The sequence below is a fragment of the Comamonas serinivorans genome, from assembly GCF_002158865.1.
GTDB lineage: Bacteria > Pseudomonadota > Gammaproteobacteria > Burkholderiales > Burkholderiaceae_C > Comamonas_E > Comamonas_E serinivorans.
Genome location: NZ_CP021455.1, coordinates 1,876,099 through 1,933,206 on the forward strand (window position 1 = coordinate 1,876,099; position 57,108 = coordinate 1,933,206).

Genomic DNA, 57,108 nt, shown 5'->3' on the forward strand with positions numbered 1-57,108 from the left:
TGCCATGGGCCGTGGGCCGTGGGCGCCACACTCTTGAACGTCGGTGGCATCCGCGGATGGCTTGGCCCTGACGCGAGCCAGGGCAGCGGGGGCAGGGTGCCGGCCCCTGCGCAAGCGCGACATAGAATGCGGCTCCGTCAAGCGTCGCCTGGCTCGGATGCTGTGCCGAACGGCCCAGGGGCACCGATTCCCTCCGTTTCTTCCTGCCTTCTATCCCTCGTTCGGGTTGTGCGGCCTGCCTGTGCCAGCCTTCAAGCCGTCTGTGTCTCGGCGTTGATCGCGATGCGCGCCTGGTGATGACCACAGGGAGTACGGCTTAAGTGCCGTTGTCATATGATCTGCCATTGGCAGATACTCCGCTGCTGTCTGGATTGAACTCTCAAAGGACCATGTCTTCTCCGGCCCCATTGCGAATCCTTGGCATCGAGTCGTCGTGCGACGAAACGGGCGTGGCCCTGGTGCAGACGCAGGCCGTCGGCTGGCCCCGTTTGTTGGCCCACGGCCTGCACACCCAGATGCGCATGCATGCCGAGTACGGCGGTGTGGTGCCCGAGCTGGCGAGCCGAGACCACATCCGCCGCGTGTTGCCGTTGACCGAGCAGGTGCTGGCCGAGGCCGGCCTGGCCACCCGTGACATCGATTGCGTGGCCTACACGCGTGGGCCGGGGCTGGCCGGCGCCTTGCTGGTGGGGGCCGGCGTGGCCTGCGCGTTGGGGGCCTCGCTGGGCGTCCCCGTGCTGGGCGTGCATCACCTCGAAGGCCATCTGCTGTCGCCGTTCCTGAGCGCCGATCCGCCGGAGTTCCCCTTCGTGGCGCTGCTGGTGTCGGGTGGGCACACCCAGCTGATGCGCGTGGTCGGCGTGGGGCAGTACGAGCTGCTGGGCGAGACCATCGACGATGCCGCCGGCGAGGCCTTCGACAAGTCGGCCAAGCTGCTGGGCCTGGGGTATCCCGGCGGCCCCGCGCTCTCGCGTCTGGCGGAGCAGGGCAACGCCCAGGCCTTTGCCTTGCCGCGGCCGCTGCTGCATTCGCATGGCCTGGATTTTTCGTTTGCCGGCCTGAAGACGGCGGTGCTGGTGCAGAGCAAGAAGCTGCCGACCGACGAAGCGGCCCTGGCGCAGGCGCGTGCCGATCTGGCTGCATCGACCCAGGCGGCCATCGTCGAGGTGTTGCTGAAGAAGTCGTTGGCCGCGCTGCGGCAGACCGGTGACCAGCGCCTGGTGGTGGCCGGCGGCGTGGGCGCCAACCGCGCCCTGCGCGAAGCGCTGAACCTGGCCTGTGCCCGTCGTGGGGTGCGCGTGCATTACCCCGAGTTGGCCTTGTGCACCGACAATGGCGCCATGATTGCGATGGCGGCCGGCATGCGCATTGCGGCGGGTGTGGATACCCCGATCAAGCGCTATGCGTTCGACGTGAAGCCCCGCTGGCCGCTGGATGCGATTGCGGCCGCCGCTTGAAGTTTGAGGAAGTCATGCAACACCGCATTGTGATGGCCGGGCTGTGCGCCCTCAGTCTGGCCGGCTGCGCCGGCTTGGGCACCACGCCCGCAGCCCTGCTCAATTACCAGCCCGAAGCGTTTTCATCCAAAGACACCCACACCCGGCGCTTCAGCCAGCCACCCGGGGTGACCTGTGAAGCGGCCCGGCGTGCGCTGCTGAGCCAGGGGTACATCATCAACGAGGCCAAGGCCGACTACGTGCGGGGGCGCAAGCTGTTCCAGCCCCAGGCCGACCGCCACGTCGAGCTCGAGTTCCGCGTCGTGTGTGCCGGCGAAGGGGTCGACCGGCGCGTGACGGAAGCCTTTGCCAACGGGGTGCAGGACCAGTACGGCCTGCGCAAGGTCAAGTCCTCGGCCTCGCTGGGCGTGGGCGGCGTGGGCTCGGTGTCCTTGCCGGTGCAGGGCGACTACGACACCCTGGTCAAGATCGCCAGCGAAACGGTGAACAACCACCAGATGTACCAGCGCCTGTTTGACCTGATGGAGCGGCACCTGGACCCCTTTGCCACGCTGGACGACACCGATGCGGCCAAGCCCGATGACAAGAAGGCCGGTGCCAGCCCCGCGGCGGCCGCATCGGGCCAGACCACGGTCGCCGCGCCCGTGGTGCCGCCTGGCAGCGCCACCATGATGGTGCTGGTGCCCGTGCAGGCGGCGCCGGCGCAAGCCGCTTCGGCGCCCGCTGTGCCTGCAGCCGCTGCACCTGCCGCATCTGCGCCGGCACCTGCCGAAGCGGCTTCGGGGGCGCAGTCCGGCGCGGCCGACGTTCAGGCGCAGTGAAGGGGCGCTCAGGTGCCGCTTTCCCGCCACCAGCTTGTGCCAGATCGCTGCTGCGGCAGGTAGACGTGCTGCGAGCCCTATTTTTTCATTGAAGAGGCGCCACGTTGGCGCCTCAGTCCATGGCGTATTTCATGACCTCTCACATCCCTCGTCGCCTTGCCCTGGGCATGGCCCTCAGCCTCGGTACAGGACTGGTGCAACCCGCTTGGGCGCAAGCCAGCCGGGGCAAACCGGCCGAGGCCAAGCCGATTCGCGTGGCCCTGATCGAGAGCCTGAGCGGCCCCTTCGCCAACACGGGCGAGGCGGTCTACCGCAACCTGCTGTGGGCCACGGAGCGCGTGAACGCACGCGGCGGCGTGAAGCTGCCGGGTGGCGCGCGCAGGCTGCAAATCGTGCGCTTTGACAGCAAAGGCCAGGTCGAGGAAGCATTGGCCGCCATGCAAGGCGCAGCAGACGCCGGCATCGAATACATCGCCCAGGGCAATTCGTCGGCGATTGCGGCGGCGCTGATTCAGGCGGTGGACAAGCACAACCGGCGCGACCCCAAGCACCGCATGCTGTTCCTCAACTACTCGGCGGTCGAGCCCTCGTTCACCAACGAGGGCTGCAGCTTCTGGCACTTCCGCTTCGACGCGCATTCGGACATGCGCCTGGCCGCGCTCATGCAGGTGATGGAGCAGGACCAGGAGCTCAAGCAGGTGTACCTGATCGGTCAGGACTACAGCTTTGGCCAGGCCGTGCTGCGGCAGGCGCAGGCCGAGCTGGCCAAGCGCCGGCCCGATGTGCAGGTCGTGGGCAACGAGCTGCACCCTGTGGGCCGCGTGAAGGACTTCCTGCCGTACGCGAACAAGATCGTCGCCAGCGGTGCGCAGGCCGTGGTGACGGGCAACTGGGGCAACGACCTGACCCTGCTGGTGCGGGCGGCCCGCGATGCCGGCTACAAGGGCCGGTTCTACACCTTCTACGGCAATGCCCTGGGTGCCCCGGCCGCCATTGGCGATGCCGGCATCGGCAAGGTGGTGGCCGTGGCCGATTGGCTGCCCAACATGCCCGACCATGGCAGCCGCGTGTTCTACCGCGCCTTCCGCGACCGCTTCCCGCGCCCCGAAGACGACTACGTGCACATGCGCATGCAGCTGCTCATCGAAGCCCTGGCGCAGTCCATCGAACGCGCGCGACGCACCGAGGCGGGCGCCGTGGCCTACGCGATGGAGACGGCCAAGGTCAGCCTGGCCGGCCGGTCCGGCGCCATGCGCGCGGCGGATCACCAGTTCCAGCAACCCATCGTGGTGGGGGTGATGGACAAGCTGGGTGCGCCTGGCGTGACGGTGGACGTCGAAGGCTCGGGCTACGGCTTCCGCGTGGTCAAGGAGCTGTCGCCGGACGAGGCGTCCATGCCCACCACCTGCCGCATGGTCAGGCCGCCGCGCTGAGTTGGCGGCTGGACATCATTCAAGGCCTGACCGGCGCCGAAGGGTGCACCGCGAGGACGCAGGCTCGTGCTGCTGCGTGGCATCGCCCCGCGCGAGGGCACGCCGCACGCCGGCATGCCCGCCTTCGTGTGGCGATTTCGCCTGAGAAATTGACAGAGTATGCAGATGTTTCCGTTGATGGTTCATCGGAAATCGCTGGATACTCTCTTGAATGACGGCGATCGCGCTGCATCAACCTGCCTGTACGCGATGCGGGCAGGGCAGGGCATGGCCACGGCCTTGCCAAGGCACCCGTGCGTTCGACCGGGTGTTGCAGACCCATGCTTCATGCCGGGCCGCCGCCGGGGTCGCCATGCCGGGTCTGCATGCGGCGCTTCATCGCGTGCTGGCGTCTGCGGCGGTCGCTCAACGAGGCCGTCGCGGCCGACGGGGTGGACTCAGTCGTCTAAGGACGCGCTCCAGCGGTCGTTCCAGTTGCGGGCCTCCTGCAGCGCACGCCGATCGCGCTTGGTGGGGCGGCCGTGGTTCAGGGTGTCGGCCGGTTCGGGCGCCAGGCGGCGCGCCGTGGCGGCGGCTTCGCGCTGGCGCACGCTGTCTGGCGTCTCGGCGTACAAGGCCTGGGCGACGGGCGCGGGGCCGCGCATGGCGCTGATGCCCAGCACCTGCACGTCCCGGATGACCTGGCCCTGGGTCACGCGAACCAGATCGCCCGGCTTGACGTCGCGCGCGGGCTTGCACGGCGCGCCGTTGATGAGCACGCGGCCTTTGTCGATGTGTTCTACGGCCAGGGCGCGCGTCTTGTAAAAGCGCGCTGCCCACAGCCACTTGTCGATGCGGATGCTGTCCATGGTGATGCGAAAGCTGGGCCGAAATTGTGGCACGCCGGCTTGCCGCGCGCTGGCTGATGACCGCTGGGTCTCTCAGGTGGTTGGTCCGCAGGCTGCCCGGATTGACAGCCGGGCAGGGCCAGCACGCAGGGCATCGGCCAGCGCCGAGAACGCCGGCTGACCCCGAGGAGGGCATGCGCTTTGCCCAGCGCAGCCAGGACCCGGTGCTGGCGACCCTGCCGGCGACCCACGAAAAAGCCCGCCGGGCGATGCCAGGCGGGCTGCATGTGCGGTCTCAGACCAAACGGGCGCGTGGCCCGGTTGGCCGGCCTCAGTCTTCGGTCTGCAGCAGCGACAGGCCGATGGCGGCGCGGCGGCGCAGCCACGGGCTGGGGCGGTAGCGCTGGTCGCCGTAGACCATTTGCAGGTTCATCAGCACCTCGAGGATGTTGGCCGGGCCCAGTTTGTCGCCCAGGGCCAGCGGGCCCACGGGGTAGCCCAGGCCCAGCGTGACGGCGGTTTCCAGGTCTTGCGGGCTGCACACGCTTTGCTGGCAGATGTCGGTGGCGATGTTGACGATGTTGGCCACCACGCGCTGGGTCACGAAGCCGCCCGAGTCGCGGATCACGCTGACCGGCTTGCCGTCCTTGGCGAACAGGGCATGGGCCGCGTCACGCATGTCGGTGCGCGTGGCCGGGTTGGTGGCGATCACGCGGCGCTTGGTGGCGGCGTCCTCCACCAGCATGTCGATGCCGACGGTGCGGGCCGGGTCCAGGCGCTCCAGCACCGTGACGGTGGTCACGTCCAGGCCCAGCGGGGCGACGAGGGTCAGGGCTTCGGACGAGGGCGATTGGCCCGTCTCGATCTTGGCGCCCAGGTCCTTCAGCAGCTGCAGCAGCTCGGCGCGCCGTGCGGCGTGGGTGGACACCCACACCGGCGGCAGGTTGGCGACCTGCGGAGCGGCGGCTTCGGCCGGCACCTGCTGCACGCCTTCGGGGTAGGCGTAGAAGCCCTTGCCCACCTTGCGGCCGAACACGCCGCCGGCCACACGCTGGGCGGCCAGCGCGCTGGGGCGGTAGCGGGCTTCGTCGTAATACTGGTTGTAGATGGACTCCATCACGTAGTGAGAGATGTCCAGGCCGGTGAGGTCGAACAGCTCGAACGGGCCCATCTTGAAGCCGACCTGGTCGCGCAGGATGCGGTCCACCGTGACGGCATCGGTCACGCTTTCGCCCAGCACGCGCAGGGCTTCGGTGCCGTAGCCGCGGCCGGCGTGGTTGACGATGAAGCCGGGCGTGTCGCTGGCCATCACGCCGGTGTGGCCCATCTCCTTGGCGTAGGCCATCAGGCGCTCGCACACCGCCGGCTCGGTTTCCAGGCCGGCGATGACCTCGACCACCTTCATCAGCGGCACGGGGTTGAAGAAGTGGTAGCCGGCGATGCGGGCCGGGTGCTTGGCGCCGTTGGCGATGGCCGTGACCGACAGCGACGAGGTGTTGGTGACCAGCACCGCGTCCTGGCGCACGATGCCTTCCAGGTCGCTGAACAGGCTCTTCTTGATGTCCAGGCGCTCGATGATGGCCTCGACCACCAGGTCGCACTCCTTCAGCGCGGCCAGCTCGGCGGCCGGCTGCAGGCGTTGCTTGTTGGCTTCGGCCTGCTCGGCCGTCAGCTTGCCCTTGGCGGCCATCTTGTCCCACTGACCGAGGATGGACTGGCGGGCCTGCTCGACCTGGGCAGCGTTGGTGTCGTACAGCAGCACCTGGCTGCCCGATTGGGTGGCGATTTGTGCGATGCCGCGGCCCATGGCCCCGGCGCCGATCACGGCGACGGTCTTGAAGGTAGGTGTACTCATGGCCGCGCATTATGGGCCAGGGGCAGGGCGGTCAGGCCGCGGGAGATACGCATGCAGGTGCTGGCCCCCTGGCCCGTCAGGGCGGTGCGGGCTGGCTGGCCGACGGCGTCGCCGGCAGGCGTGCCGACAGGGCCGAGGGCGAGGCTGGCGGGGTCAGAATGGGGCCTGCATGCCGCGGCACACCCCTCTGCGCCCACCGCCTCGGCCTGCCTTTGTGCAACGGCGGCCGCCTGTGAACCGACAGGCGCGCGCCGGCGCAGCGCCACCCCTGAACACGGAGCCCCCATGAGCCTTCGCATCGTTCGACTTGGATCGCCCCGCCTGCCGGATGAGGGCTTGCGCATCGGCACGGTGCGGCGGCCGCCGCGCGGTGTACCCAAGGCTGATTTCGCGCGCCTGAACTGGTACGACGTGTGGTATCCCGAACTGGCCCCCTCGGCCGACACCATGGCGGTGGCGCAGGCCTCGCAGCGGGCGCGCGCGCAGGGCGAGGCGGCCGAAGCCGACCGGCTCTGGCGCCAGTTCACCCGCCTGTACCGGCGCGAGATGGCCGAGCCGGCGGCCAGCCGCACGTTGGACCTGCTGGCCGCGCTGTCGGCGCACGCGGCGTTCTCGGTGGGTTGCTATTGCGAGGACGAGCGCCAGTGCCACCGCAGCCTGCTGCGGCAGCTGCTGCAGGACCGGCGCGCCGAGCTGCAGGGCTGACTGGGCGCCTTGCCTGGGCCGGGCACGCAGCCCCGCCTTGCAGCGGCCAAGCCGTGCCATGTGCGCTGTGATTCAGTCATTTCAAAGCAGTATGGGCCTGTTGCCGATGAAAAATCATCGGCAACAGGCCCATACCCCATGTCTTGAATGCGCGGCTGTTACCGCCCTGAGCACGGCTCAGTGCTCGTGGTGCAGGTAGGCCGCGCGCTTGGGCAGGCGCAGCGCAAACAGGAAGGCGATCACCATCATCACGCTGACGTACCAGAAGAAGCTCGATTCCAGCCCCATGCTCTTGAGCTTGAGCGCCACGAACTCGGCCGAGCCGCCAAAGATGGCGTTGCCCACGGCATAGGCCAGGCCCACGCCCAGGGCGCGGATCTCGGGCGGGAACATCTCGGCCTTCACGATGCCTGAGATCGAGGTGTAGAGGCTGATGATGGCCAGTGCGATGACGATGAGCAGGCCGGCCACCCAGGGCGAGCTGACGTGCTGCATGGCCGTGAGGATGGGCACGGTGCAGACCGCGCTCAGCGCGCCGAAGGTCAGCATCGAGGTGCGGCGGCCGATGCGGTCGGACAGGGCGCCGAACACCGGCTGCATGCACATGTAGAGGAACAGGCAGACGGTCATCACGTAGCTGGCCGTCTTGATCGGCAGGTGCACGGTGTTCACCAGGTACTTCTGCATGTAGGTGGTGAAGGTGTAGAAGATCAGCGAGCCGCCAGCCGTGTAGCCCAGCACCGTGACGAAGGCGGCCAGGTGTTTGGTGAACAACAGGTGCAGCGTGCCGCGTTCCTGCTCCTGCATGGCGTCCTGCGTCTGCGTTTCGTGCAGGGTGCGGCGCAGCAGCAGGGCCACCACGGCGGCCACGGCCCCGAACACGAAGGGAATGCGCCAGCCCCAGTCGCGCAGCTGCTGCTCGCTCAGCAGGGCTTCGAGGATGACGATGAGCAGCACGGCCAGCAACTGGCCGCCGATCAGCGTCACGTACTGGAAAGACGAGAAGAAGCCGCGCTGGCCCTTGAGGGCCACTTCGCTCATGTAGGTGGCCGTGGTGCCGTACTCGCCGCCGACGGACAGGCCCTGGAACAGGCGGCAGACCAGCAGCAGGAAGGGCGCCCAGGCGCCGATCTGGGCATAGGTGGGCAGGCAGGCGATGACCAGCGAGCCGGCGCACATCATGGTGACCGAGATCAGCATCGAGCGCTTGCGGCCTAGGCGGTCGGCGATGCGGCCGAACAGCCAGCCGCCGATGGGGCGCATCAGGAAGCCGGCGGCGAACACCCCGGCGGTGTTCAGCAGCTGCACCGTGGGGTCGCCCTTGGGAAAGAACGCAGCCGCGAAGTAGATGGCCGAGAACGCGTAGACGTAGAAATCGAACCACTCCACCAGGTTGCCCGATGAGGCGGCCATGATGGCGAAGACGCGGCGCTTTTTTTCTTCTGGGGTGTAGTGGGGTACGGATGGGTCTGCGATTGCAGTGCCATCGGTTCGGCTGGATACCGTCATTGTTATCACTCCTTGGTCGGTTTCGCCTGAGCAGGCGGAAGCGGTCGCGCGACCAGCGTCGTCCAGCGGGCGCATCGGATGCAAGGCCCTTGTGAACGGTGCGCAGGGGGGAGTGCAGGCGGTGTGGCGAGCGGGCGAGCCCGGCAGGTGCGGCGTGCGGATGGGGCCACCGCGCGCAGGGGTGCGCAAGGGCCGGCCACGCCGTTGGCGCGAAAAACTAATGGTAAACCCTATGTCGCCGGCATGACAATGTGGATGTCCGCAGCCGGGGAAGGCGCCAGCCGTCGCCCGCCGTGGGCACTGTCCTGGCCGAGCCTGCCTGCCTGGCTGGGCCTGCCTGCAGCCGCAGCTCGGCCAGGGCCGGCATGCGCGGGTTAGCCCGCGAACCGGGCGCGAGGCCGGTCCGTGAACAGCGGCGCCGGTGCCGTGTGCGCTAGGCTTGTACTTTTTTGGATTGGACCGTGACCGCTGCTGCCTCATCTCCCGCCGTTGCCGCCTCCGCTTCCGCCGTCGACGTGGCGCCCGCCATCCACTGGCAGCGCGAGGGTCAGGTGGCCCGGGTCGTCATCCGCAACCCGGCACGGTTCAACGCCATGACCCGCAGCATGTGGCGCGAGCTGCGCCGCGTCTTTGACGACCTGCAGGCCTTGATCCACGGCGCCCACGGCGAGTCCGAACCGGGCGCGGACCTGCGCGTGGTGGTCGTGCAGGGGGCATCGGGGCATTTCTGCGCCGGGGGCGACATCTCCGAGTACCCCGCGTTCCGCTTCGACGAGGCCCGGCTGCGCGGCTTTCACGAAGACGAGGTCTGGGGCGGGCTGGCGGCCATGCTGGCGTGTGACCTGCCCATCGTCGCCGCCATAGCCGGCAACTGCATGGGCGCCGGTGTCGAGATCGCCAGCTGCTGCGACCTGCGCATCGCCAGCCAGGCCGCCCGGTTCGGCGCGCCCATCGCCAAGCTGGGCTTTCCCATGGCGCCGCGCGAGCTGCAGCTGGTGGGCAGCCGGCTGGGCGACACCGTGGCGCGCGCCATGCTGCTGGAAGCCGCGCTGTACGACGCGCCTGCGCTGCTGCAGGCGGGCTTCCTCACGCGGCTGTGCGCGCCCGACCAGGTGCAGGCCGAGGCCGATGCCTGCGCCGCCCGCGTGGCCAGTCTGGCGCCGCAGGCGGCGCGGCTGCACAAGCAAAGCCTGCGCGCGCTGGGGCAGGGCACACCGGTCGACGTGGTGGTGCAGACGGCCTACGCCTATGCCGACAGCGCGGAGCATCGCGAGGGCGTGCAGGCGTTTTTGGCCAAGCGTCCGCCCGTGTTCTGATGAGCGTGTGGCAGTATGGCGGGGTTACCGTTTCATCATGAACGGCTTCAAGGCTATACTGCGTGCCCACAAGCTGGAAAACAGCGACCGGCTCCCAGGGCTGGCCACCGTCCGCGATCCTGTCGCTGTCGCCCTTTTTCGATCCGCCCCCACCCCCAGCCGAGACCGATCCATGAGCAAGCACACTGGCCCTTCCACGCCGGACCCTTCCTGGCCGGACCCTTCCAGGCCGGACCCTTCGCCGACCAACCTGTACGCCGCGCTGCGCGCCGCGTTTCCCCAAGACCTGTCGCAATGGGCGGTGGAGACCGACACCGGCCTGATCTACAGCTGGCGCGACCTGGATTCGGCCAGCGGCAAGCTGGCCAACCTGCTGGCCTCGCTGGACCTGCCCGCGCAAAGCCGCATCGCCGTGCAGGTCGAGAAATCGGTGGAGTCCATGCTGCTGTACCTGGCCTGCCTGCGCGCCGGCCACGTGTACCTGCCGCTGAACACGGCCTACCAGAAGGGCGAAATCACCTACTTCATCGACAACGCCAAGCCCGCCGTGGTGGTGTGCCGGCCCGAGTCCTTCAACAGCGTGTCGCAGATCGCGTTTCAACACGGCACGCAGCACGTCTTCACGCTGGGGGATGACCGCACTGGCAGCCTGCTCGAGCGGGCCGCGCATTGCGACGACGCGCACACCGTGGTGGACTGCGGGCTGGATGCGCTGGCCGCCATCATCTACACCAGCGGCACCACGGGCCGCAGCAAGGGCGCCATGCTGTCGCACGGCAACCTGCTGGACAACGCCCAGGTGCTCAAGGCCTATTGGGGCTGGTCCACCGCCGGGGGGGCCCACCTGGCCGGGCCCCAAGGCCGTGGCGATGTGCTCATCCACGCGCTGCCCATCTTCCACGTGCATGGCCTGTTCGTCGCCATCCATGGCGCGCTCATCAACGGCAGCCCCATGCTGTGGCACGCCAAGTTCGAGCCCAAGCGGGCGATTGCCGACATGGCCCGGGCGACGGTCTTCATGGGGGTGCCCACGCTGTACGTGCGCATGCTGGCCGAGGCCGGCCTGACGCCCGCCGCGGTGCAGGGCATGCGGCTGTTCATCTCGGGCTCGGCGCCGCTGCTCACCGAGACCTTCCGCGACTGGCACACGCGCACCGGCCAGACGATTCTGGAGCGCTACGGCATGAGCGAAACCATCATGCTGACCTCCAACCCCTACAGCGCCGATGCGCGCCATGGCGGCTTGAGCGAGCGCCGCGCCGGCACCGTGGGGTTTCCGCTGCCGGGCGTGGGGCTGCGCATCCATGACGATGCGGGCCAGCCCGTGCCGCAAGGGGAGATCGGGGGCATCCAGGTGCGCGGTCCCAGCGTGTTCGCGGGCTACTGGCAGATGCCCGAGAAGACGAAGGAAGAGTTCACCGCCGATGGCTGGTTCAAGACCGGCGACGTGGGCCGTGTCGATGGCGAGGGCTACGTGACCATCGTGGGCCGCAGCAAAGACCTCATCATCAGCGGCGGCTACAACGTGTACCCGGCCGAGATCGAGTCCATCATCAACGACATGGCCGGCGTGGCCGAATCGGCCGTGGTCGGGGTGCCGCACCCCGACTTTGGCGAGGTGGGGGTGGCCGTGGTCATCGCCAAGCCCGGTGCCGCGCTGGACACGGCCGCCATGCTGGCGCAGCTCAAGACCGAGCTGGCCAACTACAAAATCCCCAAGCACCTGGCGGTGGTGGCCGAGCTGCCGCGCAATGCCATGGGCAAGGTGCAGAAGAACCTGCTGCGGGGAGAATGGGCCAAGCTGTTCGAGGCCTGATGGCGCGGCCAACGGCGTGGCTTGACGACACGACCTGAAGGCGACACCTGACGGCGTGAAGTGATGGCGCGCACGCCCGACGGCCGCGTTGCCCTGAGGGGGCGCGCCGCGCTGGGCTTGCCGTCCTACCCTGTTTCCAAAGCCTGTGTGGTTGAATCAGGCTCACCGCCTGGATCCCTGGCCCGCCGTTGGTGCGGCCGGACCGAATCAAGGAGATGCACATGTCGATCCGATCCATTTTGCTGATTGTGGTGGCCGCGCTGGTCGCCATCTTCGTCGCGGTCAACTGGACCGTGATGACCACGCCCACCGACCTCTCGCTGATCTTCACCACGGTGTATGCCCCGGTTGGCGTCGTCATGCTGGGCATCCTGGGGGTGATGGCCCTGGTGTTCATCGGCTTCGTGGCCTACCAGCAGTCGGCCGTGCTCATGGAAACGCGGCGTCACGCCAAAGAGCTGGCCTCGCAGCGCGAGCTGGCCGACAAGGCCGAAGCCTCGCGGTTCACCGACCTGCGCGGCTTTCTGACGGAAGAGCTGAGCCGCCTGAATCAACAGATCGACGGTGCCGGTCAGGCCGTGCAGTCGCGCGTGGATCGCCTGGAAATTGGCCTGCGCGAAACCAGCCCCGATGGCCGTCTGCAACAGCTGGCCGAGCTCAGCGAACGCCACGCACAGGACATCCAGGCCCGCGTTGATCGGCTGGAAATCGGCCTGCGCGAGATGGAAGGCGAACGCCGGCCGGCTGCGGCCGTGGTGGCGCCCGTCACCGCGCCCGCCGAGGTGGCGGCCCCGATTCCGGCCACCTGGGAGGTGGCTCCGCCCAGCCCCGCCGACAACGACCCGGTCGGCAAGGCCAGCCCGGGCCTCGACCCGGCCTCTATCCGCTACTGAGCGCGGCCGAGCGCGCTCACCCCGTAGCCCGCAAGGGCGGGCGCCGTCGACCGCATGGCGGTCGGTTGGCACACCTAATGGCGATTGCCCCCATCGCCTGTCACCTGGGGTTTTTCCTCTCCCGATCCAGGACATCCGCCGTGCCGCACCGGCTTGCCACGGGCGCGGGTGATACGGTCAGCGGCCGTGCTGCAGGCCGAGTCTGGCTGCAGCTTGTGACGCTGGCAGGAGACGCATGTGAGGAGCATCAATCGACGGGTGGCCGTGGCCGCCCTGGCTGCGCTGGGGGCCGTGGGGGCCCAGGCCCAGCAGGCCTATGAACCGCAACGGGGGCAGATCGGCAAGGACGTGATGTGGCTGCCGACGCCCAACCTGGCCGTGACCCGCATGCTGCAGATGGCCGAGGTGAAGCCCTCGGACCGGGTGGTGGACCTGGGTTCGGGCGACGGCAAGATCCCGATTGCCGCGGCGCGCGAGTTCGGCGCCACCGCGCGCGGGCTGGAGTTCAACCCCAAGCTGGTCGCGTACTCGAAGGCGGCCGCGCAGCAGGCCGGCGTGGCCGACCGCGTGCGCTTCGAAGAGGCCGACATCTTTGCGGCCGACTTTCGCGAGGCCCAGGTGGTGACCATGTACCTGCTGCCGGAGCTGAACCTCAAGCTGCGGCCCACCTTGCTGGCCATGAAGCCCGGCACCCGCGTGGTGTCCAACACCTTCACCATGGGCGAGTGGACGCCTGACGAAGCCGCCCACGTGGGCAGCACGCACCTCATGCTCTGGCACGTGCCAGCCAACGTGTCGGGCGACTGGTCGCTGACCCTGGACGGCCAGGCCGTGGCGCTCAACCTGTCCCAGCATTTCCAGGTGCTGACGGGCGAGGCCCGCTTCACCGGCGTCACCGCGGGCTTGATCGAGCCGCAGCTGCGGGGCGACCACCTCCGCTTTGGCCTGCGCAATGCCCAGGGCCAGCGGCTGGCCTTCGATGGCCGCGTGCAAGGCAACCGGATCGAGGGGCAGGTGACCCAGGGCAGCCAGGTGACGCGCTTCACCGCCACGCGCCAGGGTGGCCAGACCGACGTGAGCCAGGCCCCGCCGGTGGCGCCGCCCCTGGTGATGACCGAGTAGGCCGGGGATGGGATCGGGAGCTGCGGGTGCCGCCGCGAGCGGCGGTGCACCCCTGAGCCTGCGCCATGCGGTGGCCATCACCGTGGGCGTGGTGATCGGGGCAGGCATCTTCAAGACGCCCTCGCTGGTGGCGGCCCAGGTGCCGTCGCTGGGCTGGATGCTCGCGCTGTGGGCCGCGGGCGGCGTGGTCGCGCTCATCGGTGCGCTGTGCTATGCCGAGCTGTCGAGCACCTACGCCAGCACCGGTGGCGAGTACCACTTCCTGCGCCAGGCCTTTGGCCGCGTGGTGGCCATGCTGTACGCCTGGGCGCGCTTCACGGTGATCACCACGGGGTCGATCGCGCTGCTGGCCCACGTGTTCGGCGACTACATGTCGCAGGTGCTGGACCTGGGCGAGTCCAGCAGCGCCGTGTACGCCGTGCTGGTCATCGCCGCGCTCACCGCGGTCAACTTGCGTGGCATCCGCAGCGGGGCCGAAATGCAGTGGTGGTTCACCGCCGTCGAGGTTCTGGGTTTGCTGCTGGTAGTGGCAGCAGCGCTGTTCTGGCTGCTGGGCGGCCAATCCGCGCCCGCACCCGCGCCCGAGGCCGTGGCGGCGACCACGTCGTGGGCCGGGCTGGGCTTCGCCATGGTGTTCGTGCTGCTCACCTTCGGCGGCTGGAACGACGCCGCCTACATCAGCGCCGACCTGGCCGACCGGCGCGCCATCGCCCGGGCGCTGGTGCTGTCCGTGGCCTTCATCACCGCGCTCTACCTGCTGGTCAACTGGGCCTACTGGCAGGTGCTGGGGCTGTCGGGCATGGCCGCCTCGCAGGCGGTGGCCAGCGACGCGCTGACTGCGGTGTTCGGGCCCCTGGGAGGCAAGTTCATCGCGGCCATGGTGGCCATGGCCGCGCTCACGTCCATCAACGCCACCATGATCGTCGGGGCCCGCACCGCGAGCGCCCTGGGGCAGGACTGGCCTGCGCTGCGCTTTCTGGGCGACTGGGACGCGGTGCGCCGCGTGCCGCGCCACGCCACCTGGGTGCAAAGCCTCCTGGCCTTGCTGCTCGTGGGGCTGGGCCTGGGCCACCAGAGCGGGTTTCAGGCCATGGTCGAGTACACGGCGCCGGTGTTCTGGTTGTTTTTCCTGATGGTGGGGCTGGCCTTGTTCCGGCTGCGCCGGATCGACGGCGCACGCGAACGGCCATTCCGCGTGCCGCTGTACCCCGTGCTGCCGGCCTTGTTCTGCGCCAGCTGCGCCTACATGCTGTGGTCCAGCCTGGCCTTTGTGAGCACGCAGCGTTTGGCGGGGCTCAACGCCGCCTGGATCGGCGTCGCCGTGCTGGCGAGCGGCCTGTTGCTGTGGGCAGTGATGGCCTGGCGGGCGCGCCAAGCTTGAATGTGCTTGGGTAGTATGGTGTCATTGCCGTTTCATGTTGAACGGAAATGGCGCCATACTGCATGAAGATGTAAAGATGGCGCCGAGCGCGCGCCGTTCATGTCGGGCTGTTGTCCGACAGCCGCTGTCTGCCTCGTCTCCCCTGGTCGCCGCGGCCCGCCACGCATCATGCGGTGCACAGGCCCCGAAATCACGTCGGGGTCAGGGATACACACCAGAAAGGGGAACCCATGCGTACACCTGCAATTCGTCATCTGATGCTCGCTTCGGCCGTCGCGCTGGCCAGCCTGTCCATGGTTGCTTGCACGACCACCAAGCCGGGCACAGAGTCCGCACCGCGGGCGGACAGCACGACCATCAACACGCGCGCCGACGCGGCGCTGCAGCGGCTGTACACCACGGCGCCGGGCTCCAAGGACCTGGTGGCGCGGGCCCAGGGGGTGCTGATCTTCCCGTCGGTCGTGGGCGGCAGCTTTGTGGTCGGCGTGGAGCATGGCCGCGGCGTGCTGCGCGTGCGCGGCCGCAACGAGGCCTACTACAGCACCACCGCGGGCTCGGTGGGCTGGCAGGCCGGTGGCCAGTCCAAGGCCGTGATCTATGTGTTCAACACCCGCCAGGCCCTGAACGAGTTCCAGGCCAGCAAGGGCTGGTCGGTCGGCGGCGATGCCACCGTGGCGCTGGGCAAGGTGGGCGCCAACGGCAGCATCGACACCACCTCGGCGCAGGCCCCGGTCACGAGCTTTGTGCTGACCAACGTGGGCCTGGAGGCCGGCGTGTCGGTGCAGGGCGCCAAGATCACCAAGATCGAGTGAGGCTGATCGCGTCACAGGCTGGCTGTGTTCCGCACCGCCAGCTTGCACGCTTGTCCTTGGCGCGGGCCGCCGGGGACGCAAGCCGAGTGACACACTCGGCTTTTTTCATGCCAATCCGTGCCTGGGTCTGCGGCTGGCCTGCGCCTGGATTCGTGCAACCCACGGAGTAACGCGATGCCGCTGATCCCGCATGCCCCACGCCCCGGCTGGCCTGAGCTGGCGACCGTGCTGATCGCCTACCTGCTGCTGATCCTCGTCATCGCGCTCTGGCTGGCGCAGATCCCCGATGGGCAAGCGGCCTGGCGCGGCGTGGCGGGGATGGCGGCCAACGGCGTGGCGGGCGTGGTGGCGTTCCTCGTCGCCTTCACCGTGCGGATTCGAGACTTTCGCGCGTTTGGCTTTCGGGCGGTGGCACGCCCGTGGCGGCTTGTCGGCGCGGCGGTGGGCGTGGTGGCGTTCGGGCTGAGCTTTCTCATCGAGGGCCTCTACATCCAATTCGTCACCGAAGCCAATACCCAGGCGGACTTCCAGGCTGCCGCGACCGGCGGCATGCTGTCGCTGCTGGCGTTGCTGATCACGGGGGCGCTGCTCACGCCGCTGGGCGAAGAGCTGGTGTTTCGCGGGGTGATCGCCAATGCGCTGAACCGCTACGGCCGGTGGGCGGGCGTGGCGGGCAGCGCGGCGATTTTCGCGGCCGTTCATGGGCCCAGCGTCATCTTCCTGAACGCGTTCATGGTCGGCCTCCTGGTCGGCGTCCTGTTCCGCCGAACCGCGTCCCTCTGGCCGGGCTTGGTGGTGCACGCCGTCTACAACGGCCTCTGGCTGCTGTACTACGCCAAGCCCTGACCCTGCCGAAGTGGCCGGGGTCTGATTCACCCTGGAGCCATCGTCTGCTCAGACTCCAGCGGACGTGGCGTGCAAGGCATCTGCAAGCCGGTGGCCGGATGCCGCATGGCGTTGGCATGGCTTGGAGGGCGTCTGAGCAGGGGTGGCCAGGGCTGGGGTGATGGGCGATGCGCCGCATCACGCGTGCCACCCAGACGAGCGCGGTTCAGCCCTCGCGGCACTGGCCCGCTTCGACCACCAGCCGGCGTTCGCAGCGCGCAGCGATCTGGCGGTCGTGGGTGACCAGCACCAGCGTGGTGCCGAGTTCGCGGTTGAGCTCGAACATGAGCTGCATCACGTGTTCGCCGGTGGCGAAGTCCAGGCTGCCCGTGGGCTCGTCGGCCAGCAGCACCCGGGGCTGCGTGACGAAGGCGCGGGCCAGCGCCACGCGCTGCTGTTCGCCGCCCGACAACACGCGTGGGAAATGGGTCAGCCGCTCGCCCAGGCCCACGCGCCGCAGCATGTCGGTGGCCAGGCTGCGGGCGTCGCGGCGGCCGGTCAACTCCAGCGGCAGCATCACGTTCTCGAGGGCGGTGAGGTTGGCATTGAGTTGAAAGCTCTGGAACACGAAGCCGATGTGGCGCGCGCGCAGGGCGGCGCGGGCGTCCTCGTCGACAGCGAACAGGTCCTGGCCGCCCAGCCGCACGGTGCCGCGGCTGGGGGTGTCCAGCCCCGCGATGATGGACAGCAGGGTGCTTTTGCCCGAACCCGACGCGCCGACGATGGCCACGGTTTCCCGCGCGGCCAGGGAAAAATCGATGTCGCGCAGAATGTCCAGCGTGCCCGCCGAGTCCGTCACCGACTTGAAGACGTGATCGACGGCGATCAAGGGCGTGGCGGCAGCCGCGCCGACCTCGGCGGGATGAGAAGCAGGAGTGGTGGCGTGCAGCATCGAGAACGTGAACAAAACGGGGACCAGGACGGTGGCGACGGCGGCGTGCGCTCGGGCACACCGCGTCGGCACTTTATCGCGCGGGCAGTGGGCCTGGCGCTGGCCGGGATTGCGGCGCCCTGGTCGGCTCACGCGGCCGGTGGCGCCCGCAGCGGGGCCGCGCCGCAGCCGGGTGGGGCGGGCGCGGTTGCGAGCGGTCCGCGCATCCTGGTGCTGGGCGACTCCTTGAGTGCCGAGTACGGCCTGCGCCGCGGCACGGGCTGGGTGGCCTTGCTGGCGCAGCGGTTGCAGCAGGCCGGCCGGCCCGAGCAGGTGGTCAACGCCAGCATCAGCGGCGACACCACCTCGGGCGGGCGGGCGCGGCTGGCGGCCTTGCTCAAGCAGCACCAGCCGCAGGTGCTGGTGATCGAGCTGGGGGGCAACGACGCGCTGCGCGGCCTGCCGATTGCGATGACCGAGCAGAACCTGACGGCCATGGTCAGCCAGGGCCAGGCCGCGGGCGCCAAGGTGTTGCTGGTGGGCATGCAGGTGCCGCCCAACTATGGCGCGGCCTACACGCGCGATTTCGAGGCCGTGTTCGCCAAGGTGGCCCAGGCCAGGCAGGCGGCCCTGGTGCCGTTCCTGCTCAAGGGCGTGGCCGATGCCCCAGACCCCACGGCGCAGTTCCAGGGCGATCGCATCCACCCCAACGAGCAGGCCCAGCCGGCGCTGCTCGCCAACGTCTGGCCCAGCCTGGCGCGGTTGATCGGCGCCAAGGCGTGATGCAGGTGGAGGGGCAGGCGTCGATCGGGCTTGGGCAGGTCTCTGGGTTCAGGCGTCAAACGCTGACATGCGCAGGCGCAGCGTCACCCGTCACCCGTCGCGACCCAGGGCGCCGCCAGCCCGACCAGGGTCGCTGCATGCCATCGAACGCAGTCCGAGGCGTCGCAGGATGACGAGGCCCGCGCCGCGATGCTGCTCGCTGTGCTTGAAAGTTTGGCAGTATGGGATCACGGCCGTTTTCAATGCATCGACAAGCGAAGGATACTGCCTGATTGCCTGGCTCAAACCCGTCACACCAGGCGTTCGATGCGCTGGGAGCGCCACACCAGGCGGTAGAACAGGCTTTGCAGGGCCAGCATGCTGCAGAACACCACGGGGTAGCTCATCCACACGCCTTGCAGCCCGAAGCGGGCCGAGAGCCAGTGCGCGGCGGGCAGCTGCACCAGGGCGATGCAGCCCACGCTGATGGCCGTGGGGCCCCAGACCGTGCCGCTGGCGCGCATGACCCCGGCCACCACGGCCTGCATGCCGAACACCACGCTGGCCCACAGCATCACGTGCAACAGCGTTTGCGCCATGCCCAGCACATGCGGCGTGGTGATGAAGAACCCCAGCAGCCAGCGCGACAGCAGGTAACCCAGCAGCACCAGCCCGCCCGTGAGCACCAGGTTCAGCCACAGGCCGGTCTGCACGATGGCCGACAGCCGCTCGCTGCGGCCGGCGCCGATGGCCTGCGCGCCCAGGATGGAGGCCGTGATGGCGATGGACAGCGCGGGAAACTGCACGTAGTTGACGATCTGGTTCACGGCCCCGTAGGCCGCGGTCGCGTCGGCGCCGTAGCCGTTTACCAGGCCCAGGATGGCCAGCTCGGCCATGGCGATGGTCACCATCTGCACGCCGGTTGGCACGCCGATTCGCAGCACGGCGCGCAGCAGCGTGGGGTTCAGGCGCAGCTCGCGCAGCAGCGCCGCGTCGGGCGCCAGCGGGTGGCCGCGTCGCCGCAGGTACACCCACAAGAACGCCAGCGCCACCGCGAACGACGCCGCTGCGGCCACGGCGGCACTGGCCACCCCCAGCTGGGGCAGGCCCAGCCAGCCGCGAATCAGCGCCGGCGTGAGCAGCAGCCCCACGGCCGTGGACAGCACCAGGGCGAGCAGGGGCGTCACCGTGTCGCCCACGCCACGCAGCAGCTGGGTGAACAGGATGAACACCAGCAGCAGCGGCATGCTCAGCATCATCATGCGGGCATAGGCCACGGCGTCGGGCAGCAGCTCGGGCGAGGTGCCCAGGGCCACCAGCGCAGGGCGCGCGAACAGCTCGCCCAACACCGCCGCGGCCACGCCGATGCAGGCGCCCAGCGTCAGCGCCGTGCCGGCAATGGCCTTGACCTTGTGCGGCTCGCGCGCGCCCCAGGCCTGGCCGATCAGCACCGAGGCGCCGGCGCCCACGCCGATGATCAGCGCCACGAAGAAGAACACCACGGGGAACATGCCGGCCACGGCGGCCAGGGCCGAGGTGCCCAGCATCTGGCCGATGTAGACGGCGTTCACGCTGCCGGACAGCGACTGCAGGATGTTGGCCAGCACCATGGGGCCGAGGAACAGCAGGTACACGCGCCACAGCGGTGGCTGGGCGTGGCCCGCAAAGGCGGAGGGTCGGTTCATGGGGTGCCTGCGTCGTCGTCGTGAGGAGTGAACACGCCCTGGGCCAGGTGGGCGAGGTGGGCGCGCACATCGGGCGGCCAGGCCGCGGTGCAGCGCGCCAGGGCCGCGGCGTCGGCGGCGAACAGCGCGCGCGCGGCGTCTTCGAAGCCCGGCTGGTGGCCCGCGATCGCACTCATGAATTTGTAGCCGCGCTCGGCCGCGTGCCGGCGGTCGTCGGCGGCGTCGGTGGACTTGCGCGCATGGTCGACCAGGCGGCGCAGGGCGGCCGAGGCGCCGCCGGGCTGCCGGGCCAGCCAGTCCCAGTGGCGGGGCAGCAGCGTGACCTCGCGCGCCACCACGCCGAGCCGCGGGCGCCCGGGTGCCGGGCGGGACGAAGGGGCTGGCGCGGGCCCTGCATCGGCATCGCCGGCATCGCCGGCATCGGCGGTGGGGGCCAGGCGGGCCAGCAGGGCGGCGTGCTCGGGACGGGGCGGGGTGTCCACGGGTGCGCCGGTGGCGTCGTCGAAGACCAGGATGGGACCGGCGGGTTCGTCGACGGCGGCCAGGGCCTCGGCGATCTCGGCATAGCGGCCTTGGGCCACACGTCGATCGCCCGCGAAGGCCGTGTAGTGGGAAGGAAACATCGCGTTCATGTCGATATTCTACCCGGGTTAAATATTTAATCCGGGTAAATATCTGCGCGGCGACATGCACTGGCCTGCGTGCTGTGGCACGCAGGCCACGGTCTCAGGGCTTGACCGTCAGGCGCGCGTTCGGTGTTTCGCCGAACATCTCTGGCGCGTAGAGCGCCTCGACCCGCGTGGGGGGCAGGCCGAACTGGCCGGCGCTGTTCAGGCGCACGGTGTATTCGAGCGAGGTGTTGCCCTTGGGCAGGTAGGCGTAGTAGGCCCGGTAGCTGTCGAACCCGCGCTCGATGAAGGTGACAGCCCCGTTGCCAGTGCTTTGCTCGCCCTGTGTGGCCATGGCCGAGTCGCGGCCCAGGCCGGAGCCCAGGATGGTGGCGCCCGCGGGAACGGGGTCACTCACCGCCACCCAGCTCATGTCGGCGTTGGCCGTGATGTCGAGCTTGACGCGCAGGGTGGTGCCGCGCTTGAGCTCACCGCCATCCAGCACCTGCACCTGCTTGCGCACGCTGTAGCCGCCGTTGAACGGCGCCGTCAGCGGCACGGCGGCGCGGGCCGCCACGGTGACCCAGGGCTTGCCGCTGCCGTTCTGGTTCAGCTGCAGCGTCTGGGCCGCACCGCCCTTGGCCCACGGCAGCAGCAGCTCGTTCGGGGCCAGCGCGGGCACCGCGTTGCGGACATCGCCCGAGGGCGTGGGCACCGCGGCAGCCTGGCCGGCCTGGCGCGGCACGACCTTGCCCCAGTCCACGCTGCCCTGGCCATCGGGCGGCAGCTTGGCTTCGGTGTGGCCGCTGACGGGCTCACGCTCGTACTGGGCCGAGAAGCGGTCCAGGGCCAGCTTGGCCCAGGCGTTGGCCGTGGTGGTGGACCAGTGGCCGCGCTGGGCCCGGCCGATCAGGCCCGTGGCCAGGCGCGGCACGTCGGCCTGCAGCACCGGGTCCTGCAGCGCCAGGGCCAGCAGGTTGGCGGCGTTGCTGTCGGCGTTGCGCATGGTCCAGAACCAGTTGTCGCCTGACTCGTTGCTGAAGATGAGCCGCGTGCCCTGGTACTGCAGGCGGGCCTGCAGCACCTGACGCGCGCTGGCTTGCAGCTCGGTGCGTCCGGGCAGCTCGGGCAGGCGCTGCAGGATGGCCAGCCAGTCGATCACGGCGCTGGTGGGCCAGCGGTTGGGCTCCAGGGCGATGCTGTCCAGCATGCGCGGCTGGGCCTTGCCGTAGCGCGACAGGGCTTCGATGGCCGCGAGTTTGCGCACGGCCAGGCCCACGTCGCTGGCGGGTGTCCAGTAGCTTGCGGTGATGCGGCCTTCGACGAAATTGACCAGCGCCGCCTGCAGGCGGGCCAGGTCGGCCGCCGGGATGGCGAAGCGTGGATCCAGGTTGCCCTTTTCATGGGCCACGGCCAGCAGGTAGGCGGCCAGGGCATCGCTGCCCGTGGCGTTGGGGCCGGCCGGGAAGTAGGTGGGCAGGCCGTTGCTGGCGCTGTGCGTGGGCAGGTCGGCCATGGTGGCTTGCCACAGCGCCACGTCGTCCAGGCCGATGGCCTTGCTGGTGCGCTGCTCCAGGCAGGCATAGGGGTAGCGGCGCCACCACTCGGTCAGGCCGGGCAGGCCTTCGGCCAGCTTGGCGGCCACGCTGACCTGCACACCGCCCAGTGGGCGGCCGTCGCCGTCGCGGGCCGCCGTGGGCGGCGCCTGCAGGGGCAGGCTGAGCGGGCCGCTGAGCTGCTGCAGGGTGGCTTGCTGCACGGCCACGGGCACCACGCTGTGCACCTGCGGGCTGATGCGCAAGGCGTCGCGCGCGCCTTGGCGGCTGTCCACGGCTTCGATCTCCCACGGCCAGGCCTGGGCAGCGGCGCCGGGCGCTGCCGGCAGGCTGGGCACGGTCACGGTCCAGGTCACGACCTGGGACTGCCCGGCTGCCAGCTCAAGCTCGCGTGCGGGCAGGGTGACGCCCGGCGCCTTGGCCGTCAGCTGGATGGCCATGGGCTGGTCGGTGGTGTTGCGCACGGTGATGCCGGCGTCCAGCTGGTCGTCGCTGCGCACCAAGGGCGGCACGCCGCTGATCAGCTGCAGGTCCTGGGTGGTGCGGATGCGCGCCTCGCCGGTGCCGAACAGGCTCAGGCCCGAATCGGCCACCGCCGCGATGGTGAAGGTGGTCAGGCTGTCGTTCAGCGGCACCTCGATTTCGGCGCGGCCGTTGGCGTCGAGCTGCAGCGTGGGCTGCCACAGCAGCAGGGTGTCGAACAGCTCGCGCGTCTGGCTGCCGGGGCCGCCGTCGCCGCCCGGGGGCAGGGCTTTGCGACCGTAGTGGCGCCGCCCGATGATCTCCATCTGCGCGGTCGAGGTGCTCACGCCCAGCGGACGCTCGGTCAGCATGGCCTCGCGCAGCTTCCAGCTCAGGTTGGGCTGCAGCTCCAGCAAGGCCTGGTCGACGGCGGCCAGAGCCACCTCGGCGTGCGCGGCGGGCTGGCCGTTGGGCAGCGTGGCGGTGACGATGACCTTGGCCTTGCCTCGCACGTCGTAGCGCGGCTGGTCGGTCTGCACCTTGACGCTGAGGGTGTGGGCCGTGTCGTTCACGCGGATTTTGGTCACGCCCAGGCGGTAGGCCGGCTTGCTCAGGTCCACCATGGCGGTGGGCGGCACATATTCGTCGGTCTTGTTCCAGAAGGCACGCCACCAGGCCAGCGGCGTCTTGTAGCCCCAGGTGAAAAAGCTGTACCAGGGCACCTCGTACAGGCGCCCGCGCAAAGCCATCACGCTCACGTAGACGTTCGGGCCCCAGCTGGGGTCGACCTTCAGGCGCACGGTCGGGTCCTGGCCCGTCAGTGTGACGACCTCGGCATGCAGGATGCCTTCGCGCTCGACGGTGACCAGGGCCTGCGCCTCGCGGAAGGGCATGCGCACCTGGAACACGGCGGTGTCACCGACCGCGTAGTCGCGCTTTTCGGGCAGCAGGTCCATGCGGTCGTGGTTCTCGCCGCCAAACCACAGCTCGCCCTGGGCCGTCACCCAGATGCTGGTGGCGGCCTGGCTCTCGCGGCCCTGGTCGTCGGCGACCACGGCGATCAGCTCCAGCTCGCCCACGTCGTCGAACTTGGCCTTGCAGGCCAGCAGGCCCTGGGCGTCGGTCTTGCCCGCGCACACGGTGCCGCGGTCCTTCACCTCGGTGGTCGAGTCGTAGCCGTAAAAGCCGCCGACCAGCCGCTTGCGGGTGGAGGTGGTCACGTGCGAGATCGCCTTCACGTAGACGTGGGCGCCGGCCTTGGGCTTGCCGTTCAAGTCCAGCGCCAGCGCGTCGAAGGCGATGTCTTTCTTCACCGACACCCACTCCGGCGTGCGCACCCCGGCGACCACGGCGGCGGGCCACAGCACGGCGCGGCGCGACAGCGTCTGTGTCTCGCCGTTCGGGTCGGCGTAGCTGGCCTCGACCAGCAGGCTGCGCGGGCCGGCCTTGTCCTGCGGCACGCTGACCTGGGTTTGCCCGGCGCCCTGGGCGTCCAGCTTCACGGCTTGCTTGTTGGCGATGACGCGGTTGGTGGCCGAAGCGGTTTCGCCGTCGCCTTCTTCATCGCCTTCGTCCACCCTGGCGTTGCGCGGGCTGGGCCAGTTGAAGCTGAAGCTGGGGTAGTCGGGAAAGCTGGCGCTGTAGGGCGAGAGCATGGCGCTCACGGCCGTGTCCAGGCCGTTGGCCGGCCCCCCGGACAGGTGGCTGACCTGCAGCGCCACGGGCAGCTTGTCGGGCGCCACCAGGCTCAGCGGGTCCTTGGGCTGGCCGACGGTGATGCGGCCCTGCAGCACGGGCAGGCGGAACTCTTCGACGCGGAAGCTGCCGCCTTGCAGCATGCCGTCTTCGCCCAGCTGCACGGTGTACAGCCCCAGCTTGGCGCTCTTGGGAATGGCCCAGCTGCTCTCGGCCGAGAGGCCGCCGGTGCGCGTGGTGCGCCACGTCAGTGATAAGGGGTATTTGTCGCCTGTCGATTGATTGACAACGGAAGCGCTTGATACTGGGTTTTTCACCGTGCCAAAGCCCTGGCCCGTCTGGGTGCGCAGAAAGTGCTTCATGGACACGGTTTCACCGGCGCGCAGCAGCGTGCGGTCGAACACCGTGTGGTAGACCGTGTCCGGCGTGGGCGAGTCGCTGGTGTCCACGTTGAAGCGCCAGGGCTCGATGCCGTTCTGCCAGCTGGTCCAGGTGAAGCTCATGTCGGCCTCGCCGCCCTGCTCGGCGCGCGCGCTGACGAAGTAGCCCAACTCGCCACAGGCGCGCGAGGGCGGGCGTGGCGACAGCGCCTCGAACCGCGCGATGCCCTGGGCGTCGGTCACGGCCTCGGCCACGGGCTGGCCGCGGCAGGTGCTGACCTGCACCTTGGCGCCGGCCACGGGCAGGCCTTTGTCCAGCGTGGTGACCCAGGCCAGCGAGTTTTCGCGGCCCAGCTTCATGTGCACGCCGAGGTTGGTCACCAGGGCGCTGGTGCGCACCACCATGGCGCGTTGCGGGCCGTAGGCCTCGCTGAGCAGGGCCTGGCCCAGCTTCTGCGAGCTGACCTCGACGACGTGAAAGCCTGTCGGCAGCGGCATGCCGATGACGGACATCTCGCTCGATTCGCCGTCGGTCTTGGGCAGGGCCACGGTGTTGACGGCGGACTGGCCCTGCAGCAGCGACACCGCGCGGGCTTCGACATAGCCCTTGTAGTCGTCGCTGGGTGGCGGGGGCAGCGTGCCGGCCACGTCGCCGGCCGCAACCTTGCGCTCGACCAGCCAGGTGTCGTAGCGGTGCACCTTGCGGAACCACTCGATGATGTCGGCGTCGCTGTGCACGGCTTTTTGGCGCACCTGGCCGTCGTCGACCTTCAGCGCCTGGCCGTTCAGCCGGGCTTCCACCTTGCGCACCGTCAGCGGCAGCAGGGCGGTCTGGCCGGGGCCTTCGGCATGGCGTTCGACGATGCCGAAGGGCGCGGCCGAAAACTTGAGCAGCGTGGGCATGGGCCCGGTGCGCAGGGCAAGCGGGAAGCGGTCGGCGTTGACCAGCGCGCGCCCGGCGCCGTCGCGCAGGTCGCGCGGCAGCTCCAGGCGCCAGTCGCTGCGTTCGGCAAACGGCGGGGCAAAGCGCAGCGCGCTGACCAGCGCGTCATCGGCCTGGGACTCACGGGCCTCCAGCGTGGGGCTGCGGTCCTTGCCCGGGCCGGTCAGGCGGATCTGCTTGGCCTGGCCCCAGGGCAGGGGGGCCGAGAAGCGCAGCGTCACGGCCGACAGCGGCGAGCAGCCCGCGTTCTCGTTCTCGCGCTGGCAGCTCATCTCGGCCTCGAACGGGGCCTGCACTTGGAAGGTGTAGCCCTCGCCGCCCTGAGCGGCCAAGCCGCTGGGCGTGCGCACGCCGGGGCCCACGTTCAGCTTCAGCTTGGCGCCGGCGGGCAGGCGGCGGTTGCAGCTCACCACCTGCCAGGCCGCGGGGTCGGCTTTGGCCTGGTTGTCCAGGTGGCGGTGTTTCAGCGTGGCATCACGGTCGGCGCCGGTGATGAGCTGGACCGGGATGCGTTCGCCAATGCCTTCGGCTTCACACCAGGCGCTGCGCTGCAGGCTGGCCGGGTCCACCGCGCCGTTGAAGCGCAGCACGAAGAACTGCTGCTCGTCCACCTGGGCGCCGGCGTAGGGCACGACGCGGATGGGGATGGGCCCGCCCGTCGAGAAGGTGTAGGGGCGGGGCGCCCAGGCCTGGCCATCGAGCGGCTTGAAGCCGGTGTGGGGCGCCAGCGTGCAGCTGACCCCGGGCGGGAGTTCGCCGCGCAGGTTGACCACCCACTCGCGCGGGCTGTTCCAGCGCGCGCTGCTGCCCGCCAGCAGATCGCCGGCGCCGCCTTCGCAGCGCAGATTGAAGGGGGCGGGCGCACGCGCGTCACCGCCGTTGACGGCGGCCGCGTCGAACTTGACCACCACCTGGCTCACGCGACTGACCTCGCCCTGCGGCGTGACCTGGGTCACCGACAGCGCCTGGGCCGGCAGCGCGCAGCCCGCCAGGATCAGCGAGGCCAACGGCTTCAGGGGCCAGCCCCTGGCGCGGGCTGGGCGGGAAGGAGGGGGACGGCGCATGGAAACTCTCCGGGTTCAAGCGGGTGGCGCGAGCGGACGCGCAAGACCGGGCGATTGTGCGGGAAGGGCGTGGCCTCGGGATGTCCAGCGTGCCGGCGTTGGGCGGGCCGGACGTGGCGGCAAGGCGGTGAAAGGCGTGGCGCCGTCGCCGGCAGAGCGACGCGGAGCAGCGTGGCACGGCGTCTGGCAGGGCGCGTGCGGCGAGGCAAGGAAGGGCAGCGACAAGCCACGGCGCCAGCCCGCATGACACATGGGCGACCGGTTGTCCCTAGGCCTTTCCCTAGGATGCCCGGGCTCAAAATTGGAGACCTGCATGACCGCCTCGACGCCAGCCGCCGCCCACGATTACCCGCCGGTGCACCCGCCCCTGCGCGCAACGCGTGTGGTGCGCACCATGGACGACATCCGCGAGCTGGAGAAGACGCCGCTGGACCAGGTCATGAAGGCGCAGTCGAGCTACGAGCTCCTCCACAACAGCCGCGTGGCGTTTGGCGACAAGCCGGCGCTGACCTTCATGCTGACCGGCGACCCCACCGGGCCGTCCATCGTCTGGACCTATGCCGACCTGTTTGCCAAGGTCACGCAGTACGCCAACGTGCTGCACGCCCTGGGCATGAGCAAAGACGATGTGCAGGCGGTGCTGCTGCCGTCGTGCCTGGAATACCAGCTGGGCCTGTGGGGCGCGTCGGCCGCGGGCATTGCCCAGCCGCTGAACCCGCTGTTGACCGAGGACAAGCTGGTGTCGCTGCTCAACGCGTCTGGGGCCAAGGTGCTGCTGACCTGGGGCGACGCCGCCGAGGCCGACTACTGGAACAAGGCCATGCGCTTGCGCGAGCAGGCGCCCAGCCTGCAGCACGTGATCCGCGTGGCGCCGTATGGCGAAGACCCGGCCGCGCGGCCGGCACTGCCTGCTGGCGTGCACCACCTGGACGTGTTGATGGCCGCGCAGCCGGACGACCGGCTGGTCAGCGGCCGCCGCATCCAGTCCGGCGACATCGCCTCGTACTTCCACACCGGCGGCACCACGGGCGCGCCCAAACTTGCGCGCCACACGCATGGCGGGCAGGTCTACACCTGCTGGGCCAGCGTGCAGGTGCGCAACGTGCTGCCCGAGGACGTCTCCATCAACGGCAGCCCGCAGTTCCACGTGGCCGGCACGCTGGCCGGCGGCCTGCCGTCGTTCGCGGTGGGCGTGCATTCGGTGGTGCCCACGACCCAGCTGTTCCGCAACCCCGAGGTCATCCGCAACTACTGGAAGATCATCGAGCACTTCAAGGTGACCAACACCGGTGGCGTGCCCACGGTGCTGGCGGCCGTCACCCAGGTGCCGATCGGCGACGCCGACATTTCGTCGCTGCGCTACTGCGGCACCGGCGCCGCCATGCTGCCGCCCGAGCTGGCCGCCCGTTGGGAGCGGCTGACCGGGCACAAGATTCACGAAACGCTGGGCATGACCGAGACCTCGGGCGTGTCCACCACCACGCCGCTGGGGGCGTCGGGCCCGGCCGGCAGCGTGGGCTTTCGCCTGCCGCACATGCAGATGCGCATCGTGCGCATGGACGAGCACGGCCAGCCCACCGACGAGGACGTGGCGCCCGGCGAGCCCGGCATCGTGCTGTACAAGGCGCCCAATGTGTTCGCGGGCTACCTCAACCCCAAGGACACCGAAAAAGCCTTCACGGCCGATGGCTGGCTCATCACGGGCGACATGGGCTTCCTCGACGAGCAGGAGCGCCTGCAGCTGAGCGGCCGGTCCAAGGACCTCATCATCCGCAGCGGCCACAACATCGACCCCAAGGTGCTGGAAGACGCCGTGGGCGCGCACCCGGCCGTGCAGTTTGCCGCCGCCGTGGGCGCGCCCGACGCCTATGCCGGCGAGCTGCCCGTGGTGTTCGTCGCGCTGCGGCCCGGTGAGCAGGTGACGCCCGAAGCGCTGATGGCGTTCGCGGCCGAGCGCGTGGACGAGCCGCCCGCGCGGCCCAAGCGCGTGTACCTGATCGACGCCATGCCCATGACCAACGTCGGCAAGATCTACAAGCCCGAGCTGCGCGCGCTGGCGGCCCAGGCCGTGGCCGAGCAGATCGTGGCGCAGGTGAGCGAGGCTCAGGGCGTGGCCGAGGCCGACCGCCCGCAGGTGCGCTGCACCGAGGCCGAAGGCCTGCTGGTGCACATGCCGGCCCAGGCCAGCGCCGCCTACGAAGAAGCCGTGCGCGCCGCGCTGGCCGAGCTGCCGCTGAAGAACCAGAAGATCGTGCGCAGCCGTGTGGCTGGCGTGAACTGAAGCCCCGTGGTGGGCGATGCCCTGCGAGGGGCGCCCCGCGGCGTGGCGCCCAGCCTGAGCTGAGGCCCGCCGGCATCCGTTCGCGGCTGCCGCCCGGCTTGTCCGGGTGCCACGCGCCGGTGCCGTTTCCCTGCCTGGCCCAGTGGGGCGCGGTGCGTGCAGCCCGCAGCCTCATGACCCCACAGAACCCATGTGGTTTGGCACATGCGGCGGCGGCGGTTTGGCAGGCACATTTCAGCGGCAGCCCCAGGACGGGCTGTCGGACCACAGGTGTCCACGAAGACGTTGTGCAATTCGCCAGTATGGGGTGATTTGCGATGACTGATCAACGGAAATGCCTGGGTACTGTAGAACACATCGGGTCGACTCATGGAATCGGCCCGCATGCGTAGTTGTCAAGAAGGAGATGTACACATGACACATTCGATGAACCGCCGTCATCTGCTGGCCCTGTCGGCCTCGGCTGCGACCCTGGCCCCGATGGGCGCCTGGGCGCAACAAGCCAGCTTTGCCAAGCGCCCCGTGCGCGTGGTGGTGCCATTTGCAGCCGGTGGTGCCACCGATGTGATCGCCCGCGTGCTGGGTGAACGCATGGCCAAGACCTTTGGTCAGGCCGTGGTGATCGACAACAAGCCCGGCGCAGCCGGCCTGATCGGCGGCGAGGCCGTAGTGAAGTCGCCGGCCGATGGCCTGACGGCGCTGCTGGGCACGACCACGACCATGCTCACCAACAAGTACCTGTACAAGAAGACCAGCTACGACCCGCAGACCGAGCTGCTGCCGCTGGTGCGCGTGTGCACGGCGCCCATCTGCCTGGTGGTGACCAGCGATGTGCCGGCCAAGGACCTGAAAGAGTTCATGGCCTGGATCAAGGCCAACAAGGGCAAGCTGTCGTACGGCTCGTACGGCATCGGCTCGCACGGCCAGCTGGCCTGCGCCACGCTGAGCGACGTCGCCGACGCCGACATGACCCACGTCGCCTACAAGGGTGAGGCGCTGATGGTGCAGGACATGCTGGGCGGCAACGTCAAGATCGGCATGGGCAGCATGATCACGCTCAAGCCGCACATCGATTCGGGCCGGCTGCGTGCCCTGGCCGTGACGGGAGACCGCCGTGTGCCCCTGCTGCCGCAGGTGCCCACGTTCGGCGAGGCGGGCTACAAGAACGAAGCCCTGGCCCTGGTGGGCTGGCTGGCGATCGCCGCCCCAAGGCGCTGCCGGCCGACATCGCCAAGCAATGGGCGCAGGCCGCCAATGCCGCCGTGGCCAGCCGCGAGGGCAAGACCCGCATCATCGCCGCGGGCTTTGTGCCCATGGACAACGACACGCTGGAGGCCTTTGGCAAGGCCTGGACGCGCGAAGGCCCGATCTGGGGCCGGCTGCTGAACCAGGCCGGCGTTCAGCCCACGTGATGGCTGGGGCGCCGTGCGGGTACAGGCCCGGCGCGGCGGCCAGTTAGCCCCACACAGGGTCGGGCATGACGCGCAGGCGTCATGCAATTCCCGGGGCTTTGGGCACACTTTGAAGGGTATGCATGGGTGGCCGTTTCATCGCAAACGGTCACCTAGGCATACCCTTTCATATTGACAAGCCCGAACCTTGCCAGGCGTGGAGGTGCACGGCCATCAGGAGACACCTGTGACCCCAACCGATCCGTCCTGGCGACGGCGCCATGTGCTGTCCGCTGGTGCCGCTTTGGCCGCCAGCCCCCTGCTGGCTGGCGCTGCGCACGGCGCCAACAGCTTCGCCACCAAGCCGATCCGCCTCATCGTGCCGTTCGCAGCCGGTGGCGCCACCGACGTGATGGCGCGCGCGCTTGGCGACGCGATCGGCAAGGACCTGGGACAGGCCGTGGTGGTGGACAACAAACCGGGCGCGGCCGGCATCATCGCCTGCGATGCGATGGCCAAATCCGCCCCCGATGGCCACACCTGGATGCTGGGCACGACCAGCACCATGGTCACCAACCGCTTCCTGTACCGGAAGCTGCCGTTTGACCCGAACAAGGACTTGGCCTGGGTGGGCCGCGTGTGCACCTCGCCCATCGTGCTGGCGGTGCACCAGTCGCTGCCGGCCAAGAACGTGGCCGAGGTGCTGGCCTACATGAAGGCCAACAAGGGGCAGGTCAGCTATGGCTCGTATGGCCTGGGGTCGCACGGCCACCTGATCTGCGCCTACATGAGCCGCCTGGCCGGCGCCGATGCGGCGCACGTCGCCTACAAGGGTGAGGCGCCCATGATCCTGGACCTGGTGGCGGGGCAGGTGAAGATCGGCATGGGCAGCCCCATGGGGCTGAAGCCGCACCTGGAGAAGATCCGCGCGGTCGGCATCATCGGCAAGCAGCGCTCGAACCTGCTGCCCGACCTGCCCACCTTCTGGGAGCAGAACCAGCGCGACGCGCCGTACCAGACGCTGGGCGTGACGGCATTTGCGGCACCAGGCAAGACCCCGATCGAGATCCAGAACCGCTTTGCGCAATCGGCGGCACGGGCGCTGAAGCTGCCCGAGGTGCGTGCGCGCATCGAAGCCACGGGCTACCCGGTGGTGGACGACGACACACCGGCCGCCTTCACGGCTGACCTCATCCGCGACCTGCCGCTGTGGCAGACCATGATCGAGCAGGCGGGCGTGGAGCCCACCTGAACGTGCCGTCGGCGCGTGCATGGCCCGCGCCGCCCTTCACCCGCGACGGCATCGACCTGAACCGCCGCCGTCGGCTTTTTCCCAGGGAGACTTTCATGACCCGCATCACCCGACGCCAAGCCCTGGCCAGCGCTGGCGCGCTGGCGGCCACCGGCCTGCCGCTGGCGGCCCAGGCCAGCGCCGAGAACGCCGCGGCCAATTTCCCCAGCAAGCCCATCCGCATCATCGTGCCGTACCAGGCCGGTGGCGCGACCGACGCGCTCTCGCGCCTGCTGGGCCAGCACATCGGGCCTGACCTGGGCCAACCTGTGGTGGTGGACAACAAGCCCGGTGCCGGCGGCATCCTGGGCACGAACGAAGTCGCCAAGTCCGACCCCGATGGCCACACCATCAGCCTGGGGCTGACCTCGACCCTGCTGGTCAACCGCTTCCTCTACAGCAAGATGCCGTTCGACCCGGCGCGCGACCTGGACATGCTGTACCGGCCCATCGACTCGGGCACGCTGATCGCCGTGCACAGCGGCGTCCCGGTCAAGACCCTGGGCGAGCTGTTCAAGCACATCGAGGCCAACCGCGGCAAGCTGTCGTATGGCTCGTACGGCCTGGGCTCCTACCCGCACCTGGCCGGCGAGCGCATCAACCAGATGACCAAGGGCGAGATGACGCACGCGCCCTACAAGGGCGAGGCACCCATGGTGCAGGCGCTGCTGGCACGTGACATCGACGTGGGCTGGGGCAGTGTGCAGGTCATGAAGCAGTTCGTCGATGCCGGCAAGCTGCGCGTGCTGGCCATCACCGGTCGCGAGCGTCCCCCGGGCATGCCCGATGTGCCGACCTTCACCGAGGCCGGTGTGAACGACGACGCCTTCAACATCGTGGGCTTCTTCGGCATGGCCGTGGCGGCCAAAACGCCGGACGCCATCAAGCAGAAGCTGTCGAACGCCATCGCCAAGGCCTTGTCCAAGCCCGAAGTGAACGCGCGCGTGGCCGCCATGGGCTTCCGCGCCAACACCAACAGCTCGCCGCAGGAGTTCACGGCCTTGTACAAGCGCGAGTTGCCCAAGTGGGAAGCGCTGGTCAAGTCGGTGGGCGTGAAGCTGGACTGAACCGGAACCGATGCCGAATCCGCAGGCGGAGGCTCCGTCTGCAAAACGGGCGGACTCGCAAGAGCCGCCCGTCTTTTTTATTGCAACCCCCAGAGGAGACCCCCATGACCCCCATCAACCGACGCCAGGCCCTGGCGGGCGCCAGCGCGCTGGCCGCCGCTGGCCTGCCGCTGGCCGCGCAGGCCAACACGGCCGCCGGCAACTTCCCCAGCAAGCCCATCCGCATCGTCGTGCCGTACCAGCCGGGCGGCTCGACCGATGCCATCTCGCGCCTGCTCGGCCAGCACCTGGCACCCGAGCTGGGGCAGCCGGTGGTGGTCGACAACAAGCCTGGTGCAGCCGGCATCATCGGCACCGGTGAAGTCGTGCGCGCGGCGCCCGATGGCCACACCATCAGCTTCGGCCTGACGTCGTCGCTGCTGGTCAACCAGTTTCTGTACACCAAGCTGCCATACAGCCTGACACGGGACCTCGCGCCGCTGTACCGTGTGACCGACGCGGGCGCCATCCTGGTGGTGAACAGCAACCTGCCGGTCAAGAACCTGGCCGAGCTGCGCAAGCACATCGAGGCCAACCGCGGCAAGCTGTCCTACGGCTCGTACGGCCAGGGCTCGTACCCGCACCTGGCGGCCGAACGCATCAACCAGCTGACCCAGGGCGGCATGGCTCACGCGGCCTACAAGGGCGAGACGCCCATGATCCAGGCCCTGCTGGGCGGCGAGATCGACATCGGCTGGGGCAGTGCGCAGACGCTCAAGCAGTTCGTGGACACGGGCAAGCTGCGCGCGCTGGCCATCACCGGGCGGGACCGGGTGGCCGCCATGAACCAGGTGCCGACCTTTGCCGAGGCCGGCATGACCGACGACGCGTTTGCCATCGTCGGCTGGCTGGGCATGGCGGTGCCGGCCAAGACACCCGATGCCGTGAAGCAGAAGCTGTCGGCTGCCATCGCCAAGGTGCTGGCCAAGCCCGAGGTGAAGGAACGCATCAGCGCCATGGGCTACACCGCCATCACCGACAGCACGCCGCAGCAGTTCGCCAGCATTTACCAGCGCGACCTGCCGAAGTGGGAGGCGCTGGTCAAGGCCGTGGGCGTGAAGCTGGATTGACGTTTGGCCTTGGGATGGTCAGGGGATTTGGGGCCGATGCCACAGGTGAAGCTGCAGTGTCCGTCCTGAATCCATAGCGCCATTCCCAGGCAGGGCAGGCGATAACGACCTTGGTCGTGGTGATGGAGGCGTGCACCCTAGGGTTCACCCGGTGTTGCGAAACTGAACACTGATTAGGATGGGCGCGCGCCCCGGTCCAGGGGCGTTTTGTTGTCCCCTTTTTGGTGTTGTATCGATGTCTGCCAATCGTTTTCCCCTGACCCGTCGACAGTTTCAATCCATGGCCGCCGCTTCGGGCGCGGCGCTGACCGTGCCTGGCCTGGCCCAGGCCCAGGCGGACGCCGCGGCGTCCTACCCGAACAAGGCCGTGCGCGTGGTCGTGCCTTTCGCACCGGGCGGCGGCACCGACACGCTCGCGCGTCTGCTGGGCCAGAAGCTGCAAACCAGCCTGGGTCAGCCTTTTGTGATCGACAACAAGCCCGGTGCCAGCGGCATCATCGGCACCGACGCCGTGGCCAAGGCCGCCCCCGATGGCTACACCTTGAGCTTCGGCCTGTCGACCTCGCTGCTGATCAACCAGTTCCTGTTTTCCAAACTGCCCTACAACCCGCAAAAAGACCTGGACATGCTGTATCGCGTGGCCGACGGCGCCACGGTGTTGGTGGCCAAGCCCGGCCTGCCCGTGAAGACGGGCGCGGAGCTGTTGGCCTACATCAAGGCCAACAAGGGCAAGCTGTCGTATGGCTCGTATGGCCAGGGGTCGTTTTCGCACCTGATGGGGGCCTACCTCGACCACGTCACGCAAGGCGACCTGAACCACGTGGCCTACAAGGGCGAGTCGCCCATGATCCAGGACCTGCTGGGCGGCCAGTTTGACTTCTGCTGGTCCAGCGCCATCAACACCAAGCAGCACATCGCCACCGGCAAGCTCAAGGCCATTGGCGTGAACGCGCCCAAGCAGCTGTCGGCGCTGCCGGGCGTGCCCACGCTGCAGGAGTCGGGCATGAAGGAAGCGCCGTTCGCCATGGTGGGCTGGCTGGCCATGGCCGTGCCGGCCAAGACGCCCAAGGCCATCCAGGAAAAGCTGGCGGCGGAGATCCGCACGGCCCTGAAGGATCCGGAAGTGCGCCGCAAGATCGACGACATGGGGTTTGGCGCGCTGGACAACAGCGGCCCGGACGTCTTTGCCGCCGAGTACAAGCGCGAGATGCCGCGCTGGCAAGAGCTCGTGAAAGTGTCGGGCGCCAAGCTCGACTGAGTGGCGCAAGGCCGCGCGCCCAAAGGCTTTCCTGTCGGGTGTGCACCTGATTCGGTAGCGGACCGCCGCTGCATCGGCACCCAGGTGACTTGGGTGTACCTGCACTGCGGACATACCCCGTGAGGGGCGATGCGGCCAGTCCTTACCATGCACCAACGCCCCTGCCTAGGGGCGTTGGCGCAAGTACCGCGGCGAGGGCACCACGCCAGCGGATGCCCGTCCGGCCCGCATTCACGATGGCCTCACCGAGGTGCACACAAGGCCAGTTGTGGCGCTGGCGGGCGACCCGGCACAGCGCATGGCGCCCGCGGTGGCGCGGCTCAGGCCGCACCGGTGTGGGGCATGGGTTCGATCTGGCACGCCAGCACAGGCGCCGGTTGCCGCCAGGCCTGCGCACACGGGGGGGATGCGAGCAGGGTTCGCCATTAGGTGATTGTCATAGGCAGTATGGCGTCATTCTCGTTGAAAAAATAACGCCAATTGATCCATACTGTGTGCCGTTTCAGGAATTGATCGGGTGCGCTGTCAAGGGGCAGGGCCCGGCCAGGGGTGCTGGGGTGGTTGACCAGCGTGTGGGTCGCGTCCCATCGCAGACACCAGGATGGGGGCAGCGGCTGTGATGCCGGGGTGCCGGCTCTTGTGGAGCATTCATGACAACGACCTCTTCGCGTGCGCGTCCCGCCGGCCTGGCCAGGCGGCCTGTGGTGCAGGCCCTGGGCCTGGCGCTGGCCACGGTCAGCCTGGGGGCCCAGGCACAGGGCCAGGCCGCTGCCGATTTCCCCAGCAAACCCATTCGCATCGTCGTGACCTATGCGCCCGGCGGCTTGACCGACTCCATGGCGCGCGTGCTGGCCGACAAGATGAGCAAGTCCATGGGCGTGCCCGTGCTGGTCGAAAACAAGCCGGGCGCCGCCGGCATCATCGGCACCGACTACGTGGCCAAGTCGCCGCCCGATGGCTACACCATCTCGCTCGCGCTCTCCAACGCCATCTACACCAACCAGTTCATCTACCCCAAGCTGCCCTACAACCCCAACAAGGACATCTCCTTCATCTACAAGCTGGCGAATGGACCGGCCATGCTGGTGGTGCACAACAGCGTGCCGGCCAAGAACCTGGAGGAGTTCAAGACCTGGCTCAAGGCCAATCCGGGCAAGATCAACTACGGCTCGTACGGCATCGGCTCGTACCCGCACATGGTCACCGAGTACATCGGCAAGCAGCTGGGCGTGCCCATGAGCCACGCCGTCTACAAGGGCGAGGCGCCCATGGTGCAGGACCTGCTCTCGGGCCAGATCCAGTTTGCCTTCGGCAGCCCGGCGGTCATGAAGCCGCACTTTGAAACCGGCAAGCTGCGCCCGATTGCCGTGACCAGCAACAAGCGCTTTGCCACCTTGCCCGACCTGCCCACGTTCGGCGAGCAGGGCTGGAACGACAAGCCCTATGGCCTCATGGGCTGGTTCGGCTTCATCGGCCCGGCCGGCATCCCCAAGCCCATCCTGGACAAGCTGGCCGCCGAGACCCGCAAGGCCATGGCCGACCCCGACATCCAGACCCGCTTCGTCAACTTTGGCTACGAGGCCGTGACGGACAGCAGCCCCGAGGCGCACGAGGCCGAGTACAAGCGCAACGTGGGCTACTGGAAGGAGCTGGTGCAGATCTCGGGCGCCAAGATGGAGTGAGCGGGTGGCCCACCGGGCGCTCGCCACGTAGACCAATCGGCTGATGGCCGAAGGGTCTGCCTGCGAGCGCGCCGGTTCAGGCCATGCCAAGCAAGTTGCTGGTCGCCTCGAGCTGATCGCATCCTGGGGGCGTATCTGCGGGATGAATCCTGCCGGCAGCGTCCACGGTCAGTTGACGCCCAGACTGCCGATGGCTTCGCGCTGCGTGTCGGACAGGTCCTGGGCATGCACCATGGCCGCGGAAGTGTCGTGCGCCAGTCGGGCCAGGATGCGCTGGCTTGCGCTCTGGCCCAGCAGCCCGGCCTGGATGGTGGCGTGCACCATGTCCTCGGCCCGGCCGAAGGCGTGGTCAGCAAAGTCCCGCGCTCGGACGCCTGCGTGAAGGCAGCGGCCAGAGCCGAGGGGCACTCGGCCGTCGGTCGGACGCCGGCCGATTAATTTGCGCTGTTGATTGATGGAGTATGGGGTGAATGCCGTTCTATAAATATCGGCAACCGTGCTATACCCCAGGTTCTTCAGCTGGCGTAGCCCAGGCAGGCGCCCGCATTGGGGCGGCCCCGGCACTCCCGCGTCAGGCGCCGGTCGCGCTCGGCGCGTGTTTCGCCTGAGCCGGTGGATTTGCCCTGTTTGACCGTCACCGCCGACGACTGCTTGCTGGTTTTCTTCTTGGCCTCGGCCGGTGTGGCCAGGGCCAGGCTCAGGCATGCGGCCACCAAGAGGCTGCCGGCCCAGGCGCGGTGGTGGACGACGAGGTGATGGATCATGGCTTCTCCCTGTGAATCACCTCTGCATTGAACGCAGGGCCAGGGGGGCGCCCCCAGAGTGAAAACCCGGTGGGCGGTGGCATGGAAGCTGCCGCGCGTGCATGGGTCACGCTGGCCTGTGCACTGCAGCCTCTGCTGGCTGTCGCAGGGACGGGTCCAACGCGCCTCTCCACGGTCAGGCTACGCCTGAGCACGGGGCGCCAAGGTCGGCAGCCTGGGTGACAACTGTGCACGCTGCGGCGGTGCCATGTGGCAAGGCCACGGCAGCGGCGCGGGGCGTCAAGCGGGTTGCGGCGTGCCGCCCAGCGGCGGGCGGGGCGGCGCCAGCCGCACGGGCAGGGTCAGCGAGCCAAGGGCGGCCACGAACAGCAACACCGCCGCGGCGCCAAAAGCGATCCAGTGCGTGTGGAATTGCTCGAACGCCCAGCCGCCCAGCCACGAGCTGATCATGGCGCCGATCTGGTGGCCCAGGTAGGCCCAGCCATACAGCAGGCCGACCAGCCGCACGCCATACAAGTCGGCCAGGATGGCCGAAGACAGCGCGATGGAGCCGGCCCAGACCACACCGCCCACGGCCGACACGCCGAACAGCTGCCAGGCTTGCACGGCCGCGACCAGGCCCAGAAAGCCCAGGCCGCGCACCAGGTAGATGACGCACAGGATGTAGCGGCGCGGCACCATGTCCGACAGCCGGCCCATGACCAGGGTGCTGAAGATGGCGACCAGGCCGATGAGGCCAATGCCCTCGGCGCTGGTGTGGGCGCCGAAACCGTGGTCCATCAGCATGGGCACGCCGTGGGTGCCCAGCAGGTTCATGCTGAAGCCGCAGGCGAACAGGCCCAGGAAAATGGTCCAGAAGGGCCGTGTGGCCAGCGCCTGGGCGAAGCTGAAGCCGCCCGTGGCCGGGGTGATCGGGTTGGCCGGTGCGGCCGACTGGCTGGCCTGCTGGGCGATTTGTTCGGGCAGCAGGTCGGTCGTGGCGGGCGCGTTTTCGCGGATCACGGCGAGCGTGACCAGCACGGTGAACACCGTGAACACGGCGGAGTAGGTCAGCAGCGTGGTTTGCCAGCCCCACTGGCCGATGGCCCAGGTGAACACCGGCGTCATGACGGCGATGCCGGCCATGGACCCCGTGGACAGGAAGAACAGCGCCATGCCGCGCCGGCGTGTGAACCAGCGGCTGATCAAGGGGGTCACGGCCACCGGGCTGGTGAAGGCCAGCCCCAGCGACAGGCACACGCCGTAGGCGAGGAAGAAGCTCCAGGCGTCGCGGGCGTGCACGCTCCAGTAACTCGAGACGGCGACGATGGCCGTGCCCAGCAGCAGCACGGCCCGCGTGCTGTAGCGGGCCACCAGCCAGCCCGCCAGCGGCATGCCGATGCCATAGCACAGCATGCCGAAGGCCACCATGGACGACAGCAGGCTGCGCGAGAAGCCCAAGTCTTCGCTCATGGGCAGCATGAAGGGGCCGATGCCCATGCGCATGCCGACGGTGAGCAGCGTGAGCAGCAGGCTGGCGGCCACGATGTTCCAGCCGAAGTACCAGGGACCTGGCTGGGAAGGGGAGGAGGTGGGGTGGTTCATGGCAAAAGGGACAGGCGGCGCACGGCGTGTGGGCTGTGCAACCAGCGTTCCCGGGTCGGTGGGGCCGATCAATTGTCCGGGAACGGGCTGGAAGATCAACCCCGGCGGTCGCAGAGGGTACTCAGGCGGGTTCGGCGAACTGTTCGTAGGCCTCGAGGGTGCGCAGGGCATAGCCGTAGGCTGCCCCGGCCTTCAGGGCAATGGCGGTGCCCAGCGCATCGGCCAGCTCCGGCTCGGTCACGCCCGCGCGGCGGGCCGCCTGGGCATGGACGGCGATGCAGCTGTCGCACCGCGTCGTCACCGCCACGGCCAGGGCGATGAGCTCTTTGCTCTTGGCGTCCAGCGCGCCATGGCCGTTCTGGCCGGCGCTCAGGGCCTGAAACCCGGCCACCAGCTTGGGGCTGGCGCGGTTCAGGGCCGCGCCGCGTTGGTAACTGGTGCGCAGCAGGTCTTTCCAGTGGGCAAACATGGCGGCAACTCCTCAACGGCCCATGGCGTAGAACTCGGTGTTGGGGCGCATGCTGGTGACGTTGGCCATGCGGTTGGACAGGCCGAAGAAGGCGGAAATCGCGGCGATGTCCCACACGTCGTCGTCGCTGAAGCCGTGCCCGGCCAGCGTGGCGAAGTCGGCGTCGTCGACCCGATGGGCCTGCTCCGAGACTTTCAGGGCGAAGTCCAGCATGGCTTTTTGGTGCGCGGTGATGTCGGCCTTGCGGTAGTTGGTGGCCACCACGATCATTTCCCGCTCGGCCTTGGTGAGGTTGCCCGGGCGCTCCATCAAAGCGTCGTGGTAGGCAAAGAAGGCGCGGAATTCATCGGGGCGGTGCGCCAGGGTGAGGAAGACGTTGGGGATGAACCCGGCTTTCTCCTGCACGGCCAACAGGCGGTCTCGGAGGTCCGGCGGCATCTCGTCGAGCGCTGGGATGGGGAAGCGGCTGATGGCAGGTGTGGCGTGGGGTTAGGTCATGCGGGGCTCCTTCATCAGCGGTTGACATCGACCACGACGCGGCCGCGGATGCGTCCGTCCAGCAGCGCCTGGGCGTGGGGAATCACGTCGGCCAGCGCAATGTCCTGGCCGATGGTTTGCAGGGCATCGACGTTCAGGTCGGTGGCCAGCCGGGACCAGGCCTCGATGCGGTCCGCACGCGGACGCATCACGCTGTCGATGCCGGCCAGGGTCACGCCCCGCAAGATGAAGGGGGCGACGGTGGCCGGCAGGCTCATGCCGCCAGCCAGGCCGCAGGTGGCCACGACGCCGCCATACCGCGTGGTGGCGCACAGGTTGGCCAGCGTGTGGCCGCCCGCCACATCGATCGCGCCGGCCCAGCGCTCTTTGCCCAACGGCTTGCCCGGTGACGACAGGGGGTCGCGCGGCAGCACCTCGGCGGCGCCCAGCTGGCTCAGGTAGTCGGCATCGTGTGCACGGCCTGTGATGGCCACGGCGGTGTAGCCCAGCCGGGCGAGCAACGCGATGGCGACGCTGCCCACGCCGCCGGTGGCCCCGGTCACGGCGATGTCGCCATCCCCAGGCCGAACGCCGTGCCGCTCCAACGCCAGGATGCACAGCATGGCGGTGTAGCCGGCCGTGCCGATGGCCATGGCCTGTCGCGGCGAGAACGCCGGAGGGAGCGGGATCAGCCAATCCCCCTTCAGGCGTGCCTTTTGCGCGAGGCCGCCCCAATGCGTTTCGCCCACTCCCCAGCCATTGAGCAGCACCCAGTCGCCCGGCGCGTGGTCCGGGTGTGAGGATTGCTCGACACAGCCGACGAGGTCGATGCCCGGCACCATGGGGAAACGCCGCACGACCGGGCTGCTGCCGGTGATGGCCAGCGCATCCTTGTAGTTCAGGGTCGAGTGGCTGACGCGCACCAGCACGTCACCGGCCGGCAGTTGTGCGTCGTCCAGCGTGGTGTGCTGAACGCGCTGCGCCGTGGTGTCCTGGGTGATCAAGATGGCATCGAACATGGGCTCTCCATAAATTAGACTGATCGTCTTGTAAAGGGCAAAAAAATCAAGGACGGGGCAGGGCGGCGCTGAAAAACTGCGCAAAGGTCAATAGTGGCTGGGCGCGCTGTTCCAGCTTGGCGCGCAGCACGGCACCTTCCCAGCCGGTCCAGAACAGGGTCGCGAGCCCGGCGCAGTCGGCCGTGTCAGCCAGTTGGCCTTGTGCCTGCGCGGCCTTCAGGCAGCGGGCCAGGCGGGCCTCCCAATCCTCGAACACCGCGATGAGGCGGGCCCGGAAGGGCTCGGGCAAGGTGCCCATTTCCTGTCCCAGGTTGCCGATCAGGCAACCGCGCTTGAAGTCGTGGCGCGCCATGCCCGCCGTGGCGTCGTCGATGAAGGCCTCGAGCCGGGCCAGCGGGGGCAGCGAATCGTTGTCGAAGTGACGGTCCAGCTTGCGGGCGAAGTAGGCGGCGTAACGCTCGATGAGCGCCAGGCCGAAGGCGTCCTTGCTGTCAAAGTAATGGTAGAACGAGCCTTTGGGCACGCCCACGCGCCGCAGGATTTCGTCCAGGCCGGCGGCGGAGTAGCCCTTCTCCGTGAGCACCTCGAGCCCGGCGCGCACCAGCAGCTCGCGCGTGTCCAGCGCGCTGTCTCGCGCTTTGGGGGGACGGCCGCGGCGCGGCACGAGGGTGTTGGGCATGGCTGGAATATAGACTGACTGGTTTAATTTGACGAGCGCAGGCTGCTGCAGTTGCGATTCGGCGGCAAACTCCGAGCCAATCGACCACGCTCCCGTGAAGCCAGACGCAGGCCAGGCCAAGCCGCCCGTTGTATGCTTGGCTGCAAATGTTTCGGCTGGTAAGTGCTGAACCGCAGGGACACACACATGACACGCTCAGGGAACCCGTCGAACTTTGCGCCCATGGCCCGGGCCTGGCTGGGCCGCGTGCGCGACCTGTTCGGTGACACGGCCAACACCTGGAAGCTGATCGCGACCGAGCGCGTGACCATCGGCTGGATCTACCAGCACCACCTGCTGCCCCTGGCGGTGCTGGCGCTGGTCATGGGTTTGGCGGGCTGGGGCCTGGCGGCTGCGGCGGGACCCGCAGGCTACGTCTTCGACCTGGCCATGGCGCTGGGCATGGGCCTGGTGATGCTGGCCGTGCTCATGCTGGGGGTGTGGGTGTTGGCCCAGGTGGTCGATGCCTTGGCGCCACGCTTCGGCGCCCGGCAAAGCGAGTTGCGGGCGTTCAAGCTCATGGCCTATGGCGTGACGCCGGTGTTCCTCATGGGTTTGTTTGCGCTGGTGCCGGGGGCCGTCTGGGTCTGCCTGCTGGGGTTGGTGGGCAGCCTGTGGCTGATCTGGCAAGGCTTGCCGCGCCTGATGCGCTGCCCGCCCGATCGCTTCCGGGCCTACTTTGCGGTGGTGGCGCTGGCGCTGCTGCTGTGGGCCGCGTTGCTGGTCACCTTGATCAACGCCATGCAGCCGCGCGGGCTGCTCACGCCCCGCGCGGACACGACCTGGGACCGCGCCCCACCTGCGGCGCGCCCTGCAAGCCTGCCGGCCAGCTTGCCGGCCGCCGAGCCGGCGAGCCGCGCGGCCTCGGCTGCCGCAGACGCGGCGCAGCCCGCTGCGTCACCGGCGTCTGCCGTGCCGCCCGCGTCCGATGGCCTGGGTCTGCCGCCCTTGGCGCCATCGGCCAGCGCAGCGCCACCGGCCGATGCGCCGGCATCGGCGCCGCCGCTGTCCGCGGCAGGCCTGCAGCGCCTGACCGAGCGCCTGAGCGCCTGGATGCCCGCCACCTTTGCCGGCATGCCGCGCGACCGACTGGACGTGCAGCCCTTGACCACGGCAGATGGACCGGGCGTGGCGCTGAATGCCGGCTTTGGACAGGGCGAGCGGGCCATCGCCCTCAACGTGGTCTACATCGGGCCCCACCCCAGACAGTCGGTGCTGGGGGAGTGGGCCAACATCACCATGCAGCGCGAAGATGCCGATCGCTTCGAGCGCATCCATGCCGAAGGCGGGCGGCCCGTCAGCGAAGTGGGGCGCAAAGACGGCAGTGGCGCCAGCATGCGTGTGTTGCTCGCCAATGGCGTGATGCTGGACATGGATGCCCTGGGCATCACGCTGGAGCAGCTCAAGGCTGCGGTGAGCCAGCTCAAGCTGGCCGAGCTCGAGCAGATCCGTCCCGGTGTCTGACGCATTGCTGGAATTTGGGGGTATCACTCGCTGTCGACGATGAATTCATCGGAAATCGGTTGATACTCTATGGTAGTCTGCTCCCTGGTGTGTATCACGCAGCAGGCCGCGAGTCGTGGGCTGGGCCGCATCGCGTCGGAGCGTCACACCGGGCTCACCGGGCTCATGGGGGTCGCAGGTCCATCACCGCGGCTTTGCCGGGCCGGCCTGTCGGCGTGAGGACACAGCGCGTGCATCTGAATGTCCGGCTCTCGAGCGGCGACGCCGCAGGCATCCAGCATGCGCCACGCCCAAGACCGGGCCTGCCGGCCTGGGTCGACTCAGCCCTTCCAGGTGAAGGGAAACTTCAGCTGCTTGAAGAAGCCATTGGGCACGTAATCGCCCACCACGCCGTACTGTGCAGGCCAGGCGCGGTCGCTTTTCACGGCGGTGCCGAACAGGTAATCCAGGAAGGCGAAATGCGCGGCGTAGTTCTTGTCGATGGCTTCGTCGTCCTGGCTGTGGTGCCAGTGGTGAAAGTTGGGGGTGACGATCACATGGCGCAGCGGCCCCAGCCGCACGTTCACGTTGCAGTGGTTGAACACGGCCTGGAAGCCCACGATGATGATGTAGGCGTCGATCACGTCCTTCGAGAACCCCAGCACGTAGATGGGCGCCAGCACCAGCGTGCGCGTGATCAGCAGCTCGAGGATGTGCTGGCGCGAGCCGGCCATCCAGTCCATGCTCTTGACGCTGTGGTGCACGGCGTGCAGGCGCCACAGCGTGGGCACCTCGTGGTAGGCGCGGTGTGTCCAGTACTGCACCAGGTCGGCCACCAGGACGATGAGGAACAGCGCCACCCAGAAGTTGAGGTTGGCCACCCAGCCGCGCACGCCGTCGTTGGCCGCCCAGCCGAAGAACTTGTGCACCAGCAGGTTGGTGGCCAGCAGCACGAAGCCCACGATCATGTGGTTGACGATGAAGTGGTGGAAGTCGGTCTGCCACTCGTCGCGGAACACCGGTTGGTCGCGGCGCAGCGGGAACAGCTTCTCGATGAAGATGAAGATCAGCGACGAGCCCAGCAGGTCCAGGATGAACCAGTCCAGCCCGATGTAGGGCGTGTTGCTGGGGAAATCGCCCACCTCCACCTTGTGCCCGCCCAGCAGCGCACACAGCGCCACGATGACGAAGGCAAAGGTCGACAGCCAGCGCGTGCGGTTGAACAGGATGTTGACCAGGGCCAGGCCGCCCGCCACCGCCATCGCGTAGAACAGCAGCTGCCGCATGGCCGGCACGCTGTAGCTCTGCCGCAGCTCCGGCGTGGTCAGGTACTGCGGAAAGTGAAAGGCCAGCACACCCAGCAGGCACAAACAGGCCAGGGCAAAGGCGATGGTGCCCGTGATCAGGCCGCGTCCGCGTTGCAGCTGGCCGTGGCTGTCCACATAGGTTTTGAGTTTGTCAATGTCGCGCATGCGTGTTCCGGGTGTCTGGCGCCGGCCGGGATGGCGCGGGCGGCGGGGCTGTCCGGGCGCGATCATGCCGCAAACCGCGCCTGTGACCGTCGCTGGGCAGCGGGCGCAAGACCCGGCTATAATGCTGGGCTTTGCTGGCAAACGTCCTGCGGCCAATACTAGTTGTGAGTTTCACAAGCAGGCAGGACACCCTTTGCAGTTATGGCGATTGGGCCCGATCTTCCCGACCACCCTCTGTCTGCGCATTGATATTCAAAATCGAATGACGACCATCCGCGTTAAAGAAAACGAGCCTTTTGACGTTGCCCTGCGCCGCTTCAAGCGCACCATCGAGAAGCTGGGTCTGCTGACCGAGCTGCGCGCCCGTGAGTTCTACGAGAAGCCCACGACCGAGCGCAAGCGCAAGAAGGCTGCCGCCGTCAAGCGTCACTACAAGCGCGTGCGCAGCATGCAGCTGCCCAAGAAGCTGTACTGATCCGCTTCGTGTGCGGCCACCCGTTCAGGGTGGCTTGCCCGACCAAGGCTCGCCGGGGACGCTCAGCGGGCCTTTTTCGTTTTGCCTTCCGTTTTTGAACCCGTTGTGCCGCGTTTGCCGGCACCGACCGAAAGCACACCATGTCCCTCAAAGCCCGGATCACCGACGACATGAAGGCCGCCATGCGCGCCAAGGAAACCGACCGCCTGGGCACGATTCGCCTGCTGCAGGCCGCGATGAAGCAAAAGGAAGTCGACGAGCGCGTGGAGCTCGATGACGCGGCCATTGTCGGCATCGTGGACAAGCTCATCAAGCAGCGCAAGGACTCTGTCGCCGCCTTCACCACCGCCGGCCGGCAAGACCTGGCCGACAAGGAAAGCGCCGAAATCGAGGTGCTCAAGGCCTACCTGCCGGCTCGCATGTCGGAAGCCGAGATCGCCCAGGCCGTGAACGCCATCGTGGCCGAGCTGGGCGCGTCCGGCCCCGGCGACATGGGCAAGGTCATGGGCGCCGTCAAGGCCCAGCTGGCCGGCAAGGCCGACATGGGCCAGGTGTCGGCCGCCGTGAAGGCCGCGCTGAGCCGCTGAGCGCCTGCGTCACCGGCTGCGAGGTGCCTGCCGAGGCCGCGTGGCCGCTTGTCACCGCGGTCCTGCGCGGTGGTCGGCGGCTGGCGTGCGGCAAGCGTGGCACGGGGTGCCACCGGACCTCGGCTGTCTGGCATGAGCCCGGCGCGTTGGTCATGCGTGGTCAGTCCATTCATGGCAGTACGACTCGCTGCCGTTGATCTGTACAACGACCAATGGTATATACCCGTTGAATCTGTCAATCCAGCAACGCGGGCAGCAGCTGCGCCGACGGGCCGCGCAGCAGCTGGTGCGCCACGTCGTCCAACTGGCTGGGGGCCGGGTTCACGACCACCACGCGCGCGCCTCGTTGACGGGCGATGTGGGCCAAGCCTGCGGCGGGGTGCACCGCGCCTGCCGTGCCCACCACCAGCATCAGCTCGCAGGCCTGTGCCGCCCGTTCCGCCGCGGCGAAGGTGGCTTGCGGCAAGGCTTCGCCAAACCACACCACGCCGGGACGCACCCGGTTGCCACAGGTGGCGCAGACCGGCGGCTGGCCCGCCAGGGCCTGGTTCAGGTCGCAACAGGCGCGTGGCCGATCCAGCCAGCGGTTGTCGAACAGATCGCCATGCAGGCCCAGCACGTCAGGGCTGCCGGCGCGCTGGTGCAGGCCGTCCACGTTCTGCGTGATGAGCGTGAGCACCTCCGGCCGGCGCTGCGCAAACCGGGCCAGGGCCTGGTGGCCGGCATTGGGCCCGACCTGCATCAGCAGCTCGCGGCGGTACTGGTACCAGGCCCACACGCGCTCGGGCGCGGCGCGAAAGCCGGCTTCGGTGGCCATGTCCTCGGGTCGGAACTGCGCCCAATAGCCGGTCTGCACGTCGCGAAAGGTGGGCACACCGGACTCGGCGCTGACGCCGGCACCCGTCAACACGGCGATGCGGCGGGCGTCGTGCACCCAGGCGCGGACGCGAACCAGGTCGGGTGAAGGCGGTGGTGTCATGCGGTCCGGGGCGGGTGACTGATTTGGGCGGTTGGTTTGACGAGCTTGGCCGGCATCAGCGCGTGGGCCAGCTGCCCAGGCGGTAGGCGCTGTCCCAGAACATCCACTCCAGCTCGGCCGAGTAGCGGTAGGCCTGCGCCATGCGTTCGCGCGTGGCCGCGTCGGCGGCTTCGGCCAGGCGGTCGATGGTGGCGATGACCCCGCGCACCGCGGCGTGGAAGTCCTCGCCCGCATAGGTGTCCACCCAGGCCTGATACGGGTTGTTGGCGGCCGAGCGGCTGTGGATGTCGCGGCCCACTTCGGCGTAGATCCAGAAGCAGGGCAACAGGCCGGCCAGCGCCACGGGGTAGGACTCGGACCAGCTGTTGGCGATCAGGAAGCTGGTGTAGTGGTGGCAAGCGGGGGACAGCGGCGTAGCGGCGAACGTGTCGGGCGCGATGCCGAAGTCGCGCATGAAGCCGCCATGCAGCTTGCGTTCCTCGACCACGGCCTCCTGGGCCGCCTGGGCGAACTGCACCACGCCCTCGGCGTTGTCGGCCTTGGCGGCGGCCACGGCCAGCGCGCGCCCATAGGCGACCAGGTAATGCGCATCCTGGATCATGTAATGGCAAAAGCGCTCGGCGCTGAGCGTGCCCGCGGCCAGCTCCTGGTTGAAGGGCAGGGCGAGCGTGCGCTCGAACAAGGGCAGGTTGGCTTGCCAGACGGCGGTGGAGAAGGCGGACATGCAAACAGGAAGGGAGGCGCAACCGGAGGATGCGGGACACGAAATGGCCAACGGGCGCGGACCGTCAACAGCGCGGGCGGCCAGCTGACCCGTGGCGTCGCGATGCAGCGACGCGGCAATCAGGCCTGGATTGGACCATGCGCGACGGGTTCGACGGACCCGGCCGAGGCTGGCGCGCAGCAGCGCATGCGTTAGAAACGCGTGCGTGGATGAAAGTGTGGGCAGTATGCATCAATTGCCGTCATGACGATAACGGGAATGGCCTCATACTGCCTTGCCTTGCCTTGCCTTGCCTTGCCTTGCCTTGCCTTGCCTTGACCTCAGACGTCGATGGCGGCGACAGAGCCCGCGCGCTTGCGCAGCTCGAACTTCTGGATCTTGCCGGTGCTGGTCTTGGGCACCTCGCCAAAGACGACGGCCCGGGGCACCTTGAAGCCGGCCAGCTGCTGTTTGCAGTGGGCGATGATGTCGGCTTCGCTCACGCGGGCGCCCGCGCGCAGCTCGATGAAGGCGCAGGGCGTTTCGCCCCACTTGGCATCGGGCATGGCCACGACGGCGGCGGCCACCACGTCGGGGTGGCGGTACAGCACGTCCTCGACCTCGATCGAGGAGATGTTCTCGCCGCCCGAGATGATGATGTCCTTGCTGCGGTCCTTGATCTTGATGTAGCCGTCGGGGTACTGCACCGCCAGGTCACCGGTGTGGAACCAGCCGCCTTCGAACGCCTTGCGCGTGGCGCTGGGGTTCTTCAGGTAGCCCTTCATGGCGATGTTGCCGCGGAACATGATCTCGCCCATGGTTTCGCCGTCCCAGGGCACGGGCGCCAGGGTGTCGGGGTCCAGCACGCGCGCGGTGCGCTGCAGGCTGGCGTGCACGCCCTGGCGCGCGTTGAGGGCGGCGCGTTCGCCCACGCTGGTCTGGCCCCAGGCCTCGTGCTTGGCGCACACCGTGGCCGGGCCGTAGGTCTCGGTCAGGCCGTAGACGTGCGTCAGGTGGATGCCCATGGCCTCCATGCCTTCGATCATCGACGCCGGGGGCGCCGCGCCAGCCACCAGCGCCTGGATGCCGGCGGGCAGCCCGGCCTTCAGCTCGGCCGGGGCGCTGACCAGCAGGCCATGCACGATGGGGGCGCTGCAGTAGTGCGTCACCCCCTGCGTGCGCATGGCGTCCAGCATCGAGGCCGCGTCGACGCGGCGCAGGCACACGTTCACGCCCACGCGCTGGGCCAGCGTCCACGGAAAGCACCAGCCGTTGCAGTGGAACATGGGCAAGGTCCACAGGTAGACGGGAAAACGCGGCATGTCCCAGTCCAGCACGTTGTTCACGGCGTTCAGCGCCGCGCCCCGGTGGTGGTAGACCACGCCCTTGGGGTCGCCCGTGGTGCCGCTGGTGTAGTTCAGCGCGATCGCGTCCCACTCGTCCTCGGGCCACAGCCAGTCAAAGCCGGGGTCGCCGCTGGCGACGAAGGCGTCGTAGTCGTCGCCTGCCAGCGGGCTGACGGGGCCGCTGAACAGCGTGTCGGCCACGTGGATCACGCGCAGCGGCGCGGTGGACCGGCGCAAGGGCAGGGCCCGGGCCACCACGGGGGCGAATTCGGGGTCGACGATGAGGACCTTGGCCTCGCCGTGGTCCAGCATGAAGGCCACGGTCTCGGGGTCCAGGCGCGTGTTCAGTGTGTTCAGCACCGCGCCGGCCATGGGGATGCCGAAATGCGCCTCCACCATGGGCGGGGTGTTGGGCAGCATCACGGCCACGGTGTCGTTCTTGCCCACGCCAGCCTGCTGCAGGGCGCTGGCCAGCTGGCGGCAGCGCGTGTAGGTCTGGCCCCAGGTGCGGCGCAGGTCGCCATGCACCACGGCCAGGCGATCGGGGTAGACCTCGGCGGCGCGCTGGATGAAGGCCAGCGGCGTCAGCGGGGCGTGGTTGGCGGGGTTCTGGGGCAGGTCCTGGTCGTAGGGGCTCATGAAGGTCTCCGAGGTGCGCGTCGGGTGGGCATCTTGCACCAAAGCGCCCGCGCGGCGGCCCCTGGGCGACGCCATGGCACGATTCGTCACAAGCCTGTCCAGCATGGTCACGCGCCCGGCACGTGCGGGTGTTCGCAGCGCGCTGGTGCAGCTGTGGAGCATGCATCAGGGGTATGCGCCTGTTCCCGTCGTGGCCTAAACGAGAGTGGTGCATACCCCTAAGTGATGGGTGTGGCCGGAGGCGTCGTCCCCTGGGCCGTGCAGATCTGGCGCGCGATGTCGCCAGGTCCGCCGCGAGGCTCGCCTTCAGACCTGCCGTCAGGCCGCGACGGGGATGGCGTCGTTGCGCAGCTCGTAGAAGCTGCGGATCGCTTCCCAGGCGGCTTCGGGCGTGTCGACGATGGTCATCAGCTCCACGTCCTCGGGCGAGATCATGCCTTCCTCGACCAGCAGCTTGAAGTTGATCAGCTGACCCCAGAAGTCCGAGCCGAACAGCACGATGGGCACGCGCTTGGCCTTGTGGGTTTGCACCAGGGTGGTGACCTCGAACAGCTCGTCCAGCGTGCCGAAGCCGCCGGGGAACACCACCAGGGCCTTGGCGCGCATCATGAAATGCATCTTGCGCAGGGCGAAGTAATGGAACTTGAACGACAGCCCCGGCGTGATGTAGGGGTTGCCGTTCTGCTCGTGCGGCAGCGTGATGTTCAGGCCCACGGTGGGCATGCCGGCGTCGTAGGCGCCGCGGTTGGCCGCCTCCATGATGCCGGGGCCACCGCCGGTGCAGATGTGCACGCGCTCGGTGTCGGGCTGGGTCTTGCTGAACTCGGCCACCAGGCGGCCAAAGGCGCGCGCCTGTTCGTAGCGCGCCGCGCCCTTGGCGGCGCGCTTGGCGGCGGCGATGTCGGCGGGGGCGTGCGTCCGGCCGGCCAGCGTGGCCAGCTCGTTGGCGCGCTCGGGCGAGGGCAGGCGGGCGCTGCCGTAGACCACGATGGTGTGGTGGATGCCGGCGGCCTGCTGGCCCAGTTCGGGCTTCAGCAACTCGAGCTGAAACCGGATGCCCCGCGTCTCCACGCGCAACAGGAACTCGGGATCGGCGAACGCCAGGCGGTTGGAATCGGGCTGCAGCGAGACGCCCTCGTCGGCCTGCGCCTGCAATTCGGCCCAGGCGTCGGCCAGGCGTTGCTGTTTGATGTCTTGCGTGGTTTCCATGTGGCTGTGGTCAAGGAAGAAAAAGGCGACACGCCGGGAGGCGCGCGTCGCGTGCGGTCCGGCCAAAAAAAAGGCCCCCAAAGACCGTCTTTGGGAGCCTGGGCATCGAGTATGCGCCGGCAGGGGCCGTGGCAGACTCAGACGCGTTTGCGGTACTCGCCGGTGCGCGTGTCGATTTCGATCTTATCGCCTTGCGCCACGAACAACGGCACCTGCACTTCATAGCCGGTGGCGATCTTGGCGGGCTTCAGCACTTTGCCCGAGGTGTCGCCCTTGACGGCCGGCTCGGTCCAGGTGATTTCGCGCACCACGGTGGTGGGCAGTTCAACCGAGATGGCCTTGCCGTCGTAGAACACCACTTCGGCGGCCATGCCGTCTTCGAGGTAGTTCAGGGCGTCGCCCATGTTCTCGGCTTCGACTTCGTACTGGTTGTACTCGGCGTCCATCAGCACGTACATCGGGTCGGCGAAGTAGGAGTAGGTGCACTCCTTCTTGTCCAGCACGATGTTCTCGATCTTGTCGTCGGCCTTGAACACGGCTTCCGAGTTGAAGTTGTTGAGCAGGCTCTTCATCTTCATGCGCACGGTGGCAGCACCGCGGCCGCCGCGGCTGTACTCGGTCTTGAGCACGACCACGGGGTCCTTGCCTTGCATGATGACGTTGCCGGCGCGAATTTCCTGAGCGATTTTCATGGCGTAAAGGGGGTTGGTTGAGGGGGTTGGCCCGCCGCCAAGGGCGGTGCGCCTGATGCGGTTTGACACATCAGGCAGGGGCTGGCGGCTTGGTGCCGTTGCACAACGGCTGGCCAATCCACGAACGCCTGGGGCCTGCCCTGTCCCGCAAACGGGGGCGGACAGCCCTGGCGCGATGTGAAAACCAAAGCCCGCCATTGTATCGTTTTCCCGTCTTTGGCGGGGTTGCGCCTGTGGGGTACGGGTGCCGAAACCGGCCAGCCGCGCTGGCTCGGCTGCGCTCGGCAGGACGCCCCAAGGCGGCGCGCAGGCCGCTAATGGGAAGGTCCGGCCGTCAGTCGCCTGGGGCCGGGTGCCGGGCCACGAAGTCCAGCAAGCCGGTCACCAGGTCCGGTTGCGCGGCCAGCCGCGCCTGGGCATCCGCCAGACAGGCCTGCCAGTCGCCCCAGTGGCCGGGCGTCAGCGCTGGCGGGGGCTCAGAGGTGATGCCATTCCAGCTCAGGTGCAGGGCGACCAGCGAGGCGGGCGCCTGCAGCCAGTCCAGGAAGGCGCGCAGCTTGTCGTGGTGGGCGTCGTCGTCCTGCGGGTAGATGTGCCAGACCAGGGGCTGGCCCGCGCGCAGGGCGCTGACGAGCGAATCCTCGCCGCGCACGAAATTCAGGTCGGCGCCGGCCAGCAGCGCATCGAAGGCCTCCTGGCTCACGTGCGGCAGCTGGCGCTGCTGGTGGACGCTGCGGCCCAGCGGGTGCCAACCCGCATCGTCGGCCACCGGGGGGGCCACCGCCACGCCCATGGCCTCCAGCGCCTGGGCAAAGGCACGTGCCGGCCGGCCCGGCATGACCTGCCAGCGCAGCCGCCAGTCGCGGCTGTCCATCAGGCTGGCCAGCAAGGGCTGCAGGCCAGGCGGCTCATAGCAGAACAGGTTGCACGTCAAGGTCTGCGGGCTGTCCGACGGGTCGGCGTCGATGGAGACACGCGGCCGATCGGCCGCTGCCGGGTGGGCCAGCAGCAGCCCGCCGGTGTCGGGTGTGAAGCCCGGAAAGTAGAACCATTTGGTCCAGCCCCGGGCCGGGCCGCTGCCCACGGGCGAGGGCAGGCCGTGGCTGCGCGCCACATAGGCTTCGGCCGACAGGTACTCCAGGTTCAGCCAGACCGGCCGCCCGGTGTGGCTGGCCTGCGCCACGCCGTGGGCGATGAATTCGGGCGGCAGCTCGCAGCCGAACAGCTCCACCCACACCTGAGCGGGTGGCAGCTGGGCCAGGAGCGCGGCGTCGCTGGCGTCTGCCCAGGGCAGCACGGTGATGGCCGGCGCCCCGCTGGGCATCGGGAGCCCGGTGCGGGTGGCGCTGGCCAGCGGCAGATCGGGGGCCATCCAGCTCAGGGCCGATGCATCGTCCACCCACAGGCGCACGCGCACGCCACGGGCAACCAGCTGGCGCGCCAGCCGCAGGGCCACGCCGAGGTCGCCGTGGTTGTCGATCACGCGGCAGAACAGGTCCCAGCACGGTGGGGCAGTTGGGGGTGAGGCAGGCGTCATGAGGCGAAGCGGGAAAGTCGGTGCGGACGGAACGGGGTGAAACCGCGGACGCGGAAGAGGCCGGCGCGGGCCATGGCCCGGCCGGGCTGCGCCGGGTGTTGATCTGGGTCAGAGCAGGTCGGCGCGAAAGCCCGAACAATGGGCCAACCCGACCCCGGGATCGCCCGAACCGGGCCCGCTCACGCAACCGGCTGGTTCGAACCCTGGGCCGGCCCCTTCAACCAGCAGGAATTTCGCATGGCCTACATCGATTGGACGCCCGATCTGGACACCGGCATCCACGAGATTGATGTGCAGCACCGCCGCATTGTCGACTACATCAATCGCCTGAACAGCGCCCGCATGGGCAGCGACCGCGCCGCCATCGGTGCCGTGATCGAGGAAACCATCGACTACACGCTGTCGCACTTCGCGTTCGAAGAGGCGCTGATGGTCGACGCGGGCTACCTCTACAGCGGTCCGCACAAGCGCGTGCACGAGCTGTTCACCAAGCGCGTGACCGAATTCCGCACCCGCTTCGAGGCCGGCGAAGACATCGCCGACGAGTTGCACGGCATGCTGGGGCGCTGGCTCATCAACCACATCCGGGCCGATGACGTGGGCTACCTCGACGCGGTGAAGGCCCATGTGCGCAAGACGCAGTCCATCGAGGCCGACATGCGGGCACGCATCAAGCAAGAGGTGATCAGCGAGCTGAGCCAGTCGAAGTCGCAGGCGCCACGCGGCTGGTTTGCGCGCCTGTTCGGCTGACGCCTGCAACGAGATGACAGGATGATGGAGTATCAGGAAATTCCCGTTTTTTGTAGAACGGCAATGGGCTGATACTGCCTCGCCAGTCAGCGCGCACCGCCAGTGGCGCTCGCGTGCGGCGGCGCGTTCCGCCTGGGACCGATCCCAGCCTCAAGCCTGGCGCTTGAGCACCACGGTGTGGGCCGAGGTGTTGCCCAGCAGGCCTTCCACGCCGTGCTCCACGCCCAGGCCCGATTGGCGGTGGCCCGAGAACGCGGCGTGCGGCGACAGGTGCATGGTCTCGTTGACCCACACGGTGCCGCTCTGGATGCGGTTGGCCACGCTGGTGGCCAGCGCCTCGTCCTTGCCCCACACCGTGCCGCCCAGGCCATAAGGGCTGGCGTTGGCGCGCTCGACCACCTCGTCGATCGAGTCGTAGCTGAGGATCGGCAGCACCGGACCAAAGGCCTCTTCGGCCACGACGGCGCTGTCTTCGGGTGGGTTGGCGATCAGCGTCACGGGCACGAAGTAGCCGGGGCCCTCGGGCACCTGGCCTTCAAAGCGGATGTCCAGGCCCTGCTCACGCGCCTGGTTCACCAGCCCTTGCACGCGGCGGAACTGGCGCTCGTTCTGGATGGGGCCGAGCAGGGTTTTGGGGTCGTCGCCGGGGCCGACCGGGATGTTGCGGGCGTAGTCGGCCAGGCCCTGCACCACCTCTTCAAACCGGCTGCTGTGCACGTACAGGCGCTTGGTGTCGATGCAGACCTGGCCGCTGTTGGTGAAGGCCGACCAGAACAGCTGCGGGATGAGCGAGGGCACGTCGGCATCGGGCAGCACGATGCCCGCGTCGTTGCCACCCAGCTCCAGCGTCAGGCGCTTCAGCGTGCGCGAGGCGCTTTCCATGACGCGGCGGCCGGTTTGCGTCGAGCCCGTGAAGCTCACCTTGTCGATGCCGTCGTGTGCGGTCAGCCAGGGGCCCAGCTCGTCGCCCCCGCTGATGACGTTGAGCACGCCCGGCGGCAGCAGGTCGGCCACCAGCTCGGCCACGCGCAGTGCGGTCAGCGGGGTCAGGGGCGAGGGCTTGAGCACCATGGTGTTGCCGGCCAGCAGCGGCGGAATCACCTTCCACCAGGCGAGCAGCACGGGGAAGTTCCACGGCGCCAGCGCGCCCACCACGCCCAGCGGCACGCGGTGGGTCACGCTCAGGCGCTGGGGCGAGTCCTCGTTGACCACAGGCGCGGGCATCTTGAGCTGGCTTTGTTCGCGCATGAAATGCACCAGCGCGCCGATCTCGCCCTGGGCCGAGGCCAGGGGCTTGCCTTGTTCCTGCGTGAGCAGGGGCGCCAGCGTGCCAATCGCCTGCTCGATGCGCGGGGCCATCTGGGCCAGCCGCTCTCGCCGCTGGTCTTCGCCCAGGTCGCGCCAGGCGGGGAAGGCGCGCCGCGCCGCGCTCACGGCCTGATCGAGCTGCTCGCGCGTGCAGTCCGGGGCGTGGGCGAACACCTGGGCCGTGGCGGGGTTGGTGACGGGCAGGGACGCCGTGCCGCTGACAAGCTGACCGTCGATCAGCATCTGGAAGGGGGCAGTGGAAGACATGGAGGCTCCTCAGACAAAGACACACAAGGGATCGTGTTCACCGGCGGCTGTGGGGCACAGCCGAACGGGCGCACGGACGACGGAGACGGTGGCGCTCACAGGTCGAGCACCAGCAGGGGCGAGCAGGCGCGCGAGCAGCACGGCGTGAACAGCTCGCCGCTGTCGTGTTCGGCATCGGTCAGGAAGACGTCGCGGTGCAGCGGCGTGCCCGCGAGCACGCGCGTGACGCAGGTGCCGCAGGTGCCTTCCGAGCACGAGGTGTAGAGGTCGACACCGGCTTCGACGAGCACGTCGGCCACCGAGCGGTCGGCCGGGATGTGCAGCACCTGGCCGCTGCTTGCGAGTTTCACCTCGAATGCGCCGTCGCCGGTGGTGTCCACGGCCAGGGGCTTGAAGTACTCGACGTGCACGCGCGCTGGGGCGATGCCGAGGGCTTCGGCTTGCGCGCACACCCAGTCGATGAACGCCGTGGGGCCGCAGACGTAGACCTCGTCGTCGCCGACGGCCTGCCTCTGCAGGATGGGGGTGAGCACCGCCTGCTGCTGCGCGATGTCCTCGTGGAGGTGCCGGTGAGCCTGCGCGCCAAAAGCCGCCAGCTCGTCCGCGAACGCGGCCTTGGCCGGGCTGCGGGCGCAGTGGTGCAGTTCAAACGGCGTGCCCGCCGCCTGCAGCGCATGGGCCATGCACAGCAGCGGGGTGACGCCGATGCCGCCCGCCAGCAACACGCTGCGCCGCTGCACCTGCAGCGGAAAGTGGTTGCGCGGGGCGCTGATGGTCAGCTGCGCACCGACGGGACAGCCGTCGTGCAGGGCGGCCGAGCCGCCGCGCGATGCCGGGTCGCGCAGCACGCCGATGACGTAGCGGTCGGATTCGCTGGGCGGGTTGCACAGCGAGTACTGCCGCACCAGGCCCGGGCCGGCATGCACGTCGATGTGCGCACCGGCCTCGAAGCGCGGCAGCGGGGCGCCGTCCAGGGCCCGTAGCTCCAGGGCCACGGTGTCGTCGGCCAGGGGCCGTCGCCCGGCCACCCGGACGGTGAAGGTGGGTTCGGCAGTCAAAGGTGCATGCACGGCAGAACTCCAGGCCTCGCTCAGCTCACCACGCAGTGCAGGGGCAGCGTCTTGGGCCCGCCCACGAACAGCGTGGCCGTCATGCGCATCTCGCCGGCCAGGCTCACGCTTTGCAGGCGCGGGATCAGCGCCTCGAACAGGATGCGCAGTTCCATCTTGGCCAGGTGCTGGCCCAGGCAGACGTGGCCGCCAAAACCAAACGCCAGGTGGCGGTTGGGCTTGCGGTCGATGTCGAACACGTTGGGGTTGGCGAACACGTCCTCGTCGCGGTTGGCCGAGAGGTAGCACAGCATCAGCCAGTCGCCTTCGCGGATGGTGCGGCCGCGGATCTCCGTGTCGGCCATGGCGGTGCGCATGAAGTGGCGCACCGGCGTGGCGACGCGGATGGCTTCGTCGATGAAGGCGGGGATCAGCTTGGGGTCGTCCTTGAGGCGCTGCAGCAGGCCGGGCTGCGTGGCCAGGGCATGCATGGCCATGGTGGCGGTGGACGAGGTGGTGTCGTGGCCGGCCGTTGCCACGATCATGTAGTAGCCCAGCAGCTGCAGGGGATCCAGCGGCTGGCCGGCGACGGTGCCATTCGCCAGCAGGGTGGCGATGTCGTTGCGGGGATCCTGGCGGCGCGCTTCGGTCAGCGCGTTGAAGTAATTGCGGAAGTCGCCCACG

The 57,108-nt window shown here is 68.8% G+C and carries 47 protein-coding genes (1 of these 47 only partly in view); 23 read left to right on the top strand and 24 right to left on the bottom strand.

Annotation, left to right across the window (positions count from 1 at the left end; genetic code table 11):
* Positions 1-389: 389 nt before the first annotated feature.
* From tsaD to CCO03_RS07970, 3 genes are all read left to right on the top strand, one after another.
* Complete coding sequence (gene tsaD / locus CCO03_RS07960) at positions 390-1,457, top strand: tRNA (adenosine(37)-N6)-threonylcarbamoyltransferase complex transferase subunit TsaD (RefSeq protein ID WP_087279536.1); 1,068 nt, start codon at positions 390-392, stop codon at positions 1,455-1,457.
* Positions 1,458-1,471: 14 nt separating this feature from the next.
* A complete protein-coding gene (locus CCO03_RS07965) occupies positions 1,472-2,278 on the top strand; it encodes a DUF2242 domain-containing protein (protein ID WP_087279539.1) in 807 nt (268 codons plus the stop codon).
* A 131-nt stretch (positions 2,279-2,409) separates the two neighbouring features.
* The gene (locus CCO03_RS07970; protein ID WP_087284413.1) at positions 2,410-3,711 is read left to right on the top strand and encodes a branched-chain amino acid ABC transporter substrate-binding protein; all 1,302 of its coding nucleotides are present in this window, start codon (positions 2,410-2,412) and stop codon (positions 3,709-3,711) included.
* 437 nt (positions 3,712-4,148) lie between these two features.
* Here CCO03_RS07970 and CCO03_RS07975 read toward each other — a convergent pair whose 3' ends face one another.
* Together CCO03_RS07975 and CCO03_RS07980 are read right to left on the bottom strand one after the other, a co-directional pair.
* Positions 4,149-4,559 (bottom strand): RNA-binding S4 domain-containing protein, encoded by a 411-nt coding sequence (locus CCO03_RS07975; RefSeq protein WP_087284417.1) that lies wholly within the window; start codon positions 4,557-4,559, stop codon positions 4,149-4,151.
* 310 nt (positions 4,560-4,869) lie between these two features.
* Complete coding sequence (locus tag CCO03_RS07980) at positions 4,870-6,393, bottom strand: 3-hydroxyacyl-CoA dehydrogenase (RefSeq protein ID WP_087279541.1); 1,524 nt, start codon at positions 6,391-6,393, stop codon at positions 4,870-4,872.
* 285 nt (positions 6,394-6,678) lie between these two features.
* Between CCO03_RS07980 and CCO03_RS07985 the strand changes: the two genes are divergently transcribed.
* The gene (locus CCO03_RS07985; protein ID WP_087279543.1) at positions 6,679-7,098 is read left to right on the top strand and encodes a DUF488 domain-containing protein; all 420 of its coding nucleotides are present in this window, start codon (positions 6,679-6,681) and stop codon (positions 7,096-7,098) included.
* Positions 7,099-7,275: 177 nt separating this feature from the next.
* Here the strand turns inward: CCO03_RS07985 and CCO03_RS07990 are convergent, their stop codons facing one another.
* On the bottom strand, positions 7,276-8,607 hold the full coding sequence (locus CCO03_RS07990) for an MFS family transporter (RefSeq protein ID WP_087279546.1): 1,332 nt from the start codon (positions 8,605-8,607) through the stop codon (positions 7,276-7,278).
* A 515-nt stretch (positions 8,608-9,122) separates the two neighbouring features.
* On the opposite strand from CCO03_RS07990, the gene CCO03_RS07995 reads away from it, so the two are divergent.
* The 7 genes from CCO03_RS07995 (at position 9,123) to CCO03_RS08025 (ending at position 16,793) form a co-directional block, all read left to right on the top strand.
* Positions 9,123-9,923 (top strand): enoyl-CoA hydratase/isomerase family protein, encoded by an 801-nt coding sequence (locus CCO03_RS07995; RefSeq protein WP_087279549.1) that lies wholly within the window; start codon positions 9,123-9,125, stop codon positions 9,921-9,923.
* A 172-nt stretch (positions 9,924-10,095) separates the two neighbouring features.
* Entirely contained in the window at positions 10,096-11,739 is a 1,644-nt protein-coding gene (locus CCO03_RS08000) for a malonate--CoA ligase (protein ID WP_087279553.1), read from the top strand.
* Positions 11,740-11,960: 221 nt separating this feature from the next.
* Positions 11,961-12,632 (top strand): hypothetical protein, encoded by a 672-nt coding sequence (locus CCO03_RS08005; RefSeq protein WP_157667561.1) that lies wholly within the window; start codon positions 11,961-11,963, stop codon positions 12,630-12,632.
* 237 nt (positions 12,633-12,869) lie between these two features.
* Positions 12,870-13,754, top strand: a complete 885-nt coding sequence (locus CCO03_RS08010; protein WP_157667562.1) for an SAM-dependent methyltransferase — start codon at positions 12,870-12,872, stop codon at positions 13,752-13,754.
* Between the two features lie 7 nt (positions 13,755-13,761).
* Positions 13,762-15,135: an APC family permease gene (locus CCO03_RS08015; RefSeq protein ID WP_087279561.1), complete on the top strand. Its 1,374-nt coding sequence runs from the start codon at positions 13,762-13,764 to the stop codon at positions 15,133-15,135.
* A gap of 257 nt (positions 15,136-15,392) precedes the next feature.
* On the top strand, positions 15,393-15,947 hold the full coding sequence (locus CCO03_RS08020; RefSeq protein ID WP_418236053.1) for a BPSL1445 family SYLF domain-containing lipoprotein: 555 nt from the start codon (positions 15,393-15,395) through the stop codon (positions 15,945-15,947).
* 225 nt (positions 15,948-16,172) lie between these two features.
* Positions 16,173-16,793, top strand: a complete 621-nt coding sequence (locus CCO03_RS08025; protein ID WP_205690376.1) for a CPBP family intramembrane glutamic endopeptidase — start codon at positions 16,173-16,175, stop codon at positions 16,791-16,793.
* Positions 16,794-16,998: 205 nt separating this feature from the next.
* Here the strand turns inward: CCO03_RS08025 and CCO03_RS08030 are convergent, their stop codons facing one another.
* On the bottom strand, positions 16,999-17,724 hold the full coding sequence (locus CCO03_RS08030) for an ABC transporter ATP-binding protein (RefSeq protein ID WP_087279573.1): 726 nt from the start codon (positions 17,722-17,724) through the stop codon (positions 16,999-17,001).
* A gap of 45 nt (positions 17,725-17,769) precedes the next feature.
* On the opposite strand from CCO03_RS08030, the gene CCO03_RS08035 reads away from it, so the two are divergent.
* On the top strand, positions 17,770-18,486 hold the full coding sequence (locus tag CCO03_RS08035; protein ID WP_418236054.1) for an arylesterase: 717 nt from the start codon (positions 17,770-17,772) through the stop codon (positions 18,484-18,486).
* A gap of 290 nt (positions 18,487-18,776) precedes the next feature.
* Here the strand turns inward: CCO03_RS08035 and CCO03_RS08040 are convergent, their stop codons facing one another.
* The 3 genes from CCO03_RS08040 to CCO03_RS08050 form a co-directional block, all read right to left on the bottom strand.
* A complete protein-coding gene (locus tag CCO03_RS08040; RefSeq protein ID WP_087279577.1) occupies positions 18,777-20,150 on the bottom strand; it encodes an MATE family efflux transporter in 1,374 nt (457 codons plus the stop codon).
* A complete protein-coding gene (locus CCO03_RS08045; protein ID WP_087279580.1) occupies positions 20,147-20,782 on the bottom strand; it encodes a DUF2239 family protein in 636 nt (211 codons plus the stop codon). The genes CCO03_RS08040 and CCO03_RS08045 overlap by 4 nt, the downstream gene beginning before the upstream one ends.
* A 94-nt stretch (positions 20,783-20,876) precedes the next feature.
* On the bottom strand, positions 20,877-26,858 hold the full coding sequence (locus CCO03_RS08050) for an alpha-2-macroglobulin family protein (protein WP_087279583.1): 5,982 nt from the start codon (positions 26,856-26,858) through the stop codon (positions 20,877-20,879).
* Between the two features lie 313 nt (positions 26,859-27,171).
* On the opposite strand from CCO03_RS08050, the gene CCO03_RS08055 reads away from it, so the two are divergent.
* From CCO03_RS08055 to CCO03_RS08085, 7 genes are all read left to right on the top strand, one after another.
* Positions 27,172-29,139 carry an acyl-CoA synthetase gene (locus tag CCO03_RS08055; protein ID WP_087279586.1) on the top strand — a complete coding sequence of 656 codons (1,968 nt, stop codon included), beginning with the start codon at positions 27,172-27,174 and terminating at the stop codon, positions 29,137-29,139.
* A gap of 414 nt (positions 29,140-29,553) precedes the next feature.
* Entirely contained in the window at positions 29,554-30,525 is a 972-nt protein-coding gene (locus CCO03_RS08060) for a Bug family tripartite tricarboxylate transporter substrate binding protein (protein ID WP_236904084.1), read from the top strand.
* A 252-nt stretch (positions 30,526-30,777) separates the two neighbouring features.
* The gene (locus tag CCO03_RS08065; RefSeq protein WP_087284423.1) at positions 30,778-31,782 is read left to right on the top strand and encodes a Bug family tripartite tricarboxylate transporter substrate binding protein; all 1,005 of its coding nucleotides are present in this window, start codon (positions 30,778-30,780) and stop codon (positions 31,780-31,782) included.
* 95 nt (positions 31,783-31,877) lie between these two features.
* Positions 31,878-32,888, top strand: a complete 1,011-nt coding sequence (locus CCO03_RS08070) for a Bug family tripartite tricarboxylate transporter substrate binding protein (RefSeq protein ID WP_157667563.1) — start codon at positions 31,878-31,880, stop codon at positions 32,886-32,888.
* Positions 32,889-32,992: 104 nt separating this feature from the next.
* Positions 32,993-33,997, top strand: a complete 1,005-nt coding sequence (locus CCO03_RS08075; protein WP_087279592.1) for a Bug family tripartite tricarboxylate transporter substrate binding protein — start codon at positions 32,993-32,995, stop codon at positions 33,995-33,997.
* A 280-nt stretch (positions 33,998-34,277) separates the two neighbouring features.
* Positions 34,278-35,255 carry a Bug family tripartite tricarboxylate transporter substrate binding protein gene (locus CCO03_RS08080; RefSeq protein ID WP_236904085.1) on the top strand — a complete coding sequence of 326 codons (978 nt, stop codon included), beginning with the start codon at positions 34,278-34,280 and terminating at the stop codon, positions 35,253-35,255.
* Positions 35,256-35,905: 650 nt separating this feature from the next.
* Positions 35,906-36,937, top strand: a complete 1,032-nt coding sequence (locus tag CCO03_RS08085; protein ID WP_087279597.1) for a Bug family tripartite tricarboxylate transporter substrate binding protein — start codon at positions 35,906-35,908, stop codon at positions 36,935-36,937.
* A gap of 168 nt (positions 36,938-37,105) precedes the next feature.
* Here the strand turns inward: CCO03_RS08085 and CCO03_RS19575 are convergent, their stop codons facing one another.
* The 7 genes from CCO03_RS19575 to acuR form a co-directional block, all read right to left on the bottom strand.
* The gene (locus tag CCO03_RS19575) at positions 37,106-37,261 is read right to left on the bottom strand and encodes a hypothetical protein (protein ID WP_157667564.1); all 156 of its coding nucleotides are present in this window, start codon (positions 37,259-37,261) and stop codon (positions 37,106-37,108) included.
* A 191-nt stretch (positions 37,262-37,452) separates the two neighbouring features.
* Positions 37,453-37,701, bottom strand: a complete 249-nt coding sequence (locus CCO03_RS08090; protein ID WP_087279601.1) for a hypothetical protein — start codon at positions 37,699-37,701, stop codon at positions 37,453-37,455.
* A 279-nt stretch (positions 37,702-37,980) separates the two neighbouring features.
* Entirely contained in the window at positions 37,981-39,285 is a 1,305-nt protein-coding gene (locus CCO03_RS08095) for an MFS transporter (protein WP_087279604.1), read from the bottom strand.
* A gap of 121 nt (positions 39,286-39,406) precedes the next feature.
* Positions 39,407-39,754: a carboxymuconolactone decarboxylase family protein gene (locus tag CCO03_RS08100; RefSeq protein WP_087279607.1), complete on the bottom strand. Its 348-nt coding sequence runs from the start codon at positions 39,752-39,754 to the stop codon at positions 39,407-39,409.
* A 12-nt stretch (positions 39,755-39,766) separates the two neighbouring features.
* The gene (locus tag CCO03_RS08105) at positions 39,767-40,192 is read right to left on the bottom strand and encodes a carboxymuconolactone decarboxylase family protein (RefSeq protein ID WP_087279610.1); all 426 of its coding nucleotides are present in this window, start codon (positions 40,190-40,192) and stop codon (positions 39,767-39,769) included.
* A 74-nt stretch (positions 40,193-40,266) separates the two neighbouring features.
* On the bottom strand, positions 40,267-41,250 hold the full coding sequence (gene acuI, locus CCO03_RS08110; protein WP_087279612.1) for an acrylyl-CoA reductase (NADPH): 984 nt from the start codon (positions 41,248-41,250) through the stop codon (positions 40,267-40,269).
* Positions 41,251-41,296: 46 nt separating this feature from the next.
* Complete coding sequence (acuR, locus tag CCO03_RS08115; RefSeq protein ID WP_087279614.1) at positions 41,297-41,929, bottom strand: acrylate utilization transcriptional regulator AcuR; 633 nt, start codon at positions 41,927-41,929, stop codon at positions 41,297-41,299.
* A gap of 186 nt (positions 41,930-42,115) precedes the next feature.
* On the opposite strand from acuR, the gene CCO03_RS08120 reads away from it, so the two are divergent.
* A complete protein-coding gene (locus CCO03_RS08120) occupies positions 42,116-43,432 on the top strand; it encodes a Yip1 family protein (protein ID WP_087279617.1) in 1,317 nt (438 codons plus the stop codon).
* Between the two features lie 320 nt (positions 43,433-43,752).
* Here the strand turns inward: CCO03_RS08120 and CCO03_RS08125 are convergent, their stop codons facing one another.
* Entirely contained in the window at positions 43,753-44,883 is a 1,131-nt protein-coding gene (locus CCO03_RS08125; protein ID WP_087279620.1) for a sterol desaturase family protein, read from the bottom strand.
* A 262-nt stretch (positions 44,884-45,145) separates the two neighbouring features.
* On the opposite strand from CCO03_RS08125, the gene rpsU reads away from it, so the two are divergent.
* Both rpsU and CCO03_RS08135 read left to right on the top strand, forming a co-directional pair.
* Positions 45,146-45,358 carry a 30S ribosomal protein S21 gene (gene rpsU, locus CCO03_RS08130; RefSeq protein ID WP_087279623.1) on the top strand — a complete coding sequence of 71 codons (213 nt, stop codon included), beginning with the start codon at positions 45,146-45,148 and terminating at the stop codon, positions 45,356-45,358.
* Between the two features lie 140 nt (positions 45,359-45,498).
* Entirely contained in the window at positions 45,499-45,945 is a 447-nt protein-coding gene (locus CCO03_RS08135) for a GatB/YqeY domain-containing protein (protein ID WP_087279625.1), read from the top strand.
* 235 nt (positions 45,946-46,180) lie between these two features.
* Here CCO03_RS08135 and CCO03_RS08140 read toward each other — a convergent pair whose 3' ends face one another.
* The 6 genes from CCO03_RS08140 to earP all read right to left on the bottom strand — a co-directional run bounded on the left by CCO03_RS08140 (position 46,181) and on the right by earP (position 53,050).
* Entirely contained in the window at positions 46,181-46,924 is a 744-nt protein-coding gene (locus CCO03_RS08140) for an SIR2 family NAD-dependent protein deacylase (protein WP_087279629.1), read from the bottom strand.
* Positions 46,925-46,979: 55 nt separating this feature from the next.
* On the bottom strand, positions 46,980-47,648 hold the full coding sequence (gene tenA, locus CCO03_RS08145; RefSeq protein WP_087279632.1) for a thiaminase II: 669 nt from the start codon (positions 47,646-47,648) through the stop codon (positions 46,980-46,982).
* A gap of 320 nt (positions 47,649-47,968) precedes the next feature.
* On the bottom strand, positions 47,969-49,612 hold the full coding sequence (locus CCO03_RS08150) for an acyl-CoA synthetase (protein WP_087284426.1): 1,644 nt from the start codon (positions 49,610-49,612) through the stop codon (positions 47,969-47,971).
* A 318-nt stretch (positions 49,613-49,930) separates the two neighbouring features.
* Positions 49,931-50,821, bottom strand: coding sequence for an LOG family protein (locus CCO03_RS08155; RefSeq protein WP_087279636.1), 891 nt, complete (start codon positions 50,819-50,821; stop codon positions 49,931-49,933).
* A 137-nt stretch (positions 50,822-50,958) separates the two neighbouring features.
* Positions 50,959-51,513 carry an elongation factor P gene (gene efp / locus CCO03_RS08160; RefSeq protein ID WP_087279640.1) on the bottom strand — a complete coding sequence of 185 codons (555 nt, stop codon included), beginning with the start codon at positions 51,511-51,513 and terminating at the stop codon, positions 50,959-50,961.
* Positions 51,514-51,847: 334 nt separating this feature from the next.
* Positions 51,848-53,050 (bottom strand): elongation factor P maturation arginine rhamnosyltransferase EarP, encoded by a 1,203-nt coding sequence (earP, locus tag CCO03_RS08165; RefSeq protein WP_087279644.1) that lies wholly within the window; start codon positions 53,048-53,050, stop codon positions 51,848-51,850.
* Between the two features lie 237 nt (positions 53,051-53,287).
* On the opposite strand from earP, the gene CCO03_RS08170 reads away from it, so the two are divergent.
* Entirely contained in the window at positions 53,288-53,800 is a 513-nt protein-coding gene (locus CCO03_RS08170; RefSeq protein WP_087279647.1) for a bacteriohemerythrin, read from the top strand.
* Between the two features lie 150 nt (positions 53,801-53,950).
* Here CCO03_RS08170 and CCO03_RS08175 read toward each other — a convergent pair whose 3' ends face one another.
* From CCO03_RS08175 to CCO03_RS08185, 3 genes are all read right to left on the bottom strand, one after another.
* Entirely contained in the window at positions 53,951-55,375 is a 1,425-nt protein-coding gene (locus CCO03_RS08175) for an aldehyde dehydrogenase family protein (RefSeq protein WP_087279650.1), read from the bottom strand.
* A 95-nt stretch (positions 55,376-55,470) separates the two neighbouring features.
* On the bottom strand, positions 55,471-56,445 hold the full coding sequence (locus tag CCO03_RS08180) for a PDR/VanB family oxidoreductase (protein ID WP_236904086.1): 975 nt from the start codon (positions 56,443-56,445) through the stop codon (positions 55,471-55,473).
* 20 nt (positions 56,446-56,465) lie between these two features.
* On the bottom strand, positions 56,466-57,108 hold the 3' end of the coding sequence (locus CCO03_RS08185) for a cytochrome P450 (protein ID WP_087279657.1). 662 nt of this gene lie beyond the right edge of the window; 643 of the gene's 1,305 nt are visible here — the last part of the coding sequence; its start codon lies beyond the right edge, outside the window; it ends in the stop codon at positions 56,466-56,468.

Excerpts from the sequence above, each read along its gene's own strand:
- CCO03_RS07980 (WP_087279541.1), bottom strand. The coding sequence starts at position 6,393 with ATGAGTACACCTACCTTCAAGACCGTCGCCGTGATCGGCGCCGGGGCC.
- CCO03_RS08070 (WP_157667563.1), top strand. The coding sequence starts at position 31,878 with ATGACCCGCATCACCCGACGCCAAGCCCTGGCCAGCGCTGGCGCGCTG.
- CCO03_RS08175 (WP_087279650.1), bottom strand. The coding sequence starts at position 55,375 with ATGTCTTCCACTGCCCCCTTCCAGATGCTGATCGACGGTCAGCTTGTC.
- CCO03_RS08020 (WP_418236053.1), top strand. The coding sequence starts at position 15,393 with ATGCTCGCTTCGGCCGTCGCGCTGGCCAGCCTGTCCATGGTTGCTTGC.
- CCO03_RS07985 (WP_087279543.1), top strand. The coding sequence starts at position 6,679 with ATGAGCCTTCGCATCGTTCGACTTGGATCGCCCCGCCTGCCGGATGAG.
- CCO03_RS08100 (WP_087279607.1), bottom strand. The coding sequence starts at position 39,754 with ATGTTTGCCCACTGGAAAGACCTGCTGCGCACCAGTTACCAACGCGGC.
- CCO03_RS07975 (WP_087284417.1), bottom strand. The coding sequence starts at position 4,559 with ATGGACAGCATCCGCATCGACAAGTGGCTGTGGGCAGCGCGCTTTTAC.
- CCO03_RS08045 (WP_087279580.1), bottom strand. The coding sequence starts at position 20,782 with ATGAACGCGATGTTTCCTTCCCACTACACGGCCTTCGCGGGCGATCGA.
- CCO03_RS08090 (WP_087279601.1), bottom strand. The coding sequence starts at position 37,701 with ATGATCCATCACCTCGTCGTCCACCACCGCGCCTGGGCCGGCAGCCTC.
- CCO03_RS08000 (WP_087279553.1), top strand. The coding sequence starts at position 10,096 with ATGAGCAAGCACACTGGCCCTTCCACGCCGGACCCTTCCTGGCCGGAC.
- rpsU (WP_087279623.1), top strand. The coding sequence starts at position 45,146 with ATGACGACCATCCGCGTTAAAGAAAACGAGCCTTTTGACGTTGCCCTG.
- CCO03_RS07990 (WP_087279546.1), bottom strand. The coding sequence starts at position 8,607 with ATGACGGTATCCAGCCGAACCGATGGCACTGCAATCGCAGACCCATCC.
- earP (WP_087279644.1), bottom strand. The coding sequence starts at position 53,050 with ATGACGCCTGCCTCACCCCCAACTGCCCCACCGTGCTGGGACCTGTTC.
- tenA (WP_087279632.1), bottom strand. The coding sequence starts at position 47,648 with ATGTCCGCCTTCTCCACCGCCGTCTGGCAAGCCAACCTGCCCTTGTTC.
- acuR (WP_087279614.1), bottom strand. The coding sequence starts at position 41,929 with ATGCCCAACACCCTCGTGCCGCGCCGCGGCCGTCCCCCCAAAGCGCGA.
- CCO03_RS07970 (WP_087284413.1), top strand. The coding sequence starts at position 2,410 with ATGACCTCTCACATCCCTCGTCGCCTTGCCCTGGGCATGGCCCTCAGC.
- CCO03_RS08030 (WP_087279573.1), bottom strand. The coding sequence starts at position 17,724 with ATGCTGCACGCCACCACTCCTGCTTCTCATCCCGCCGAGGTCGGCGCG.
- CCO03_RS08135 (WP_087279625.1), top strand. The coding sequence starts at position 45,499 with ATGTCCCTCAAAGCCCGGATCACCGACGACATGAAGGCCGCCATGCGC.
- acuI (WP_087279612.1), bottom strand. The coding sequence starts at position 41,250 with ATGTTCGATGCCATCTTGATCACCCAGGACACCACGGCGCAGCGCGTT.
- CCO03_RS08050 (WP_087279583.1), bottom strand. The coding sequence starts at position 26,858 with ATGCGCCGTCCCCCTCCTTCCCGCCCAGCCCGCGCCAGGGGCTGGCCC.
- CCO03_RS07965 (WP_087279539.1), top strand. The coding sequence starts at position 1,472 with ATGCAACACCGCATTGTGATGGCCGGGCTGTGCGCCCTCAGTCTGGCC.
- CCO03_RS08105 (WP_087279610.1), bottom strand. The coding sequence starts at position 40,192 with ATGCCGCCGGACCTCCGAGACCGCCTGTTGGCCGTGCAGGAGAAAGCC.
- CCO03_RS08155 (WP_087279636.1), bottom strand. The coding sequence starts at position 50,821 with ATGGAAACCACGCAAGACATCAAACAGCAACGCCTGGCCGACGCCTGG.
- CCO03_RS08170 (WP_087279647.1), top strand. The coding sequence starts at position 53,288 with ATGGCCTACATCGATTGGACGCCCGATCTGGACACCGGCATCCACGAG.
- CCO03_RS08120 (WP_087279617.1), top strand. The coding sequence starts at position 42,116 with ATGACACGCTCAGGGAACCCGTCGAACTTTGCGCCCATGGCCCGGGCC.
- CCO03_RS08055 (WP_087279586.1), top strand. The coding sequence starts at position 27,172 with ATGACCGCCTCGACGCCAGCCGCCGCCCACGATTACCCGCCGGTGCAC.
- CCO03_RS08150 (WP_087284426.1), bottom strand. The coding sequence starts at position 49,612 with ATGAGCCCCTACGACCAGGACCTGCCCCAGAACCCCGCCAACCACGCC.
- tsaD (WP_087279536.1), top strand. The coding sequence starts at position 390 with ATGTCTTCTCCGGCCCCATTGCGAATCCTTGGCATCGAGTCGTCGTGC.
- CCO03_RS08075 (WP_087279592.1), top strand. The coding sequence starts at position 32,993 with ATGACCCCCATCAACCGACGCCAGGCCCTGGCGGGCGCCAGCGCGCTG.
- CCO03_RS08040 (WP_087279577.1), bottom strand. The coding sequence starts at position 20,150 with ATGAACCGACCCTCCGCCTTTGCGGGCCACGCCCAGCCACCGCTGTGG.
- CCO03_RS08140 (WP_087279629.1), bottom strand. The coding sequence starts at position 46,924 with ATGACACCACCGCCTTCACCCGACCTGGTTCGCGTCCGCGCCTGGGTG.
- CCO03_RS08005 (WP_157667561.1), top strand. The coding sequence starts at position 11,961 with ATGTCGATCCGATCCATTTTGCTGATTGTGGTGGCCGCGCTGGTCGCC.
- CCO03_RS08095 (WP_087279604.1), bottom strand. The coding sequence starts at position 39,285 with ATGAACCACCCCACCTCCTCCCCTTCCCAGCCAGGTCCCTGGTACTTC.
- CCO03_RS08060 (WP_236904084.1), top strand. The coding sequence starts at position 29,554 with ATGACACATTCGATGAACCGCCGTCATCTGCTGGCCCTGTCGGCCTCG.
- CCO03_RS08125 (WP_087279620.1), bottom strand. The coding sequence starts at position 44,883 with ATGCGCGACATTGACAAACTCAAAACCTATGTGGACAGCCACGGCCAG.
- CCO03_RS08015 (WP_087279561.1), top strand. The coding sequence starts at position 13,762 with ATGGGATCGGGAGCTGCGGGTGCCGCCGCGAGCGGCGGTGCACCCCTG.
- CCO03_RS08080 (WP_236904085.1), top strand. The coding sequence starts at position 34,278 with ATGGCCGCCGCTTCGGGCGCGGCGCTGACCGTGCCTGGCCTGGCCCAG.
- efp (WP_087279640.1), bottom strand. The coding sequence starts at position 51,513 with ATGAAAATCGCTCAGGAAATTCGCGCCGGCAACGTCATCATGCAAGGC.
- CCO03_RS19575 (WP_157667564.1), bottom strand. The coding sequence starts at position 37,261 with ATGGTGCACGCCACCATCCAGGCCGGGCTGCTGGGCCAGAGCGCAAGC.
- CCO03_RS08085 (WP_087279597.1), top strand. The coding sequence starts at position 35,906 with ATGACAACGACCTCTTCGCGTGCGCGTCCCGCCGGCCTGGCCAGGCGG.